69 protein-coding genes and 5 pseudogenes (2 of these 74 running past the window's edge) are annotated in these 56050 nt (G+C 41.9%); 16 read left to right on the top strand and 58 right to left on the bottom strand.

Features of this window, described 5'->3' with window-relative positions:
- Positions 1-902, bottom strand: partial view of a phage tail spike protein gene (locus HT574_RS05190; RefSeq protein ID WP_175243696.1) — the 5' portion only. Its footprint begins 766 nt before the window's first position; only the first 902 of its 1668 coding nucleotides appear in the window; it begins with the start codon at positions 900-902; its stop codon lies off the left edge, out of view.
- A gap of 280 nt (positions 903-1182) precedes the next feature.
- Between HT574_RS05190 and yjcZ the strand changes: the two genes are divergently transcribed.
- The 4 genes from yjcZ (at position 1183) to HT574_RS05170 (ending at position 3669) form a co-directional block, all read left to right on the top strand.
- A complete protein-coding gene (yjcZ, locus tag HT574_RS05185) occupies positions 1183-1317 on the top strand; it encodes a sporulation protein YjcZ (protein WP_175243695.1) in 135 nt (44 codons plus the stop codon).
- A gap of 56 nt (positions 1318-1373) precedes the next feature.
- Positions 1374-1457: a YjcZ family sporulation protein gene (locus HT574_RS05180; RefSeq protein WP_175243809.1), complete on the top strand. Its 84-nt coding sequence runs from the start codon at positions 1374-1376 to the stop codon at positions 1455-1457.
- Between the two features lie 870 nt (positions 1458-2327).
- On the top strand, positions 2328-2849 hold the full coding sequence (locus HT574_RS05175; protein ID WP_175243694.1) for a DUF2243 domain-containing protein: 522 nt from the start codon (positions 2328-2330) through the stop codon (positions 2847-2849).
- Positions 2836-3669: a cytochrome c oxidase assembly protein gene (locus HT574_RS05170; RefSeq protein ID WP_175243693.1), complete on the top strand. Its 834-nt coding sequence runs from the start codon at positions 2836-2838 to the stop codon at positions 3667-3669. Before HT574_RS05175 ends, HT574_RS05170 begins: the two co-directional genes overlap by 14 nt.
- Before the next feature lie 275 nt (positions 3670-3944).
- Here the strand turns inward: HT574_RS05170 and HT574_RS05165 are convergent, their stop codons facing one another.
- From HT574_RS05165 to HT574_RS05150, 4 genes are all read right to left on the bottom strand, one after another.
- Positions 3945-4199: a WGxxGxxG family protein gene (locus HT574_RS05165; protein ID WP_175243692.1), complete on the bottom strand. Its 255-nt coding sequence runs from the start codon at positions 4197-4199 to the stop codon at positions 3945-3947.
- A gap of 333 nt (positions 4200-4532) precedes the next feature.
- Complete coding sequence (locus HT574_RS05160) at positions 4533-5045, bottom strand: DUF3231 family protein (protein ID WP_175243808.1); 513 nt, start codon at positions 5043-5045, stop codon at positions 4533-4535.
- Positions 5046-5259: 214 nt separating this feature from the next.
- Positions 5260-5766: an ArpU family phage packaging/lysis transcriptional regulator gene (locus tag HT574_RS05155; RefSeq protein ID WP_309138272.1), complete on the bottom strand. Its 507-nt coding sequence runs from the start codon at positions 5764-5766 to the stop codon at positions 5260-5262.
- Between the two features lie 191 nt (positions 5767-5957).
- A complete protein-coding gene (locus HT574_RS05150; protein WP_175243691.1) occupies positions 5958-6122 on the bottom strand; it encodes a hypothetical protein in 165 nt (54 codons plus the stop codon).
- Positions 6123-6350: 228 nt separating this feature from the next.
- Between HT574_RS05150 and HT574_RS05145 the strand changes: the two genes are divergently transcribed.
- Positions 6351-6461, top strand: coding sequence for a YjcZ family sporulation protein (locus HT574_RS05145; protein ID WP_081157681.1), 111 nt, complete (start codon positions 6351-6353; stop codon positions 6459-6461).
- Between the two features lie 101 nt (positions 6462-6562).
- On the opposite strand, the gene HT574_RS05140 is transcribed toward HT574_RS05145, so the two are convergent.
- Positions 6563-6811: an ASCH/PUA domain-containing protein gene (locus tag HT574_RS05140; protein WP_254698569.1), complete on the bottom strand. Its 249-nt coding sequence runs from the start codon at positions 6809-6811 to the stop codon at positions 6563-6565.
- An 18-nt stretch (positions 6812-6829) separates the two neighbouring features.
- Positions 6830-6952, bottom strand: a complete 123-nt coding sequence (locus tag HT574_RS20195) for a hypothetical protein (RefSeq protein WP_256410203.1) — start codon at positions 6950-6952, stop codon at positions 6830-6832.
- Between the two features lie 527 nt (positions 6953-7479).
- Between HT574_RS20195 and HT574_RS05135 the strand changes: the two genes are divergently transcribed.
- Positions 7480-7815 (top strand): L,D-transpeptidase, encoded by a 336-nt coding sequence (locus HT574_RS05135; protein WP_175243690.1) that lies wholly within the window; start codon positions 7480-7482, stop codon positions 7813-7815.
- A gap of 17 nt (positions 7816-7832) precedes the next feature.
- Here the strand turns inward: HT574_RS05135 and HT574_RS05130 are convergent, their stop codons facing one another.
- The 17 genes and pseudogenes from HT574_RS05130 to HT574_RS05055 all read right to left on the bottom strand — a co-directional run bounded on the left by HT574_RS05130 (position 7833) and on the right by HT574_RS05055 (position 15750).
- The gene (locus HT574_RS05130) at positions 7833-8180 is read right to left on the bottom strand and encodes a hypothetical protein (protein WP_175243689.1); all 348 of its coding nucleotides are present in this window, start codon (positions 8178-8180) and stop codon (positions 7833-7835) included.
- Complete coding sequence (locus HT574_RS05125) at positions 8181-8627, bottom strand: RusA family crossover junction endodeoxyribonuclease (protein WP_175243688.1); 447 nt, start codon at positions 8625-8627, stop codon at positions 8181-8183.
- 16 nt (positions 8628-8643) lie between these two features.
- Positions 8644-8820 carry a hypothetical protein gene (locus tag HT574_RS05120; RefSeq protein ID WP_175243687.1) on the bottom strand — a complete coding sequence of 59 codons (177 nt, stop codon included), beginning with the start codon at positions 8818-8820 and terminating at the stop codon, positions 8644-8646.
- Between the two features lie 118 nt (positions 8821-8938).
- The gene (locus HT574_RS20640; RefSeq protein WP_483874546.1) at positions 8939-9055 is read right to left on the bottom strand and encodes a UBA domain-containing protein; all 117 of its coding nucleotides are present in this window, start codon (positions 9053-9055) and stop codon (positions 8939-8941) included.
- Positions 9056-9105: 50 nt separating this feature from the next.
- Positions 9106-9291 (bottom strand): hypothetical protein, encoded by a 186-nt coding sequence (locus HT574_RS05115; protein WP_175243686.1) that lies wholly within the window; start codon positions 9289-9291, stop codon positions 9106-9108.
- Positions 9292-9297: 6 nt separating this feature from the next.
- Positions 9298-10137, bottom strand: a complete 840-nt coding sequence (locus tag HT574_RS05110) for an ATP-binding protein (RefSeq protein ID WP_175243805.1) — start codon at positions 10135-10137, stop codon at positions 9298-9300.
- Complete coding sequence (locus tag HT574_RS05105; RefSeq protein ID WP_175243685.1) at positions 10085-10942, bottom strand: helix-turn-helix domain-containing protein; 858 nt, start codon at positions 10940-10942, stop codon at positions 10085-10087. The genes HT574_RS05110 and HT574_RS05105 overlap by 53 nt, the downstream gene beginning before the upstream one ends.
- 175 nt (positions 10943-11117) lie before the next feature.
- Positions 11118-11951 (bottom strand): annotated as a pseudogene (locus tag HT574_RS05100) (recombinase RecT).
- 12 nt (positions 11952-11963) lie between these two features.
- Positions 11964-12910, bottom strand: a pseudogene (locus HT574_RS05095) (YqaJ viral recombinase family nuclease).
- 136 nt (positions 12911-13046) lie between these two features.
- Entirely contained in the window at positions 13047-13238 is a 192-nt protein-coding gene (locus tag HT574_RS05090) for a YqaI family protein (RefSeq protein WP_175243684.1), read from the bottom strand.
- Positions 13228-13614 (bottom strand): helix-turn-helix domain-containing protein, encoded by a 387-nt coding sequence (locus HT574_RS05085; protein WP_217499428.1) that lies wholly within the window; start codon positions 13612-13614, stop codon positions 13228-13230. Before HT574_RS05085 ends, HT574_RS05090 begins: the two co-directional genes overlap by 11 nt.
- A gap of 112 nt (positions 13615-13726) precedes the next feature.
- A complete protein-coding gene (locus tag HT574_RS05080) occupies positions 13727-13936 on the bottom strand; it encodes a hypothetical protein (RefSeq protein ID WP_254698568.1) in 210 nt (69 codons plus the stop codon).
- Positions 13936-14199: a hypothetical protein gene (locus tag HT574_RS05075; protein WP_175243683.1), complete on the bottom strand. Its 264-nt coding sequence runs from the start codon at positions 14197-14199 to the stop codon at positions 13936-13938. Before HT574_RS05075 ends, HT574_RS05080 begins: the two co-directional genes overlap by 1 nt.
- On the bottom strand, positions 14196-14963 hold the full coding sequence (locus HT574_RS05070) for a phage antirepressor KilAC domain-containing protein (protein WP_175243682.1): 768 nt from the start codon (positions 14961-14963) through the stop codon (positions 14196-14198). The genes HT574_RS05075 and HT574_RS05070 overlap by 4 nt, the downstream gene beginning before the upstream one ends.
- Before the next feature lie 49 nt (positions 14964-15012).
- On the bottom strand, positions 15013-15189 hold the full coding sequence (locus tag HT574_RS05065) for a hypothetical protein (protein ID WP_175243681.1): 177 nt from the start codon (positions 15187-15189) through the stop codon (positions 15013-15015).
- On the bottom strand, positions 15186-15506 hold the full coding sequence (locus HT574_RS05060) for a MerR family transcriptional regulator (protein WP_175243680.1): 321 nt from the start codon (positions 15504-15506) through the stop codon (positions 15186-15188). The genes HT574_RS05065 and HT574_RS05060 overlap by 4 nt, the downstream gene beginning before the upstream one ends.
- Positions 15475-15750: a helix-turn-helix domain-containing protein gene (locus HT574_RS05055; RefSeq protein ID WP_175243679.1), complete on the bottom strand. Its 276-nt coding sequence runs from the start codon at positions 15748-15750 to the stop codon at positions 15475-15477. The genes HT574_RS05060 and HT574_RS05055 overlap by 32 nt, the downstream gene beginning before the upstream one ends.
- A 233-nt stretch (positions 15751-15983) precedes the next feature.
- On the opposite strand from HT574_RS05055, the gene HT574_RS05050 reads away from it, so the two are divergent.
- The 3 genes and pseudogenes from HT574_RS05050 to HT574_RS05040 all read left to right on the top strand — a co-directional run bounded on the left by HT574_RS05050 (position 15984) and on the right by HT574_RS05040 (position 18155).
- Positions 15984-16418: a helix-turn-helix domain-containing protein gene (locus HT574_RS05050; protein ID WP_175243678.1), complete on the top strand. Its 435-nt coding sequence runs from the start codon at positions 15984-15986 to the stop codon at positions 16416-16418.
- A gap of 18 nt (positions 16419-16436) precedes the next feature.
- A pseudogene (locus HT574_RS05045) lies at positions 16437-16858 on the top strand (ImmA/IrrE family metallo-endopeptidase).
- Positions 16859-16976: 118 nt separating this feature from the next.
- Positions 16977-18155 (top strand): site-specific integrase, encoded by a 1179-nt coding sequence (locus tag HT574_RS05040; protein ID WP_175243677.1) that lies wholly within the window; start codon positions 16977-16979, stop codon positions 18153-18155.
- Positions 18156-18234: 79 nt separating this feature from the next.
- Here the strand turns inward: HT574_RS05040 and HT574_RS05035 are convergent, their stop codons facing one another.
- The 11 genes and pseudogenes from HT574_RS05035 to HT574_RS04985 all read right to left on the bottom strand — a co-directional run.
- Positions 18235-18414 (bottom strand): GrpB family protein, encoded by a 180-nt coding sequence (locus HT574_RS05035; protein WP_254698600.1) that lies wholly within the window; start codon positions 18412-18414, stop codon positions 18235-18237.
- 34 nt (positions 18415-18448) lie between these two features.
- A complete protein-coding gene (locus HT574_RS05030) occupies positions 18449-18826 on the bottom strand; it encodes a hypothetical protein (protein ID WP_175243676.1) in 378 nt (125 codons plus the stop codon).
- A 31-nt stretch (positions 18827-18857) separates the two neighbouring features.
- Positions 18858-19256 carry a thiol-disulfide oxidoreductase DCC family protein gene (locus HT574_RS05025; RefSeq protein ID WP_175243675.1) on the bottom strand — a complete coding sequence of 133 codons (399 nt, stop codon included), beginning with the start codon at positions 19254-19256 and terminating at the stop codon, positions 18858-18860.
- 13 nt (positions 19257-19269) lie between these two features.
- Positions 19270-19938: an SOS response-associated peptidase gene (locus HT574_RS05020; protein ID WP_175243674.1), complete on the bottom strand. Its 669-nt coding sequence runs from the start codon at positions 19936-19938 to the stop codon at positions 19270-19272.
- 686 nt (positions 19939-20624) lie between these two features.
- Positions 20625-21323 (bottom strand): hypothetical protein, encoded by a 699-nt coding sequence (locus tag HT574_RS05015; RefSeq protein WP_175243673.1) that lies wholly within the window; start codon positions 21321-21323, stop codon positions 20625-20627.
- Positions 21324-21413: 90 nt separating this feature from the next.
- Positions 21414-22817 carry an alkaline phosphatase gene (locus tag HT574_RS05010; protein WP_254698566.1) on the bottom strand — a complete coding sequence of 468 codons (1404 nt, stop codon included), beginning with the start codon at positions 22815-22817 and terminating at the stop codon, positions 21414-21416.
- A gap of 852 nt (positions 22818-23669) precedes the next feature.
- Positions 23670-23918 carry a hypothetical protein gene (locus HT574_RS05005; protein ID WP_175243672.1) on the bottom strand — a complete coding sequence of 83 codons (249 nt, stop codon included), beginning with the start codon at positions 23916-23918 and terminating at the stop codon, positions 23670-23672.
- Positions 23919-23978: 60 nt separating this feature from the next.
- The gene (locus HT574_RS20435; RefSeq protein WP_175243802.1) at positions 23979-24212 is read right to left on the bottom strand and encodes a hypothetical protein; all 234 of its coding nucleotides are present in this window, start codon (positions 24210-24212) and stop codon (positions 23979-23981) included.
- Between the two features lie 551 nt (positions 24213-24763).
- Entirely contained in the window at positions 24764-24970 is a 207-nt protein-coding gene (locus HT574_RS04995; RefSeq protein WP_081162804.1) for a hypothetical protein, read from the bottom strand.
- A gap of 1246 nt (positions 24971-26216) precedes the next feature.
- Positions 26217-26696 (bottom strand): flavin reductase family protein, encoded by a 480-nt coding sequence (locus HT574_RS04990; RefSeq protein ID WP_003247648.1) that lies wholly within the window; start codon positions 26694-26696, stop codon positions 26217-26219.
- A 211-nt stretch (positions 26697-26907) separates the two neighbouring features.
- Positions 26908-27543, bottom strand: a pseudogene (locus tag HT574_RS04985) (tyrosine-type recombinase/integrase); the annotation flags it as partial.
- Between HT574_RS04985 and HT574_RS04980 the strand changes: the two are divergent.
- From HT574_RS04980 to HT574_RS04960, 6 genes and pseudogenes are all read left to right on the top strand, one after another.
- On the top strand, positions 27532-27696 hold the full coding sequence (locus tag HT574_RS04980) for a hypothetical protein (RefSeq protein ID WP_309138281.1): 165 nt from the start codon (positions 27532-27534) through the stop codon (positions 27694-27696). The pseudogene HT574_RS04985 and the gene HT574_RS04980 overlap by 12 nt on opposite strands.
- A gap of 65 nt (positions 27697-27761) precedes the next feature.
- A complete protein-coding gene (locus tag HT574_RS04975) occupies positions 27762-27902 on the top strand; it encodes a hypothetical protein (protein WP_175243671.1) in 141 nt (46 codons plus the stop codon).
- A 139-nt stretch (positions 27903-28041) separates the two neighbouring features.
- Positions 28042-28305, top strand: a pseudogene (locus HT574_RS04970) (hypothetical protein); the annotation flags it as partial.
- A gap of 79 nt (positions 28306-28384) precedes the next feature.
- The gene (locus HT574_RS19790) at positions 28385-28591 is read left to right on the top strand and encodes a hypothetical protein (RefSeq protein WP_254698564.1); all 207 of its coding nucleotides are present in this window, start codon (positions 28385-28387) and stop codon (positions 28589-28591) included.
- A gap of 71 nt (positions 28592-28662) precedes the next feature.
- On the top strand, positions 28663-28776 hold the full coding sequence (locus HT574_RS19785) for a GNAT family N-acetyltransferase (protein ID WP_309138280.1): 114 nt from the start codon (positions 28663-28665) through the stop codon (positions 28774-28776).
- A gap of 231 nt (positions 28777-29007) precedes the next feature.
- Positions 29008-29553, top strand: coding sequence for a hypothetical protein (locus HT574_RS04960; RefSeq protein ID WP_042409674.1), 546 nt, complete (start codon positions 29008-29010; stop codon positions 29551-29553).
- A gap of 1081 nt (positions 29554-30634) precedes the next feature.
- Here the strand turns inward: HT574_RS04960 and HT574_RS04955 are convergent.
- The 13 genes from HT574_RS04955 to HT574_RS04905 all read right to left on the bottom strand — a co-directional run bounded on the left by HT574_RS04955 (position 30635) and on the right by HT574_RS04905 (position 43128).
- Positions 30635-32470 carry a monovalent cation:proton antiporter family protein gene (locus tag HT574_RS04955; protein ID WP_175243670.1) on the bottom strand — a complete coding sequence of 612 codons (1836 nt, stop codon included), beginning with the start codon at positions 32468-32470 and terminating at the stop codon, positions 30635-30637.
- A 113-nt stretch (positions 32471-32583) separates the two neighbouring features.
- Positions 32584-33051, bottom strand: a complete 468-nt coding sequence (locus HT574_RS04950) for a DUF5680 domain-containing protein (protein WP_175243669.1) — start codon at positions 33049-33051, stop codon at positions 32584-32586.
- A gap of 125 nt (positions 33052-33176) precedes the next feature.
- Positions 33177-34850, bottom strand: coding sequence for an acyl-CoA dehydrogenase family protein (locus HT574_RS04945; RefSeq protein ID WP_175243668.1), 1674 nt, complete (start codon positions 34848-34850; stop codon positions 33177-33179).
- Positions 34828-36357: a class I adenylate-forming enzyme family protein gene (locus tag HT574_RS04940; RefSeq protein WP_175243667.1), complete on the bottom strand. Its 1530-nt coding sequence runs from the start codon at positions 36355-36357 to the stop codon at positions 34828-34830. The genes HT574_RS04945 and HT574_RS04940 overlap by 23 nt, the downstream gene beginning before the upstream one ends.
- On the bottom strand, positions 36354-36743 hold the full coding sequence (locus tag HT574_RS04935) for a MerR family transcriptional regulator (protein ID WP_175243666.1): 390 nt from the start codon (positions 36741-36743) through the stop codon (positions 36354-36356). Before HT574_RS04935 ends, HT574_RS04940 begins: the two co-directional genes overlap by 4 nt.
- Before the next feature lie 1018 nt (positions 36744-37761).
- The gene (locus HT574_RS04930; protein WP_175243665.1) at positions 37762-37974 is read right to left on the bottom strand and encodes a hypothetical protein; all 213 of its coding nucleotides are present in this window, start codon (positions 37972-37974) and stop codon (positions 37762-37764) included.
- A gap of 105 nt (positions 37975-38079) precedes the next feature.
- Complete coding sequence (locus HT574_RS19660) at positions 38080-39030, bottom strand: RHS repeat domain-containing protein (protein ID WP_217499375.1); 951 nt, start codon at positions 39028-39030, stop codon at positions 38080-38082.
- A complete protein-coding gene (locus HT574_RS19655) occupies positions 39008-39256 on the bottom strand; it encodes a hypothetical protein (protein ID WP_217499374.1) in 249 nt (82 codons plus the stop codon). Before HT574_RS19655 ends, HT574_RS19660 begins: the two co-directional genes overlap by 23 nt.
- Positions 39257-39645: 389 nt before the next feature.
- Positions 39646-39969, bottom strand: a complete 324-nt coding sequence (locus tag HT574_RS20635; RefSeq protein ID WP_483874547.1) for a hypothetical protein — start codon at positions 39967-39969, stop codon at positions 39646-39648.
- A 57-nt stretch (positions 39970-40026) separates the two neighbouring features.
- Positions 40027-40278 (bottom strand): hypothetical protein, encoded by a 252-nt coding sequence (locus HT574_RS19780; RefSeq protein WP_254698563.1) that lies wholly within the window; start codon positions 40276-40278, stop codon positions 40027-40029.
- Between the two features lie 318 nt (positions 40279-40596).
- Positions 40597-41385 carry an ABC transporter permease gene (locus HT574_RS04915; protein ID WP_175243664.1) on the bottom strand — a complete coding sequence of 263 codons (789 nt, stop codon included), beginning with the start codon at positions 41383-41385 and terminating at the stop codon, positions 40597-40599.
- Between the two features lie 2 nt (positions 41386-41387).
- Complete coding sequence (locus HT574_RS04910; RefSeq protein WP_175243663.1) at positions 41388-42161, bottom strand: ABC transporter permease; 774 nt, start codon at positions 42159-42161, stop codon at positions 41388-41390.
- Positions 42151-43128: an ABC transporter ATP-binding protein gene (locus HT574_RS04905; RefSeq protein WP_081161872.1), complete on the bottom strand. Its 978-nt coding sequence runs from the start codon at positions 43126-43128 to the stop codon at positions 42151-42153. The genes HT574_RS04910 and HT574_RS04905 overlap by 11 nt, the downstream gene beginning before the upstream one ends.
- A 336-nt stretch (positions 43129-43464) precedes the next feature.
- Between HT574_RS04905 and HT574_RS04900 the strand changes: the two genes are divergently transcribed.
- Positions 43465-44073: a transglutaminase-like domain-containing protein gene (locus HT574_RS04900; RefSeq protein ID WP_175243662.1), complete on the top strand. Its 609-nt coding sequence runs from the start codon at positions 43465-43467 to the stop codon at positions 44071-44073.
- Between the two features lie 162 nt (positions 44074-44235).
- Here the strand turns inward: HT574_RS04900 and HT574_RS04895 are convergent, their stop codons facing one another.
- The 10 genes from HT574_RS04895 to HT574_RS04850 all read right to left on the bottom strand — a co-directional run.
- A complete protein-coding gene (locus HT574_RS04895; protein WP_175243661.1) occupies positions 44236-45231 on the bottom strand; it encodes a FecCD family ABC transporter permease in 996 nt (331 codons plus the stop codon).
- Entirely contained in the window at positions 45228-46265 is a 1038-nt protein-coding gene (locus HT574_RS04890; RefSeq protein WP_175243660.1) for a FecCD family ABC transporter permease, read from the bottom strand. Before HT574_RS04890 ends, HT574_RS04895 begins: the two co-directional genes overlap by 4 nt.
- A gap of 27 nt (positions 46266-46292) precedes the next feature.
- Positions 46293-47264 carry an iron-hydroxamate ABC transporter substrate-binding protein gene (locus tag HT574_RS04885; RefSeq protein WP_175243659.1) on the bottom strand — a complete coding sequence of 324 codons (972 nt, stop codon included), beginning with the start codon at positions 47262-47264 and terminating at the stop codon, positions 46293-46295.
- Between the two features lie 124 nt (positions 47265-47388).
- A complete protein-coding gene (locus HT574_RS04880) occupies positions 47389-48849 on the bottom strand; it encodes an aldehyde dehydrogenase family protein (RefSeq protein WP_175243658.1) in 1461 nt (486 codons plus the stop codon).
- An 18-nt stretch (positions 48850-48867) separates the two neighbouring features.
- Positions 48868-49458, bottom strand: coding sequence for a hypothetical protein (locus HT574_RS04875; protein ID WP_175243657.1), 591 nt, complete (start codon positions 49456-49458; stop codon positions 48868-48870).
- Between the two features lie 860 nt (positions 49459-50318).
- Positions 50319-51701 (bottom strand): MFS transporter, encoded by a 1383-nt coding sequence (locus HT574_RS04870; protein WP_175243656.1) that lies wholly within the window; start codon positions 51699-51701, stop codon positions 50319-50321.
- Positions 51702-51824: 123 nt separating this feature from the next.
- Entirely contained in the window at positions 51825-53552 is a 1728-nt protein-coding gene (locus tag HT574_RS04865) for a thiamine pyrophosphate-requiring protein (RefSeq protein ID WP_017437546.1), read from the bottom strand.
- Between the two features lie 113 nt (positions 53553-53665).
- On the bottom strand, positions 53666-54790 hold the full coding sequence (locus tag HT574_RS04860) for a cupin domain-containing protein (RefSeq protein WP_017437547.1): 1125 nt from the start codon (positions 54788-54790) through the stop codon (positions 53666-53668).
- A 14-nt stretch (positions 54791-54804) separates the two neighbouring features.
- Complete coding sequence (locus HT574_RS04855) at positions 54805-55302, bottom strand: DinB family protein (RefSeq protein ID WP_017437548.1); 498 nt, start codon at positions 55300-55302, stop codon at positions 54805-54807.
- Positions 55302-56050, bottom strand: the 3' portion of a protein-coding gene (locus HT574_RS04850; protein ID WP_375154087.1) for a fumarylacetoacetate hydrolase family protein. The gene runs 190 nt beyond the window's last position; only the last 749 of its 939 coding nucleotides appear in the window; the start codon falls outside the window, past its right edge; its stop codon occupies positions 55302-55304. Before HT574_RS04850 ends, HT574_RS04855 begins: the two co-directional genes overlap by 1 nt.

Genomic DNA, 56050 nt, shown 5'->3' with positions numbered 1-56050 from the left:
CGGAATTTTTCATACTTCAAGCCCGGCATTTTTTCAAGGTCGGCGACGTCACCTGTATATTCGATGGACGAATCGATACGTTTTGCAAGCTCCGCTTCTGTTAGTGAGCGCAATTGTTCAAGCGTCATCTCGCTGTCGCTTGAATCCGGTTCGTATATATCTACAATATGTTTTCCGTTGCGTCCCCATCGCGCTAATGCGTCTTTATCTTCGACGAACACCTGTAAACGTGTACCGTCTTCACGTTCTGGGCCAATCCCAACAAGCGCCGTGACGATGCTCGAAAAATCTTCTTTCCTCTCGATACCGATCAAATCCTTGCCGAATTCGACTTCGCGTCCGTTCCAGCCGCCTACGTGTTCGATTAAATCAACATGACGCCGCGTGACTTTGTTGCCGTCCGTTTCGACGCGGAAATAAAGTTCTAAATTGAACTCGCTAGCAATCTGCTTCAAATACGAATATGGATTGGTGTATGATTCGATAGTGAGCGTGCGGGAGCCTGCAAAATCAACCGTTCCGACTTCCCATTCGGTATCTTCTAACGCCATATCAGCATGTTGTTTCGCTGTCCATGCCGGCGTTGTTTGCGGCTCGATTACTTTTGCTTTTGCAAGTTCAGTATATGAAGCACTTGTATAAACTTCGATGAATAAGCCGTCAGCGCCATGAAATTTCCGCGTATTCTCGATGATGAATTCGATATATTCGCCGTCTTCGTCGGGTATGATGACGCGGTTGCGCTCGGCCAAGTATTCGGAAAAGCGCTTATTCGCGAACGTCGTAAAGTCGAACGTTTCCAGTGTATCCTTTAACGACTTTGTATGTTTATCGCCCCAAAACGCATCCTCGTCAATTACGTCCAAAATGCGGTCGGTTTTTCTATCTGTAATATGAATCAATCAAACCGCTCCTTTCTCTATTTGAACCGTTCACGGTATCGACAAGTCACGTTAAATGACTGCTCCGGATAAAATTACCACTGAAAGCATCCTAGATAAGTCACCTCCACGAGGCGTTTGCATGTATTGCAGACGCTTTTTTATTTTTAGAAATTGTTTAAGCAAATCGCTGATTTTGTCATAACACGATGATACTTGTCTAATCCTTCCTTGTCTTAAGGAATATATTACATAGCAGGAGTGCTTTTCCTCCGAATATTCCAATAGGAGGTGAAAAGATATGTGTTGGGGATGTGGATATGGTAGCTACGGCGGTTATGGCTACGGCGGTTACGGCGGTGGCTTCAATTTTGTGTTGATTGTTGTATTGTTCATTTTATTAATTATTGTCGGAACTTCTATTTGGAGCGCCTAATATCCTAACGTTCTTATCAAAAACAGACTGCTTACCATAAATGGGGGGTGTTATATATGACGGGTTTTGCCTTGATTGTTGTCTTATTCATCTTGCTTATCATTGTAGGATGTTCTTGTATGGGTCTTGGCGGTTATTAATTCCCCACAAGGTGACATTTAATCTCTCTTAATCTCCTCATTAATCGGAATAGGTGGTTTCGTTTATTGAAAAGGAAAAGGGCAGGTTGGGTTAATCTGTCTCTGATAATGAAAGGACGATGAATTAAATGCCATTTTTTGGATTCGACCAAAGAGAATTCTTTTTTCGTGACGACTTTAGAAGAAGACGGTTTTTTCCCTTTAGAAGAAGACGGTTTTTCCCGTTTTTCCCTTTTGAAGACGACTTTAGAAGAAGACGCAGATTCTAATTAAACAAATGATTTAAACAGTGTTTCCATGGGCCTACGGGCCTTCTTTTTTTATAGAGAAAGATCATCTGCTGTGAAATAAAAAAATCCACATTTAATTTTTGTCAAATGGTTTATTGCACGAAACGAAAAGGATTGCCGTAGCAGTCCCCATCTTAAACTCTTGCACTCCTTTAGCTTAATAAGGATTTTTCTCTCGGAAGCGGCTCGATTTTAAATGCTTTATACCCATTTAATCCCTTAAATACACCTGTTAGTTGAACAAGAAAATCGACAGCATTCTTTAACAGAGCAAAATAAAAACGCCACCCAAATCGGAGTGACGCCCTGCTTCAATATATCTCACGATATCATCATAGCATGTCCGAAACAAAATAATCTGTCATCTTTCTGTCATTTTTCCTTCATTTTTCTGCCGTTTTCCTGTTACTATGTTTTCTACATAATTTACATTATGTTGAATTTTTGTTCTGTTTATTTATATAGGCAAAATTTCCCTGCTGATCTTGATTATAAATTGTTTATTTTGGAGAAGATGGGGGAAGAAACAATGTGAAGATGCAAGTGTGGAATGGAGCTTATATGCATGAAGGAGGATCGTATGACTGCTGAAAACGTGAATTTAAAAAATCATTCAAATTATGCAACTCGCTCTGCATACTCGGCTCGTAATCTATGGTCGGGCTTCCTGTTCGGTCTTGGTCTAGTCGCCTTTATCGATGAAACTGTTTTTCATCAACTACTGCATTGGCATCATTTTTATGACAAGTCCACGACCGATATTGGACTGGTCTCAGATGGTCTGTTTCACGCTTTTAGTTGGTTTGCAACAATCGGGTCCTTGTTTATGTTCGCCGATCTCCGCCGCCGAAACGCATTGTGGCTCACTAGGTGGTGGGGAGGGGTGTTACTCGGGGCCGGAATATTCCAGTTATACGACGGTACAATCCAGCACAAGCTAATGCGGTTGCACCAAATTCGCTACAATGTGAATATTCTCCCCTATGACTTGACATGGAATTTCATTGCCATTGCCCTGATCGTGGCCGGTACTATCCTCATTGTTCGCACACGACGCAGATTACAACAACAGGGAGAGACTGTTTCATATGAACATCAATAATCACATTCACCACAACGATGGAACTCACATTTATCACGCAGATGGGATAGTATACCAGCTACTCTTGGCACTACCATTTGTGCTGGTATTGGTTATGTATATCCTTGCTGCGTTCGTATCCAGTCGCCGCCACAAACAATGGCCGCTATACCGTACTGCCTTCTGGGCTTTCGGAGTTCTCTGTGCAGCTGCCACAGTTGTCGGCCCCCTAGCGAATCGTGCCCATATGGATTTCACAGCGCACATGATCGGTCATTTGCTCCTTGGAATGCTTGCTCCACTCCTTATGGTGCTAGCTGCGCCTATGACTCTTGTCCTACGAACACTCAATGTGACTCTAGCACGACGTCTTTCACGTGTGCTGAAGAGTTGGCCAGTTCGTATTCTTAGTGATCCAATTGTCGCATCCTTCCTTAATGTTGGAGGCCTATGGATACTCTATACGACCGACTTGTACGCGGCGATGCAACAAACTATTCTTCTTTATGTGTTGGTACACATACATGTATTCTTTGCAGGCTACCTCTTCACAGCGTCTATGATTTATATTGACCCTACACCACATAAGTCTAGCTTCGTCTATCGTGCAATTGTGTTGGTGATTGCTTTAGCTGGTCACGGCATCTTATCCAAGTACATCTATGCTCAACCACCTAATAGCGTGCCCACAGTACAGGCAGAAATTGGAGGAATGCTAATGTACTACGGTGGTGACGCTATTGACGTTGTTCTTATCTTCATATTTTGCTTTCAATGGTTTAGAGCCACCCAACCTCGAGCATCGTTGGCCATGGATAAGTACTCGAAAATATCAAATTAATCGATGTTGATTTTTCTGATTATCTGATACGGGTTAAGGAAAGAAAATCAAAGACCGTAGTGTACCTTTCCTATTACATTCAAAGAATTACTGACTAGGCATAATAGTGGTATATCAACCTTCTACTATAAGGCACAATTGTGGAGTAACGAAAGCCCAATTTTTCATTGCTATGACGGAAAAATTGGGCTTTTTAATTTGATGACAAACTCAACCAGGTGAGTTTGTCTTTTTTCAGTATATTAGCTTTAAAAAGATTGAAAAAGATCAATTTATTAATTATCGGTTCTAATCTCTCTGTCATTTCTTCTTCTTAACCCTAACAGTCCTGCTAAACCAATTAAACCAATCCAATCCCAATCTGTATCGTCATCATCGTTATTAGTAACGTCCGCATTTTGAGCCATGTGAGTTATTTTGTTTGTATTGTTATCGATGTCAATGTTGTTATTTTGAGCGTAAACAGCTATCCCACAAAGCATTAATGTAACTGATAGAGCACAAAGTGAATGGAGAATCTTTTTTAACACGGTTTTCACCTCCTTTTAATAGCTGTTGGCTTTAATATGTCCAATTAAAGGAACAATTATTCTTTAGATATAATGTCATCCATTTATAGGTAAATTATCCAAAAAAGAATTAACGTTTGATTACAGACGTAAGAAAAGGAGAAATCCATCTTTACACAAGGCATAGATCGTTCTACAAAAGAAGGGGAAAGTAGTTATTATCAAAGTTCAATAAGACATACAAAAAGACCGGTTTATGTCGGTCTTTTTTCCGTGGTTTAAAAATCAACATTGAAAAATATAACAAGGCCAATCATAAAAAAGTAAAAGCTTGCGGCATCTCAAGCTTTTAGATTAACAATCCGAACTTTTCACATTGAGCGGTGGTAGAACTAGCCAACCTTTTTCTTTATTCATTCTAAGCAATCTAGCGCCATATTGCGCCTTTTTTATGTAAAATTTACCATACATTAAAGCAATATCTTCCCTGATGCACTGCCCCATCATTGTGCTGCATGCCACTAGACCAGCTGCAATATCTTTACTAAGCATTGCAGCAATTTCCGGGTCAGTAAATCTCGCACCGGCAGGAATATCTTCCAAACATGCTTTTGGCCGTTCTGGCGGTGATGGCGGAAGTGCTATTCCATTTTCTTTTAACAAGTTTTCGGTTTCTTGTATTTCCGGTTTTAGAACATTTTCGATACTATCCTCAATAAAATTTTTTAAATCCTCATCACCTGTATGGTTGAGTAATGTTTGATATCCAGTTACTAATCCTTTAGCCGTCAGTAAATACGACCATACACCAAATACTTCTCCATAGTGCATTGGCTCTTCTTTTGGATTACCGCTTAAAATTTCCATAATAAATCCCATAATAACCCTCCTAACAAAATTCATATATCACCTTTTCTTTAGATAATGTGGATTGATTGAAATAAATTATGCAAAGAAATGCAAAGAAAAGAGAAGCTTTCAAAAAAACTTATTATGTTATTGGAAAAACAGTGTAATTTTGTACGAAAACTGCTGAGGGATGGTACCGTCAAGAAGTTTGTGTAATGCATGATAGGGTAGATCAACCTTTTCTGCACCACGAATCGGCTGCACAAAATTCATGTGAAGTCACCTCACTTTTCACCTCTTTATACACTTCAATACGCAAAGCAAAAGCTAATTTGTAAAACGCTTTTTCACGGATACGATAAAATGTCGATTCGCTAATCCCCATTTCATTGTAGATATCACAATCACGTGGTTCCTCTAAAGACATATATCGTTTAATGATTAGTTCCCTTTCGATTGCATTGAGCTTATTGACCGCACGGCGTATTTTCTCCATGTACTCATCTCTTTCACGTTCAAAGTCTACCTTCTTAATCGCCGCGCTTTCTGTAGATGAATGAAAAGTATTCGTGTTGCTTGGCGGCACGAGAGAGTACGTTTGCGTCACTCGTGTCAGGAATTCGTCCGGAACCGTCAACATATACATGCGATATTTTTCAAGTGCTGCCTCTACTGCTTCTTTTGTTTTTTCTCCGTCCGTGTCACGCAAAAAAGACAGTTGATAAAACCGTTTGCCCACTCGGACCCCTCCCGTGGTATAATATGGTCGAGGAACGACGTTTTACCTTCATTCTTTTTGGCCGGGAGAAGTCCTGACTTTTTTATTTGTATTAAACGTTTTAATAGTGGAAATAAATCTTAGTGGAACAAGGTCTATCTGCCCGCTCGAAGACTCGTATTCCTGTAGAATGACCTTGTTCCTTTTTAAGCCTATAACCTTGGTTCCTCCGCATCCAATCTTCGAATGAGCTTTTTCAAGTCCTCAATTAGCACGTCTTTCGAATAAACATCATCGCTCATGATTTTGCAAAGAATGTTTGTAGCCATTAGTTTTAGTTCAATAAACGTGCATTTATCTTCCCAGCTGTATGCCATTGTTATCACCTCATGGTTAGTATGAGGTGTAATAAACAGAACTATCATTTTGTTTCCTAAATGTGTTCTTCAGCTTCTTCTGCCCCTGATTCACACCATGTCACCGCCCATGTCAGCGAAATGCTAAACTGATTCATCATTTTTTCATTACCTGGGCTGTTTGTCTTATACAGGCTCACTATGTTTTACATAGGATGTAGTATCCTTTTAAATCAGGAGGTTTACAAAATGTCAGATGGCTTTGGCTTTAGATCAAACTTTGCTTTAATTGTTGTGCTGTTTATCCTTTTAATTATTGTTGGATGTAGTTGTTTCTTTGGTGGTTTTGGTGGTTACTAATCTAGAATCCGTTTAAAAGTTTTATAGGGCGGGTCATATAGATCCGTCCTTTTTTCTTTACTTATTGAATAACTAGGGCAACACAATGCTTATTTTGTTTCCTAAACCTTAACTATACTTATCACAACTTGATTTTTTGGCTGACCAAAATCGGTAATATAGGTAACTTCAACAAGTAGCTCCCGCCCTGTATATTCTTGCGTTTTCGGATTATATTCTTGAAGTAAGAGCAAATCATTCACCTGAAAACCACGATCGTTTTTCCGAATTTCAAATGTCTTTTTTCCTGATCGCACCGCTTCGAAATACTCTGGCCATATCTTTAATAGATGCTTCATAGGTATTCGCATAAAACTTTGTTCTCCTCCTCACTCAATAAAATCGAAAATACACATCTGCTCATAGTTTTCAGGCATTTCCTCTTCTGTTTCACATTCAAGCACTTCCGTTTCAAAAACAACCTCATTTGTTTCATTTTCATTTGCATCCACTTCTCGAAACTCCGTGAACCAGTGCAATGGGAAGCAACCAACGCACTTTTTTAATTGTTTATCGCGATAAACATACGCGTGTGTTTTCAATAGCTTCAAATAACACGTCCCTAACTGAATAAAAGCATATCCTCGTTTCCTCCAAACGAGCTTGGCTGCATAGATTTTCCAATGCAGGAATAGAGTCCACTGGCGGCTCGGGCGGCCATTCATCTTCCTGAACGATCTGAAACAGCGATTTATGAAAACAGCCTTGATGGGCACTTGCCTTTGGAAGCTTTGAAACGTAATAATGATCGGGACTATTTGAGAAGAGAAAATACTTTTTCCCTTTTTCAAGGACCATTGTTATGCCTGTGTCAACGCAAATGCCTTGTAGCAAGTTTTTCACCTTCTTTTACAGTTTCTTCGAACTGTTCATTAAGCAGTTTTGCTTTCTTTTCTTTTTAACTGTTCAATCAATTCCTATTAATTAACAAATGCCTGGGTTACTTCATACAATATTCAAAAAAATGGAGTTGTTCTTCATGGTGAAATGGATTGACGTATCTACATCACAACATCAATTAAAACTTTTTGATGGAAACAAGCTTATAAAAGCTTACCCAATTGCAGTTGGAAAAATATTGACACCAACACCTTCCGGGACATACACGATTATCAATAAACAACGTAATCCCGGCGGACCATATGGAGTGCTTTGGATGGGATTGTCAAAACCTCATTACGGTATACACGGAACAAATAACCCAGCTTCAATCGGTAAGAATGTCTCACATGGGTGTATTAGAATGTTTAATCATGATGTTCTAGAATTATCATCTAGAGTTCCAATTGGTACTAGGGTTTTTATTCATAAATGACAAGGCTGTCATCCTGCTCATCTCATGTTTTGCCTTGCAATCTCAAACACTCGCTCCCTATCCTCAAGCGATCGCCATACCCAGTGTTTTCCCTTTTTCTCGTACAGATCGAACCAATACTGCTCAAAATCCGTACGCTCTGTATATCCAGCGCGGGAACGGCCATCGTGATACAACTCTACACGGACCCACTTGTATACGTCGTCACACCGAATGATCGCTGCGTAATCGTCGCTTGTTCCCCATTCCCAGTCTTTCATATATCCAAGCACTTCCCAGCCGGGAAAAACGCTCTGTATCCTTCTCAATGTTTTATCATCGACCTTCTCATCCTCAACAAAATCGAAAATCGTCAGCTGGTTCATTTATTCCCTCCTTTCGGGAGCAGTTTGTTGCTGCTCCTCTAGTGGAACAATGGTGATTTCTACCCTCGGTGTCTCGCTGTACCATTTGGAAATATGTAAGTCTACCACCTGGCTGTCATCCTTCCAAATGACGTTTTTGAGCGCATCCTTTATGGATTTTGCATAGTTATCTACATCCGGTTTACTTGTCGGACGCAGCTGACCAGCTTCGGCTGCTGCCTTTTTCTTTTTGCTGAAACTTTTCAAGGTAGGCTTGTACACCTTAACAACAAGAGATATAGGTCCCTCGAGTAATTTTTCAGGACGATGTTCAGAAGCTACTAATTTCACGTATTCCTTGAAATTTCTCGATTTTTTCGGGTCATACATTCGGATATGACCGTCAATCATGGTTGCTCGAGGTCGGCCCTGTGCGACAGGCTCGCCATAGACAGTGAAGCTAATCATTGTGTCTTCACCTCATTTAGTTATTTAACATGTACCATCCGTAGAACATTGCAAGTACGATAACAATTCCGAATATCCATTTCAATAGAGGAGGCAGTGATTCAAAAATGATGACTGCACCAAAAAATATCAACGCAATGATCGATAATAATGTGAGCGCCACTAAAACGATTAATATTTCTATCACAGTCATCTCACCACCTATCAAACGCCTATATTCGCCTTGTGCAGCATTTTTCTTGTTCCAATAATTATTTTACATTCTCACAAAAAATGCTCGAAATTTGTCGAAATTTGAAGAGAGATAGGCATCATTGTTTTGCTTTCTCGGTTGCCAATACAAATCGCAACGTGTAGTAGTCCCAGTCGTAAATAGATTTACCTTCATGCTCTGTGATTCCCATATCGATGAGTTGCCGAATCATCATTTGACGTTTGAGCTCCTGAGTGTATTGAACCTTTTCATAGAGGATGCCCATCAGCAACACACCTCCATTTTCAATCGTTCTTTTGCTTCACGAAGCCGTCTTCTGAATTCGATCATCTCTTGTTCGAATTCTTGTCTAGCACGTTCCGCATGTTCGCAATCACAAGGAGCGAAGGCGACAGCTCTTGGCATCGCTGTTTGAACAACATATCCTTTTCCGTAACATTTCCCACACATTACCTATCACTCACTTTTCTGTAATCGAAAGTCCTCTCCCTCGACTTCGAGGAGATACAGACCACATTGTCCTATCAATCTACTTGCCGCAGCATATCCGATTTTTTCGCTCAATATTCCGCGATCTTCGTTGCTATTAAAGACAATCGGTTTTTGCTTTCTGTATCGCTCGTTGATAATCTGGTAGTACAACGCTTCTTTTGCTTCCGACCATTTTGCTTTGCCGATGTCATCCCATACCAGCACATCCGCGTTAATTGCGCTATACAGAAGCCGATCAAGCGTTTCTCCCTCATCGCTCATCATCTTGGCTTGGATAAGCTCGTCCATGAATGTGACGTCTGAAACAACGAGTACATTGAACCCGTCCTTAATGAGCCGTTTGGCCAGTGCGATTTGTAAATGGGTTTTGCCGATCCCAAAATTGTTATGCTGCTGTTTAACAACAGACCGCTCGCCGATCGGCAGTTCTTTTAAACGCTGCTCTCCAACAACAGCGATGAATCCGAGGTTTTTGTTAGGCATGATTTTCTTTATAGTGCCGTCCTCTTGTTTAATTACAGCAAACTCGTTTAGATAACTTATTGTCTTTTCATACATGGTCTGCTGATACTCATTTACTCGCTTATAGTTTTCAAAGTTAGCGTGAACAAACTCGTCCGGGATCAACGCTTGCTTGAATCGGCGCTTCCAGGCTTTTCTTTCTCTACACTCACACGGTTTTGCGAATTCATAGCCTTGCTCGTCTCTATAGAAAATGAATTCCGTATCTTTGCATTGAGAACATTCGTATTCATCCGCCCCAGGCTTTTCGGGCTGCTTCAGCTTCTCGGAGGATTTGCTCATAAGACTTGCTTTCTTTTGCAGGTCGGCTAACACCTCGGCGATGCTTGTGAACCGGGCCTCCATTGGTTTTCTCCTCTCCTTTTTGACCAAAATAACGATCGAGAATGACTTTTTCTACATACTTGAAGCTTTTAATGTAATCTAACCGGTGCTTTGGTTCATACTCGTCGAATATTTCATCGATGTATTTCAAAATGATGTCTATAGGGATGTTGTCACCTAATAATCTATGGATAGCCAACTCATCTTCTGGAGATAAATCAAAACCATGTGCTCTTCTTTGAATGAATTTGTTGGCTATTAACTGGAAATCACTTTGGTTCATTCTATCTTCCTCTTCTTTAATATTTTTTATATCTTTTATATCTTTATTGCATCGGACATTTTTGTCCGATCTCCCTACAAAAAATGTCCGATCTGTTGGGGAAGAGTGGTCATTTTTGTCCGATCTCTCTGTATCAGATAGGACACTTTTGTCCGGTCTCTGATGAACAAATTTCTTTGACTTTCTAACTCTAAAAATCTCTCCATAAGGAGCTCTTTTGGATTCGATATAACCGTACTCTTTGAGTTTTGCTAAATTACGCCGAATATTTCGTTCGTTTCCACCTAAATCAGCAACTATTTCAGCTATTTTCACAGGTCTACCACCGAGAACGATGCCCCAAGTTTCACCTTCTTCTTGTACTTCCTTTGTAACTTTAAAAATGAGCCATAAGAATTCCCAAATTGCTGAACCGATTTTTTCTCTATGCTGTGCTGTCAGTAAACCTGAATAAACAGGGAAATAAAAACTCTCGGGCATCGTATCACCTCAGCTTTCCTATTTCTTGATACAGATAACATATGGACCTTCAACCCTCACCGGCTTTAAGCCAGGATGGCTGCGCTTGATATATCCCTTATGTACTCGATGTAGAGTTTCTTGTTGCCAGCAGCCATCCAACGGAAACAATGTGGGATGACAATTAGGTATTCCATCATTCGATGTCAAAGCTCTCCTGTTCGAAGGCACTTGGTTTTTCTTCTGCTGGTTGTTCTTCCGTAACTTCGAAAGCTTCTGCTTCGATGTATTCCGTTTCTTGCACCTCGTTAGTGATATCCTTAACTTCCCTAACTTCTTTCTCATCCTCGTTGAACGCATTTTGCATTTCGATCGAGAGGATACCCCATTTCGCAAGCATGTTTCGCAAAACGGTTTTCATCGCCATATCATCATAATTTTCTTTCCAACTATGGCCGGATTTGCTGTATTTTTGGCGATGCTTTTCGACTTGATCCTTCGTTCAGTACACGGTTTTTTTGAATCCGTTGACTAGTTCAAAGTAGGCCGCGTAACCAATAACTGCGTCAGATACTCTTGCATCAAAGTCAATTTCAAGTTCTTCGGTAAGACGGTTCCATTTTTTCAGTTCACCTTCGTAAACCTCGATAACGTTGATTGACTTGTACTGCCCTGTTCGCAGAGCGAGCTGGACGTATCCTCTGTAACCGAGTTGGAACTGCGCTTTGTTACCATATGGAACAATCCAGGCGTATCCCAGGTTTTTGTCCACTGGCAAGTCAAGTGTGGCCGCCACCATCGCAGCTGAAATAACACTCATTGGTTCGCATTTTTGTAACACTGGATCGGAACTGTATAGGTTCACGATTGAAGTCATAAACTGTGGAGCACGCTTGTCCAAGATTTCTCCGAACCGTTTTTTTAGTGCTGGGCTTGCAAGCAGTCCTTTTAATGTCTGTACAGCTGTCGGTTGTTGCGGAACATTATTTTTGTTTTGCAGCTGTTTTTTTAGTGATTGAGTTGTGGCCATTGTATAAACCTCCTATTCCAAAGTGTTTATGGAGAAATAACGTGCGATACTTGTTTTAAGAACTTGCTTATAAATGTCCGGAAATTTTTCTTTTAGCAACTTGGTACCCACTCGGTTTGACACACGCGGTTTCCATTGCACCTCATAATTACCGACATATCCGATTTCCGCGTCTTTAAGCTCGTTTTTAAGCTGGTTCTCGATCGCCTTTTTTGTTGCTCCAACTGTTCGATGGTTTCCTTGAGTGACTGGTATTCTTCGATCTTTGACTTATAGGAAGCTCCTAATTGTGCAATTTTGCTTGGGTCCGTTTCTTTATAACGTTCCTTCAAAAATTTTTCCGCGGATGATGATCCGTCAAGCGCCGGCGGCTCTCCTTTCAATACGTGGTTATTCCAAAAGTCAATCTCCACGTGGAAAATCATTTCGATTAGTTCATCATCGCGCTCGATTTCTTTCCATATAAACTTTTGGCCGCCGATCAGAACAGCAAAATATCCTTTTTGATACTCTGGTCCTAAGGCACCGAGATAATGCTGCATTTGAACGATATATGCCTCCGGGATTTCTTCGTTTTCCCATTCCTTCGCCAGGAACACTGATGCTGTTTTACATTTCAAGATGGCCTTTTCTCCGACTATGAACCGATCAATGTTGGCCAAGATGAAATCATGCTCTGGATGTTGAAACATGGCGTTTCTTTTCCGCACCTTCTTCCCAGACCGTTTTTCAAACTCTTTCGCCACTAGGTCTTCGAGTAACGTACCAAAATATGCTGCTTCACTTGTTGAAGATTGTAGAGTGACTTGTCCGGTCTTTTCGAGCCACAATTCAAATGGCGTTTTGTATTTGTTCAAGCCGAGAACGATCGAAGCATCACTGCCGCCAATTCCTCTAGTTCTGGTTTGTAGCCACTCCTCATGACTCATATCTTTTGTATTTGCAAGAATAACGGACATTTTTTCATCCCTATTTCCTATTTAATTTTTGAAGTGATTCCTATATGATTATGATGAAAGTACCAGTTTTAAAGCATAACACTCTCCTTATGTCCTATTTTTGAAACGTCTCGCTCTACCCAGCGAGGCGTTTTTTTTATTCTACAATTTTCTGGATTGCACCGAGATTTTCTGTAAGATACTGACGAATATTTTCTTCCAGGACGATCTCACCGTCCGGGAACTCATAGATGGTATCGCCATACAAAATTTCATCACCGCAAGCATCAATTCCCCAGTGAGGACTTTCAAGGCGAACCGGACGAGTCATCGGATTTTCAACTTGCATGTGTCACACCACCTCGTTTGCGTAATTCAGCCAATCTGTTTATCACCGCCTGTCTTGTGCGGCCTAGATGCTTTGCGAGCTCCTTGCGCGGTAAATGTTGATTGTTCCAAAGATATGCGTCCTCTTCTTTTGTCCAATTGCGATATCTGGCCAATTCTTCGCCAGAAATCTTTTTGCCAAGTGCCTGCACCCGCTGACCGATCGGGCAGCTCGGGCAAACGTGAATGCTGGCATTAGTTACTGAACGAAACTGGCAGTCCTGGCACCGTTCCAACAGCGAGATGATCTGCAACCGGATGAGGTTTTTCTCCTCTCTTGTCACGTTTGCCCCTCCTTTCGCATAGATTAGTAATGCGACAGATGTGCTAGTGCACATCGTCAAGCGTAGGAATGCTGATATAGCCGGGGGATGGAGCCACCAGCACTCCTACGCTTGACGACAGGCACTAGGCCTGCCTTGTGAAAGGGAGAGGAAATGTGCTATATTGTCATTGGGCTGGTTTTTCTTTTTGTTGCAACGCCGCTTTTAGGCATTTGCGGCGGATTGCAACTTTTTGTTTTTCACGCTTCAAGTCGATTACTTTTCTCCAATCTCGACGACGACTATGAATCTCAATTTCCTGCACTAAGCGAGATTCCCAGTTTAGAAGGTCTATATATTCACGCCAGGTTGGGTTTGTGTAATTCGGTTGAAACATCACTCATTCCCCTTTCTCATAACGATCGCAATATCGATTCCTTTCTCCTTCATCATCTCAACGACCTGGAGCAGTTTGTCGTGCTCCTGTTTCTTCCGTATCAGCTCGTCCAAGTCGCGTTTGCATCGTAAAAACTCTTCTGCCCAACGCTCCGCTTCGTCTAAACGATTGTTTATCCATTCGACTCTTGCTCGATCTATATAGAGGCAGCCGCATTCCCATAACTTCTCCGCCAACTGTCGATCTTGTGGAAGGACGTTCATGATGCCATCCTCTCCTTTTGCAACAGAAGCCGGAATGTTTCCCTTCCTTTCGGTGTAATCAGCGTTTGAACGTCCGCCCTGCCGTTTCGTGCAAACTCCTTCAATTCAAATAGTTCCGGCACATACGGTGCATAAGGTTTGAGTTTCCCTTTCTGATCCCGATAAACAAATTTGTTTTGGAGAAGCCAATTGATGAAGAACCGTTCTTTGACTTTCAGTTCTTTTGCAGTATCCCGGAAATTCGTCAAAAGGTTTCGATCGACTAGGGCATCGAAGTAACCCGCTTTCGGCTTCATAGCAGCTATTTGTTCGTTTTGCTTGCGGACCGTTTCAAGAACACCGCGGAACATCATTTTTGTTTGTTCATCAGCAAACGGAAGATACGTATTGATAAACATTTCATCATTGGAGACATAGCCGCCGGTTTTTCTGATTGTTGGTAACACCTCTGCGGTTACCCAGCGTTTAAAGCGTTTTGCTTTTTCTTTGATTTCTAGATTGTTACCTTGTTTAGCTGCGCCGAATATCAAACTGTAAAGGCCTGATTCATTAATAAACTTTTTAGATTGTTTTCTGCCGAGGCTATCGATGACCTCACGGACCGTTAGGTCATCTTCTTCGACGTGATTTTTTAAAGCAACATGAGGGTTAGTAAAAGACAATGATTTTGCTGCTTCTGTAGCTCCAAACCACTCAACACCTTCAACAATCATTACTGGCAGCTCACCGAACATCGGATGATTGAAAATTTGTAATTGATTCATCACTTCTCTCCTCTTCATGCTTGTCCAATTTCATTCCCGAAAAGAAGCCCTAGAAGGCAGCCGGATCATATTCGCGATTGATGAGCTCGTGCAGCTCTTTTTTAAATCGCATTAGCTCGTTATGAATGCTGTAGTCGCATGTTTGGCAAATTTTCGCAACTTTGCGTGTGTAGAACGAAACCGCCTCCGGCAACGTTTCGAAGTCATACGTACTTGGTATTGTCATTTCCGTTCACCTTCTTTTCCGAATTTCCTATTTGGAGCCACTTGGTCCAAATATGTTGAATTTTCTTCAATCCAACGAAACACTTGGTCACGAGGATACCGAGCTCGTATATGTTCAAATTTCGGAAAGCCTGGGATGTCAGTCAAATTACTCACCGTAGAAAGCTGCACTTGAAAAATTTCTGCCAGGTCTTTCCGGGTAAGTAAGGGAGGATAGCGGTACTTTTTTCTCCCCTCCTCTACTCCAAGTTCGTATGCTTGCCTAACAAGATCTTTCACATATTTATCAATGTCCGGCACTTGGACAACCATTTGCATCAAAATCCCCTCTTTTTTCAAAATCACAAACTTGTATTTCCGACATTTTTAGTACATTTAAATCGATGTCTAAACAAATAGCTATTTTAGAAAGAGAATTAATACTTGGCATGTATCTGCCATTCTCGATATCCGATATATAGTTTCTAGACAAACTGGTGACGGAAGATAATTGATCTTGTGTCATTCCAATTTCATTTCGTTTTTTCTTGATGATTGCTCCTAACGTCTTTTTGTCTAACATGGTTATCACCTCCTGCTGATACTAATGTATTGTATTTCCGTCATTTTGTAAAAGCGCATTTTCGCCAAAATTTAAGCATTTTAAAGCAAAATTGAAACTTTTACTTGTATTTACGTCTAATTTCTTAATATTACTTGTATTTCCGTCTTTTTACGTATTGTATATCCGTCTTTTTCATACTATAATCAAAACATAAGCGTCGGTAATTCCGACAATAAAAAGAGGTGATTTAAGTGATTGGGGACAATATTAAATTTTTTAGAAAGAAGGCAAAAATGACTCAAGTAGAATTAGCTGAAAAAGCAAATATATCTAGATCTTATTTGGCGGACGTGGAACGTAATAGATATAATCCAAGCTTCGATACCCTAAAAGCAATAGCATCTGCGCTAAATGTACCTATAAGCAGTTTGATTGGTGAAGAAGATGCTAAAAACTCAAATCGTGATACGCAACTCCCAGAACTAACCGAAAAGGATGAACGGGATATCGCGAAAGATCTGCAAAGAATCATGGACAGCTTAGAGAGCCGTGAAGGACTGATGTATGACGGAGAACCACTCGATGAGGAAACCAGAGAACTTATACGCATTTCGCTGGAGAACTCCATGAGGCTTGCAAAGCAAATCGCTAAGAAAAAATTCACCCCAAAAAAATACAGAAAATAAATAAAACGGGGAAGAGGAATGAAGGGGATTAAAGAAATAGTTAGGCAACTTATTAAAAAACACAAGTCCAATGATCCGTTTCAAATTGCAAAAGAAAAAAACATAATTATCTTATTGGAAATACTCTTGGTTTTTATAGTTCATACAAACGGATTCAGTTCATTTATCTTAATAATCGACTGGATGAAATGATGCAACGTTTTGTATGTGCTCACGAACTTGGACATGCCGTTTTACACCCGAAATCCAACACCCCTTTTTTAAGGGCTAATACTCTATTCCCTGTTGAAAAATTAGAAGTGGAGGCAAACACTTTTGCTGTTGAGTTATTACTTCCAGATGACATTATGACTCAATACCAGAACACCAACCTGACCATATATGACGTAGCAGAAATACATAGCATACCAAAGGAATTTGTCTATCTAAAAAAAATTTAACCATTAAACCGAACGTACATTCTTATTTTAAAGGAGGTGATGCCTTTATCGGGTGTCATCTCGAACAACCTAGAACCAAAAAATACCGTTGTAAAAAATTCGGAAAGGAGTGATATGAATGGCTTCATTTCAGAAATACAAAACAAAAGATAGCGAAAAATGGATGTTTAAGATGGATGTCGGAATTGATCCTGCTACTGGGAAACGTAAAACAACGACACGCCGAGGTTTTAAAACAAAAAAAGAAGCACAGCTGGCTGCTGCGAAATTGTATGAAGAAATAAATAGTGGCACCTATATAAAAGACACTGACATCCTCTTTAAAGATTTCGCCGAGGATTGGCTAAAAATGTATAGTGAAACAGCAAAAATAAGCACTGTCCGCATCAGAAAACATGAGCTGAAGCACTTATTAGGTTATTTTGGGCACTTAAAACTGAAAGATATTACGCGAAAGATGTATCAAGATATGCTTTTTGATTTAAAGAAAAAAGGATACGCGGATAGTACACTAGATGGCATTCATACAACTGGAAAAATGATTTTTAAAAAAGCTATGGAATTAGAGCTGATTAAGTCCAATCCTACCGAATACACAAAAGTCCCTAAACAGAAAAAGACTATAGAAGATATAGAGAACGACAAAATAAAATTTCTGGAGAAAGAGGAATTAGCCATCTTTCTAAAAGCAGCTAAAGAACACGGATTGTATATGGATTACGTTATCTTTTCAACTTTAGCGTATAGTGGAATGAGGCTTGGAGAACTACTAGCACTTCAGTGGAAAGACATTAATTTTAAAGATCACACAATCACTATTACCAAAACTCTGTATAATCCCAAAGGCAAAGAAGGCCAATATGAATTGTTGACTCCTAAAACAAGCGGATCCATTCGAACCATTAAGATGGATCCAAACGTTATGACTCTTTTGAAGAAGCACATAGCTGAACAAAACGAAATAAAGATGAGAATGAGGGATAAGTATCATGATCATGATTTTGTGTTCGCTCGACCAAGTGGATACCCTGAAGTTATGAAAAAAGTGGAAGATAGAATGAAACGCCTTTTAAAAATCGCAAAAATTGATAAACATGTAACCCCCCATTCTCTGCGACATACGCATACAAGCTTACTCATTGAAGCAGGAGTTGGTATCAAAGAAATTCAGCAACGTCTTGGCCATACAGATATTGAAACGACTATGAACATTTACGCTCATATGACTAAAAATTTGGAGGAAAAAGCTTCCCAAAAGTTCAGCGAACTAATGAGAAGCTTTATAAAAAATTTATAATTTTTTCGTGGTCAAAATGTGGTCAAAAAAAGAGAAAGAACACTAATGAACCTCTATTTTCCGAGATTTTTTTGGATTATTACATCATGATATCAACGATAGGCTTGGCACTCATTCCTGGGATGGCCGTGCTGCCGATATGATAGATGCGCAAACACTCTTTCCCAAATACCCGTTTCAGCTTTTCCGCTTCCTCGGCAAACATCGTTGCCCATTGTTTACAAAATGGGACGACTTCTACTTTCCGCGCGATGATCATCACGTCCTTTTCATCTTCTATCGCTGTAAAACAATTATTTTTGACTTTCGATAACCTGTAGCCCAAATTGCAAACAGTCTTCGTAAATCGACGCAAACGGCCCTCTTGCAAGCTGCGCTTTCTGTTGTAAACAAAAGGAGCATCGTTCGTTCGTATTTTCTTGAGCCGTTGAGAACGTATCGTCTATTTCCGCCATGTTCTCGTACACATGATGGATAAATTCTTCATCAATATATTCAAACTCCCCTTTGAGTTTCATAGCTGCGAGCTTGCTAGCGACTGCCATTCCTTCATAAAATCGCTGTTTCTCTTTATCTTCGCCATTTTCCACTGCCGCCATCATATCTCCGGAAAACTGTTCCAACGCTTCCGCCGTCAAGCTGTCCAGCCATGTTTTTTGGCCACCGTTCATGAAATCATCTCCTCCTATTCCAGTTACTTTCTTATTGTCGCTCATCAAGAAACCGCGCGCGGATGTCGGGGGTAGGCATCAGGCAATGATCGCGCTTTCCGAACCATTCATACCGATGCTTAGCGACAAAACCATATACATAATCGCGCAGCGGCTTCGGAACAATCCAAAATATATAAAACAGCTTCCATGCGCCGGTAAGCCGCCGGCAAATGCGGAGAGCGGCGCTCGATTTTGTGTAATAACGGTCGTCTTCGAGCAGCACGAGGCTGTCCACCTCCGGAACGCCAAACTTCTGCCGCAGCGCCTCTCCCACTTCACTTTGCAAAGAGGCAAAGCGAAATACGGCATGCGGGTCGCGCGCGATAATAAATTGCACGCTGGCGCTGCAAAGCGAACAAACGCCGTCAAACAAGATAATTGTATTCATCTTTCTCCTCCGTTTACTCGCTATTGACTGGTTCAATGCATTCCATTACATCGTTTTTCGGCGAATTGACAATCGTTGACACTTCGTACATTTTCATCTCTTCGGCAGGATACGGCTGCAATAGCGATTTCACATAATTGCTATCATCGAGCCGCGGATCCATCCATGCCTCCTGCCGCTCTGGCGGCAAAATGACAGGCATCCGCTCATGAATCGTACTTACCAATTCGTTTGCCGTTGTGGTGATAATCGTGCACGTATATAGCGGTTCGCCCTGTTTGTCCCATCTCTCCCACAGCCCGGCAAACGCAAATGGTTCCCCGTTTCGCAGTGTAAAACGGTACGGAATTTTTTTCGCCCCTTCCTTTTTCCATTCATAAAAGCCGTCAGCCAAAATCAAACAGCGCCGCCGCTTGAGAGCATGGCGGAAGCTCGCTTTTTCATCGACCGTTTCCGCCCTAGCGTTGATCATCTTCCAGCCGATTTTCGGATCGTTCGCCCAAGATGGCACGAGCCCCCACTTCATCATCTTCCCAATCCGTATCCCATTCTCCTGCACAACGGTCAACACCTCTTGACTTGGGGCGATATTGAAGCGGGGAGGGAACGTTCCAGTATAGACAAAACGGAACAATGCTTGCAGCTGCACAATATCAACCGTTAACGAAAAGCGTCCGCACATAGGATTTCCTCCTATCTATAATAAACGGATAAAAAAGGAATTTGTTTCATATATGTAGAAGTATAATACAAAAAAGGGCTGTATGCATAAAACCCGTTGTGCTTTGCCATTGATAAGTCATCCGAATATTTGTATCCTTCTCTGGAGAATGGAAGGCTCTTGAAGGAGTAGCAAGTTTATTAAAAACATATGTTCTATTTACGAATATATGTTGTTAAAAAAGTCAAGATGTCATTAGAAAAATAAAGAATTATGATAAAGACCGGATATATCTGGTTTGATGCTTATAAGTTTTTATGTTGGGAATTGCTTGTTGCGTATAGTCCATCATTTAATACAAACACATTGATTAAGGGATATAGTTTTCTTTTGAAGATGTAAATTAAATTTGGAAAGTTTTCGGAGAAACGTTTAAACACCCGGTCAAAGGCATGTCTCACGTCTTCAGGTTCTAAGATTTTCATGCACGCCTCGATGTCGACGCGACTGACGCCGTCAAAATTGCGATCTTCTGGAGCAAGTTATGTTCCTTCAGCTATTTATCAAGGTACATTACTTGTTCGATCGGTGCGTTAAACCTCGTCCGCATCAAGGTTGTCTTCGACACGGAAATCCTGAAAAAGATATCATTATGACTATAAGTAGCACGTCATTATCGTCGTCGTAGCTGATAGAGCGGAATTCATTTAAAATTCCAATCTTATTTCTTTTGCTTTACTAATGATTTTCTTGTTTGGGCCAACGACGTCACTCGTAGTCATTTTCACCCATTGTACATCTTCCCCGTTCAGCTCTTTTAGAATAAACCCTAGATTACCTTGTTTCTTGCCGTTTCCTTCAATTTCCCCATGTAAGTTTTCAAGATAAATATCTTTTTCCCAATCAAATTTCTCACCTGTGCTTGATTCCAATAAAGCTATCGGCGCGAAATTTACTTTCTGTGAAGATGTATTTTTCATCTCTACGAATACTTTGATAAAGTCGAACTGTTCCTCATGTGTTAAGGCGTGAAAATAATCAATCAGGCTGTAATCAGGAACTAAATGGATCACTTTCACATCTTTGACTGTAAGTTCAATTGGCCCAACATGGTATGTCTTGTTTACGATTTTTATTTTCTTTAAAGTAGCTTCTCCCTTTTCATCTACATAATAATCACCTGGCTTTTGTAAATTCTGGTCATCTGTTACTTGCGGGTTTGAAACATATTCGTTTGTCTTTTTTGTCAGCTTATCTTGCTTTGCATCTTTGGCCGACTTATCCATTAGTTCGTTCTTTGTTTGCTGTTGAGTGTCTGAATTAAAAGCCTTGTTTCCGTTATCTATATGTTGGCCGCATCCGACAAGCAAAGTTATCAGACTTGTAAGTAAAAATAGTTTTTTCATCGTTTAAACCTCCATATGCAATATCAAAAAAGTTCCCGTTGCTTGAGCGAGCAACGGGATGTGTGTTCTTTTTCCATACTTTTTTGATCACTACTTATCTTCAATGACAATTTTTTGTTTTCCTTTTCCTAAAATATCAAAGATGATTTTGGCATGATCCGTGTTCTCTATTTGTCCAGCGAAACGTTCACTTCCCGGACCATATGCATAAACAGGAACGTCTTCCCCGGTATGGGCGCTTGTTGTCCAGCCAGTATGTGAACGCTTGTCAAAAATATGTTCGATCGCATCATCCACTCTTTTTACACCTTTATCCTTGTCCGCTTTCCCTTGTTCAGCGGCATCTTTTACAGATTGTATTTCTTCAGCCGTCAATTCCAAATCGATATACTTTTTCAATGTCTCTTCAACATCGGCGCCATTGGCAATCTCTTCTGCCATAAAGTCAGGCGTGCGTTTTGCCGCTTTAATTGGCGCACCAAACCAATTATAAATGCCGTCTGCTCCAATGGAGTAACCACCAGTGGAGTGGTCAGCTGTAGCGACAACAAGCGTATGCTTGTCCTTTTTGGCAAACTCTATAGCCGCTTTGAATGCTTTTTCAAAATCCTCCATTTCACTCATCGCAGAAACAATATCATTGTCGTGTCCCGCCCAGTCAATCTGGCTTCCTTCCACCATCAAGAAGAATCCATCTTTATCTTTGCTTAAACGCTCAATTGCCGATTTTGTCATTTCTTCAAGGGAAGGAATGTCTTCCGTTCGGTCGATCATTTTCGGAAGTCCTCTTGGGGCAAACAAACCAAGAACTTGTTCGTTTTGATCTTTTAATAATTCGTTGCGATTCGTCACATAGCTGTATCCGTCTTTTTTGAATTCTTCCACAAGGTTGCGATCCTTACGGATAAATAGATCGGTTCCTCCCCCCAGCAAAACATCGACTTTATGCTCGCTATTGATTAATTCATCATAGTAGTCATTGGCAATAGCGTTCATATTTTGACGGTTTTCATCATGAGCACCGAATGATGCAGGAGTTGCGTGTGTAATTTCGGAAGTGGCGACAAGACCAGTTGCTTTACCTGCTGCTTTTGCAGCTTCGAGTACAGTTTTTACTTCTGAACCATCATTATCCACAGAAATGGCTGCATTATATGTTTTAATTCCAGCTGCCATCGCTGTCGCAGCGGAAGCAGAATCAGTGATATTTTCTTTAGGGTCTTCAGGATAAGTCATCTGTTGACCGACAAGATATTTGTCAAACTCAGTTTGCTCAACAAATTTTGTGTTTGGGTTGTCTTTTAAGTAACGATATGCGGAAGTATAAGATACACCCATTCCGTCACCAATCATAAAAATGATATTTTTTACTTTTCCATGGTCATGACCTTTCTTTTCTTTTGCATCTGTTTCTGTGATGCTTCCCATTCCTAATAAACTTCCTAAAGCTACGGTAGAAACAACTGTCAAGGGTAAGATTTTTTTTCTGAACAATTTTAACCCTCCCTCAAAAATTTTCCAGAACCATTGTATTGGGAAAATGTTAAACCCAGTTTAATTGAGTTTAATAATTGTGTAAAAAAGAATAATAGGAATAAAAGATTTCTTTTGCTTGAATGAACCCTTTCATAATAAAACATCGTAGACTCCTGTTTCCTTCTCTTATGTTTAAACATTATTCTATTATTTTCTATATTTTTAATAAAATTTTAACAAATTTAACTATTTATGATAAGTATAAAAATGTATTCATCACCATTTTTTATAAAAAAAGAAAACTTTCACGATACCGTCAAGAAGAAGATAGATAGAGTATCTCTGAAATGGATTTAGAATAGAGAAGGGGATTCCTCCGCACAGTCTATTGTTTGGAAAAGGGGGAATTCTCTTTTTTGTTGTTCATGCTTTCGGGGAAACGTTTAAACGGCCGGTCAAAGGTGTGTCTCACCTCTTCCGGTTTTAACACTTTTTCATACACGCCTTGATGTCATCCTGATTGACGCTGTCAAAAAAGCGTATGGCAACACGATGTCGCGACTGCAGTCGCGGTATTTCAGACTGGATCGACGTCAGCTCTCCCTGGGTGTTCGCCGGGGTAAAAATGGCTAATGCCTGCTTAAGGAATGTGGGCACGCCGTCGTAGTCAACGATGAGGCCGTATATTTTCTTGGCATAGGTCCGGTTCGTTCTTGTGACTTCTAGAGCAAGTGATGTTCTTCAGCGGTTTACTGAGGTACATGACTACCTGATCGGCGCGTCACCCCCTGTCCGCAGCATGCCGTACACGATGGTGAACGCCAGCTTTTCCTCATGCAACGGCTTTTTGAAGCATTCGATGTAGTGTCTTTAGGTGGCATTTTTCAAGCAGTCGCTGTTGTTAGAGGAGATGATGGCGACCAGCTCCGGACCGTTGAGTTCATCGGGAATTTCTTTATATAGAACCGCGATCTCACGGTTGATCGCGACATTTGCACTTTGAAGCCGCTTGGTGCGATATATTCCCCATAATGTTCGGTGATGTCGAGGCAGATCCGGCGGATGCGCTGCGGCGCCCCCATAATGTCCTCCTCTGTATCGTGTCTCTTCTTGATTCATTCCCTGTCCTCTTCGAATTCTTGAAAGACGCGGTTAAAAGCCTCGTTCAGCGACTCGCCCTCAAACCGTAATCCGGAAGGGGGCTTTCGGGACTGTCTCGCCATTGCCGACGGCCTGTCGGATAGAGTATGGTCTATTGCTATTGCGTTCCAAACGTTTGGACAGTGTTGCGGTCTTGTTTGTTAATGGTGTCTTGGGGAATGCCATATATACTACGTTTGGCAACGACAGCCGCATGTTCATCACCAAGTCTCCCGTAATCGTTTGGTGCGACTCATCAATGAGGGCAAGGATGCCGTCCGCTTCATTTCAGAACAGTTCATCCCTGTCGTCAACGTAGTCCTGAAACTTTTGGCTGGTTGTCATGATGGTCACGCTTGTCGCCGTCCGCAGCAATTCACGCAAATCCCGGATACCCTGGCACGCCGTGGGGTCGAGAATCCTCATATTTGTTCGTCCAAGTCGGTGTGGTCCGTCATGATGACAATGGAAGGATTGCGCAGTTCCTTAGGGCTTCGCAGTTCCAAGCCCAAGCAGGTGGGGATAGAGAGGTAAAAAAAAGGAAGGAATATTTTTATTTAAATTTTTTGTGCTTTTGTCTTTCATCATTTATTGAATCACATCATACATTAAGGATGTGACGGATAGTTGCTAAAAATTTTTTGTCCACTATAATTAATATTTTATTAAAGAGATTAGTAGTATAAAATCATAGTTTTTGCTAATATTTATTTTAAAGAGAGAATAATAGAATAATAGATAAAAAAAGAGCTACTCTGTTATCGAGTAGCTAAAAGTAAAAAGTTGAATTTCGCAGGTTTCAAAAGTTACAGAGAACAAAGGTATTACAGTTTCACCAATGTGTACATTACAACAATTAGGCTGATAATAATGCACCCTTTCAGTACTCTTGTTTGTGGCAGAGAAAGAGCATTTTTAACGGGTGTATCGGGGTGCTGGACTAAGTGTTTAATCACATCATACAAGGCACTTCCAGCTATCCCCATTATTAGCCCAAAAAGTAATGTAACGAGTGTAGTATCATTCATCATTTCTCCCCCCCTTCATTATTATATTTATATGAATGATTTTCACGAAACATAAAAAAATTGTCTAAAATATTGGTTATTTTTCCCTAAATTAGGTATATATACCTATCTGCACCATGTCATGTTGACTATAAAAAACAATATATAGTGTGGTTATTTGGTAAGAAATTACTGTGTATTGTATTCTTTGATTTAACCAATTAAAAGGGTTAAGTAAATAAAAATGTTATTTTTGTAAGAAAAACATTAAAAAATAAAGAAAGTTTCTACACCTAAAAGGATTATAATCTGATTTTTATTTATTAAATAGAACATAGTTTTAAAATATATATAAACGTCGAAAATCGATGGCATTACATTTTATTTGTTGATCTTTACAGAAATTTCCGTTCATTGGTTTCATCCATCCTATTGAATATAAAAATGGTCTCGTTTAGTTCCGTTCATTTTTTAAAGGAAAATATATGGAAAAACAAGATCCTTTCCCTTGCTCACTTTTAACATCGATTTTACCATTCCCTGAATGCCTCGAACAGAAAACTTTAAGAAGCGCTGGCTGTAAAAGACTTATGGCGATGCGGCCACATGTGGTTTCTTTATTGCCATTTCCGCGCGAGACCAAATAATCTCGCAATCCCATCGGTATTTATGCGTGGGATATTGTGGAATAAATCCAGTAAAAAAGTGGATAACTGACTTGTATAAGGGGTATCACTTGATATTTTTGGGGACATGTTTTATGCCTACCTTTTAGTTTGGAACGACAGTGATTGAGTATACATTGCAGCAAGTGAAAGGGAAAGAGGATATTTCGATTGTGGTAGAGTGAATGGAGGGAGTGACGGTGACATCTCCCGGCCATTTGGGTCAAGAGGAGATCGATCACATTTTACGGAAAAAAGCTCCGTAGATTTTAGATAAATGGAGTTTACTGAATGAAATTAAGCAGCCGCCTGCTCCATTAGAATTTGTCAGCGGAGAAAAATTGCCGTATTTAGGGCGTCATTATCGCATCAAGGTGAAACAATGTCAGAACATCGATCAGGTGAAGATCGTTTTTCATCAAGGAAAGTTTTATATTGAAACGCCTACGTCTTCTAATCAGCCGGAGCACGCGCTGATGATTCGAGAGGCATTAAAAGGATGAAGCAGGCGGAAAAAGCCTGCTTCATATCATACATGCAGTGGTTTCCATATCCGTTCCCTTCGCAACTGCTTATAACAGGCTTGTACGTTGGGAGTCCCCAAATTACCCCCCGTAATAAAATCCGGTTTCCTTCAGTGTCAGCGGATCGCCTTCCCGATGCACACCCGCATTGATTACTTCGCCCACATAAATATAGTGATCGCCTTTTTCTACTTTTTCGACGACTTTGCACTCAAAGAAACTGAGCGCATCTTTAAAAATCGGGCATCCTGTTTCTTCGGTATAGAATTCGTACCCTGCCAGCTTATTTCCTTCCGGTTCTAAAGATTTAAAGAAAGCGGTGACCATATCCTTTTGGCCTGTTTCTAAAATATTGACGCTAAATACGCCACTTTTGGCAATTTGCTCTTGGGAACGAGTGCCTACTTTCACTGCAACCGCTACCAATGGAGGATTAAAAGACGTTTGTGTCAGCCAGTTTCCCGCAAAAGCATTGGCAGCGCCATTTTCATCTTTTGTGCCGACAATGTACAAACCGTATGTAATTCCGCGTAAAGCCGTTTTTTTCGCCTTGGCATCCATGTATGGAACTCCTCCTTCCGTAAAAATCGCGTTTTTCAGTTGTGTAGATGTTCTATTTCCATTTTATCCAAGTTAATAATATATGTCCATCTTTTCATTTTTAGGAGACAAAGAAGATTTCACAACTTAGAATACAGCGGCCAAACTTTTCTATATAGTCTCTAAATGTACTTGGACAGCTCCGATACTAAAACTGTCATCCATCTTGATGTTAAAATTTCGGCAACGCCTCTACCGCATCCGCCAGATCGCTATAGCTGTCTTTTAGGTATCGGGATGTTGCGGCGATATTGCTGTGGCCGGCAAGTCTCCGTACTTTCTCAATATCGTTGTTCGTCGCCTTTAGCTTCCACTTACAAAACGTATGCCGGAACATATGAGGGGTTAGCTTTTTGTTCGGCAGGCTGTAGCTTTCAATCATTCGCTGGATGCCCCGAACAGAAAATTTCGGCGAGCGCTGGCTGTAAAAGACGTATGGTGACTCGGCGACATGCGGCTTCTTTTTCGCCATTTCCGCGCGAAACTTCAGCCAATCCTCGAGTTCGACCAACAAGATATTCGAGATCGGCACCGTTCTTACCTTCATCCCTTTTCCCACGATCCGAATTCACTTCATCTCTAAATCTAAGTCCGTTAATTTCAAATTTGATAACTCTTCTACTCGCAATCCCGCATAGGTAAGCAAGTACACCACCGCGCGGTCGCGGCGATATTTCTCTTCGGGATCCACTCCTCTGCTGCGAACCGGTTTTTTTCGCATCCGATGCAATAAGTCCTCGAATTCTTCTTCTGTGAGCCACATGATTTTTTCGTTGTCTTCATCGGCCGATTTTAAATCCTGGATGTCGCCATTACCCCAGATGGAACTCGTGCTTATGTTGCCAATGTAGGTAATACTGTGTCAGTCATTAACACCTCAACCAACACAGTCATCGGAGTACCTATACCGGTTGGATCCCCCACTCCTTTTGGTATTGCGATTATGCCGAGTGGTATTTAAACACATTTCCAGTACTAAATCTAAAATTATTTTCAAAAGCTTTATAAATAATAGGAGTAAATTAAATGAAAAAAGCAGAAATTCAAACCATTATTGAAAAAGAATTAGAACAAAATCCAGAAATAACAAGCAATGATATTGCCAAAAAACATCGAATCCCCTTAGTCATTGTTGAACTATTGAAAAGAAAAATAAAAAATCAATAAAACAGTTTCTCATATTTTAAGATTCCTAGCTTTAACTTCTAAAAACAATTTCCGCCCTCTAACATACTATTTTGGTGTATAGAACTTTCGATAACGCTGATTATATTGCATTCCAAACTGCTCAATAAATCAGCACTGTTTGATCGAAGCTGGAGCAAAAAATGTTCATTTATCCTTATTTGATGATGTGCATGACACTACAGGCTTGTACAAAAATGCAGATGGTACACCATATCAATACAATGGACATTGGTCATGGATTTATGTATATAACAACGAATGTGTAACAACAATTAATGGCAAAACAACAACAATTATGGAATGGTTGGCTGCCCAGTCATTAAATAAATGGATTCATCACAAACTGGTGATACAGCATAAGCTTATTTTATCTGCTCCATAAATTAAAATTATATGGAGAACTTTATTCTAAATAGTAAGGAAAACGTCAAACTAATGTTGTAGGGATGGAGGAATTACAGATGTATGAAACACGCTGGGCTACTAAAAACAAGCTTCCGTTAATAGCAGAATTTTGGTTTAGAATGGCATGTGAAATGGGTGAAATAGATGGCATAGCTTTGCCTGACTCACAAAAGGTTAATGAAGTTGAACGTTTATTTTTTAAGGAAAGTGAAAATGGAAACCTCATGTTTAGAGTAGCAGAAAGTGAAAAAAAGAGATTGTAGCTTGTGCGGGTAGTCTTTGAAGAAAAGAGTATTTCTTTCCTTTAAGTGAAGAGCAAACTCCTTTTGGTTGGATAATAGCCGTTTATACTCTACCGCAACATAGAGGTAACGGATTAGCTTATCAACTGGTAGATGAAGTTTGTTCATGGTTAAAAGGTAATGGGGCAAAGCGAGCTATGGTCTAGTTCTAGAGCGAGAAAATTATATGAAAGTCTAGGATTTAAATCAATGTTAGATATGGAGAAACCGTTAGGTTAATTAGAAGGACAATATAAATATCAATTTCAAAAAGTCCCAAAAATCCAACGCATTAAACAAGTCATTCAGGAGGATGAGGACAAAGGAAACATGCATAAACTAGGAAAGATTGTTAAACAATAATAACGCTCACCAAAGATATATAATGAGGTGATTGAATGAAAGTATGGTCTAAGTTTTTAATCTGTATATGTTTGCTGTTTACGTTTCATTTACCTGTTCAGGCGCATAATATTACCATTCCAAAACAAGCAGTAAATATCAAGCGTGTCGCAAACTTAAAGGATTTAGTAAGAGGCTCAACATTAATTGCTTATGGTTGGTTCGATACTTCTTTTCAGAAACAGCCGTTAAATAAGTCTGTACAAGGTGGGCAGCTCGTCAATTTTGTACAAAGCTTTCATGTCGACAAATATTTAAAGGGAACCGGCGGAAAAATCATCAACGTGTTATCAACCGGTATTGAACCCCTTCCTGATCCTTTACATCCTCTCAACAAAGTTTATCCAGGACCGATGGCTGAGGGTCGATATGTTTGCTTTCTAAAACCTGTTCCAGGAACAAAATTGTATACCATTGTCGGGGGATGGCAAGGAGTCTACCCTGTTTACGAAGGAAAAACCATTTCCTTGAAAGAAGAAGGTTTTCCAGAGTTAAATCAATTAACGCTTAGACAATTTGAAGCAAAAATCAAGTCCCGCTAAATACTGGACACAGAAAAGATAGGCGGCAGGCCTATCTTTTCACAATAGATGCAGCAAACTTCCTTCATACATAATAAAACAGAAAATAAATAAAAAGATGATTGTAAAACCTATTCATTTTCCATTTACATCATTCATCTGATAACATTTTTTCACCCATCCTTATTTTCTCACATCTCGATGAACTACAACATCTTTTATATATGCTCTAAAGCGACTGTTCTAGCAAATCCTACAAGACAATCTCATTGCCATACTCCAACAGCAATATTTTAATTCAGTATTTTTGCAATATCTTTCTCGCTGTACTCAGGCCACCATCCGGCGTTGTTAAAAAGCTCTTTTACAGCACGAGGAGGAATAGGTTGGTCTTTATGTAACCTTGTCTGTTTACTCCTTAATAGTTATGTGAACACGAAAATGTTAGTGGTTTCATTCTCGGACGACTCCGTTTAGAGGAAATGGTTTTTCCTCTACGTTCTTTTAGTCCTTCTTCCCTATACTATTGATAGTTCCTTACCCAAATGCGTACCTTTTTAGAATTTTTTTATCTCCATTCTCCTGGCCACTTTTCGCTACCCTAATTGTTCATTCAAATACATCGCGACTGCACGTAATTTAATTCAAAACTATAGCTTATGTATTTTGCATCTGATTTATCCAAAAAAATCCCTCCTGTATAGCAGTGTGTCCTTTTTCTACACTGTCCACACAAGAGGGATAATATCAGCTCTCCCCTCTTTTTCTTATTTCGAAAGGAGTGATACGATGGCAACGACAACGGTAAAAAACAACCGATAAAGCCAACGGCTGTGATGACAGTGACAAGCACAGCAAAACCAACCGCAACACCGATCAATCCGAATAAACAACCGACACCTATGCCATACGTTCCGTCTGTTCATGGAACACCAACTATTAAGCCGATACCAATACCAATAATACCGATAGGTCAATCACCAAGAATCACACTAAAAAATAAGGTCCATGAAAAAACAGAGCCGTGATGAAAAACGACTCTGTTTGAAGCGTTCATTTTGGCAATAAACTATGCGCCGTTATATCTTATATCTTGTCTCAGTTACTCCAGCAATTCCCGAAGTTCATTGACATACTCGCCCGAGCCAGTGACAATCAAGCGATCCTCCTTTTGCAGCTTTGTGTCCCCGTGCGGAACGATCGATTCATTTTCGCGGAAAATGCGGACGATAATGCAATCTCCCATAAACGGAAAGCGGCGGAGCGGGATTCCATCATATTCATTGTTATTCATCGTAATTTCATGCAATGTCGCATCCTTGTTTATAAACATCCGCGCCACTCGCGGCGATTCAATCGACGCCTTCAGCATCGATGTCGACGACAGCAAGACGGACATGGTTTCGATGCCTTCCTCCTTTAGCCGTTCGACTTGTGTCGGTGTTTCCGCCAGCGCAAGCACCCGCTCGACTCCCCGCTCTTTGGCCGCCAATGCGACGGCAGCGTTCACCTTTTCATTTCCCGTCCAAGCAACAACGATATCGGCAGCAAACGCTTTATGTTTCTCCAATGTTGGCAGCGAATAGTCCTCGATATCCACAATCGGGAACACGTGATCGGAAAGCGGCAGCTCCATTTTTTCTTGCTGGATATGATACAGCGTCGCTTCATAGCGTTGTTCGTCTAATTCCTTTGCCGCCGATAACGTAAATTGGTTCGTGCCAATAAACGAAATGGCAATCTTTTTGTCTTCCTCTTTCGGCTTCACAAATAATTTTTTAAATAAAATCGGTGAAATGATGCTGGAGATGACCGCCACCAAAATAAGCGCGCCCTTCATATTTTCATCAATGACGCCGATGCGTTCGGCAATCGTAGCCGCTGCAATAACGAGCGACAAAGTCGAAACAAGCAAAAACGCCGCGGCGAGCGTTGTTTTTGTGTCATACCAGATTTTTAATAGGGAGACAGGAATAATTTTCGAAATCGCCAGCGCAGCCACCAACAGCGGAATCATCATTAAAATCTTCGGTTCAGTGACCAGCGCCCGCAAATCTAAATCGACTCCAACCATGACAAAAAAGATCGGGATGAAAAATCCGTAGCCAAAGGAATCTAATTGATGCATCAATTCTTTATTCGGCGACAGCAAAGAAACGAGCACCCCTGCTAAAAACGCCCCTAAAATATTTTCGGCACCAAATGTCTCCGATAGGGCGACCAAGACGATAATCAGCGTAAATACAGCACGCGTGCCGATCTGTACTGTTCCTTTTGCCATTGTTTCCACAAAGGAACGTTTTTTAAAATATTTACCAACAAAATAAAAGACGACACCTGCGGCAAACAAGCCAAGAAGTAGCCAAACGCTTTTATGTCCTGGTTCATAGATCGAAACGAAAACCGCCAGTAAAATCATTGTCGCCAAATCGGCAATAACCGCAACAAGCAAAATCGTCTGCCCGATCGTCGTTTTCATGAGATTGGTGTCTTTTAACGTAGGAACGACGACACCAAGCGAAATAGTAGAAATGATTAATGTCATTAAAAACGCATTATCAATATAACCTGCTAATACAAATAAATAGGAAAGCCCGTAAGACAACACGAAAATGGCCAAAAAGATAATCGAAGCGACGACAAATTGATTCGGTTCCTTTTGTTTCTTGTTTGCTTTCGGTTTATTCGCAAACGCGGAAAAATCAATTTCTAATCCACTTAAAAACATTAAAAACAAAAAGCCTAATGTCGATAACGTTTCAATCCACATGTCCGGTTTGACAAGGTTAAATCCGGTCTTCCCGATCATAATGCCGGCGATAATTTCCGCCACGACAACAGGAATGACCTGCAGACGCAAACGATTCAATAATATGGGCGTCAAAAAAGCAACGACAACGACAATCAACAACGAAGTAATCGATGACTGTTCCGCCATACCATTCTCCTTTCCAAACGTTTTCTAGACTTTAGATATTATCCCATAGAAACAAATTTGGCAACAAAACAGTTTCAAAAATAATGGATCGCTCACTAAATTGAGCTCTCGAATCACGGTATGATTAGACCGCCGCTGTAGCGCAACTCATACACTTTTTCTCCCGCGATGAAAATGCGCTCTTCCCCACAAAAGCGTTCCCATGTACCTTCATAATCATTTTGATATGTATACGAGCCATCTTGCCATTGACGCGGGCCGCGATATGGCGCTTGCACATCAACTAATCGGAGCGCCTTACGTAAAAACGCATAAACAGAAGCTACTTGTGCCCGTGGCAAACTGGGAGTAACGATACCTCTTGAATATACCATCGACCATACTGGCCTCTCTTTTTCTTCCACTACTTCTTGTCCGGCGAAAAAAACGGAGCCGAAATAAATATCGCGGTACAAATAGTCATCCTTCTGATATTCCAGCTGCTTTGCCTCGTTCCATAAAGGACGGACCGACGCATCATTCGTCTCGGAAGCGTATGTCTGTTTTTTTGCTTCCACTAGATTTGCCGTATCTCTTTCCATCGATGTTTCCCTCTCCTTCCTCCAACGAGCTAATATATTGTTGATTATATCGAATTGCACCCAATTCATTCATCAATAAAACAGAGCCGTCATAAAAGCGGCTCTGTATCATTTCATTATGTCCATTATGAAGGAGATAGCTGTTTCTGTTCATGAATAACCGTTTCAAAATGGCGAACAGAAAGCATCTGTTCATCCAGCAAATGACGGTTCCAAATGTGCTGCAAAAAGAGCTGGGCAATCAAGCGATTCCGTTCATTTTCTTGCGCGCGCTTGAGGGCGACAACGCTTAAATAAATGTCGCAAAGGCGGTTGGCAATTTTTTTCGCGTGGAATGTTTGCACCTCTTCCGGTTGGCCGTCAAGCTGTTTCAACGCTTCCGCAAGTTCGTGCAATCCTTGCTTCACCGGGGTGGCGAGCCGCTCTACATCGGCGGAAAGCGTAGAGAGCGCCTTCGTCATTTTGGCAATAAACTGCTCATGAACACGATATTTGCGCATTAACCGTAATACTTCCAGTCCTAAAATGTTGGCCGTCCCTTCCCATACCGTCAGCACTTGCGCGTCGCGAAGCAAGCGCGGTGTCACAAAATCTTCGATATAGCCGTTGCCGCCGTGCATTTCGATCGCTTCATGGGCAAAGGCAATCGCTTCTTCAGCGGTGCGCATCTTGAGCAAGGCGATGAGAAGACGGTTCCACGCTTTTTCGTCCTCCGTCGCTTCATCCGGCGCAGTCATGACGCGGTCGAACACGGAAATCATTTGAAAGCAGGCGCTCGTTTGTACTTCTTGCCTTGCCGTCAAATTGGCGAGCGTTTCCCTTACCATCGGATAGTCGGTCAGCTTGCGGCCAAAAGCGGTGCGGTTAGCTGCATACTGCTTCGCTTCCTCTAACGCCCGCTTCATAATGCCGATCGACCCGACCGCATTGCAGACGCGCGACAAGTTTAACGCTTCCATCATATAATAGAAGCCCTTTTTCGGATCGCCGATGACATACGCTTTCGCTCCGTCAAAGACAACCTCTGCGGATGGAACGGCGCGCACTCCGAGCTTATCTTTCAAGCGGCGGATTTGAATGCCGTTTAGCGTGCCGTTTTCGTTGCGCCATGGGACAAGAAATAAGCTTAGCCCTTTTGTTCCCGGCTCGCTCCCGTCGATGCGCGCCAAAACGGTGGCGACACCGCAGCGGCCGGCGTTGCTGGCAAAATATTTTTCTCCATACAACTTGTAATGATCGCCGCACGGAACGGCGCGCACCGCATTGGCGCCAACGTCAGAGCCGCCCTGGCGCTCCGTTAAAAAAGTTGCACCTTCATATAGCTCGACTTCCCCGGTAGAGATCACATGCGGCAAATATTTCTTCTTCAACTCCTCATCGGCAAAATGATCAAGCAAATAGGCGGTAGCCATTGTCAGCGTCACCGGGCAATAAAAACCTGTCTCCACCTGTGACAACAGGTAGCCTTGCGCGTACGAATAAATGTAATTTCCTTTCCGTCCCAGCTCAGGAATCGGCTTATGGACGTAGCCGACGATTCCCGTTTCATACGTTTGTTTCGCGGTCTGCTGGTAGCCTTCATTGACCCATACTTCGGAAATATCATTGCCAAAGCGATCGTATTTGATCAGGCGCGGCTGTCCTTCACGGTCGGTGTGTACAGCGCGGCGGTCAATATCAGTCATGCAAAGCTGATAGAATTGTTCCAGCTTTTCTTCGGCATAGGCATACAACTCGTCATCTAAATACTTTTTCAAGTTGGCGAGTAAATTCGGATCAACGTCGCGCAGCCGTCTCATCGTGCTTCCCCCTCAACACTTGTTTTAACACCTTTCCTGTCGCGTTGCGCGGCAGTTCCTCGATTTGCTCATATAAGCGCGGAATTTTATAGTCCGCGATCTTTTCTTTTAGAAAACGTTTACAATCTTCTGCAAGATTTTCCAACGGTTTGGCGGCAACGACAAACGCTTTTGCCGTTTCTCCCCATTCCGGATGCGGAACGCCGACGATCGCGACATCGATAATATCTGGATGTGTGCGCAGCACATCTTCCACTTCTTTTGGATAAATGTTGACGCCGCCGGAAATAATGATATCTTTTTTACGATCGACCACCCAAATATAGCCGTCTTCATCGCGGCAGGCCAAATCGCCGGTATAGACCCATCCGTCTTTGATCGTTTCTTTCGTCTTTTCTTCATCTTTATAGTAGCCTTTCATCACGCTTTCCCCGCGCAGGACAATTTCGCCGATTTCCCCCGGTGGTACTTCCTTCCCTTGGTCATCGACGATTTTCACTTCGCAGTGAAGGGCGGCGTATTTGCCGACACTGCCGGCTTTTGCTGTGTGCTCTTCCGGCGATAAATACGTTCCGTTCGGACCCGCTTCTGTGAGACCGTACAAACACATAAGGCGGTCGGTGCGGAATTGGCTGGCAATAAACAACACCTCATCACGTGACAATGGCGCGCCGCCGTACGTCCAATAGCGGATGGAAGAAAGATTATAGTCATGCAGGCGCGGATGCTTTGCGGTCAGTAAATAAGCAACAGGCGCGCCAAAAAAGTGGGTGATTTCGTGCTGTTCGACGAGCTGGAGCAACGCTTCTGGAGAAAACGCTGGTGCTAGTACATGGGTGGCGCCGACATAGGTACCGCCGACAAAAAACAAATGCAGCGGTGCGGAATGGCTGAGAGGCATCATATGCAAAATGCGGCTGTAACGGTCCATTTTCGTCTCGATGACCATCATCGTCGCGACGGCAAAAATGTTGCGGTAAGTAAACAATACTCCCTTCGGCTTCCCTGTTGTTCCCGATGTGTACAAAATCGTTGCTTCATCCTCTTCGTTCAGCGGGCAAACAATCGGATCCGGCGCCCCTGCCGCTATCAAGTCAGCCATGGATGCCCAGCCATCGGCTGCTTCTCCTGTTTTGATCCAAATGACATTCCCTTGTCCTACCAGCGGGGCAAGCTGCCCGCAAATCCATTCATGGGCGATCACCGCTTTGGCTTCACTATGATGAAGAATATATTGTACTTCGGAAGCAGTGAGGCGCACGTTTACTGGAACGACAATGGCGCCAAGGCGAAGCACGGCAAAATACGCAAACGCAAATTCTTTCGTATTCGGCATATACAAAATGACTTTATCGCCTTGGCAAATGCCAAGCCGGGAAAGCGACGAAGCCAAGCGGTTGACCGTCCGGTCGACCTCTACGTACGAAAGCTCTATGTCCCCATCAATGATCGCAGTCTTATCCGGAATTTTTCTCGCATTGCGGGCGAGCAGCTCTGAAATGTTCATCCATCCGATCCCTCCAATTCGCGCAATCGCTTTTCCAAATCCACTAGCATCGCTTCCATCTCCTCTTTCAGCTGCATAAGATCGTCGATCCGCTCATTCACCTCCTTTATTTTCTTCCTTCCATATTCAATCGTTTTTTCCAGCTGTTTCCGTCCGGTGCGGTCTTGATCAAAAAGCGAAATCATTTCATGGATTTCCTCAAGCGAAAAGCCAAAGCGCTTGCCTCGCAAAATCAGCTTTAATTTCGCGCGCTCCTTTTTTGTATACAGACGCTGCCCCGATTCCGTGCGAATCGGCGCAATCAGACCGCGCTCTTCATAATAGCGGATCGTCCGTGTGCTAATATCAAATTCCTGTGCTAACTGGGAAATCGTTAAGTAATGCATGGTGTTCCCTTCTATCTTTTTAATTTTCCGAATTTTATTTTAATTTACGTTTACGTTAAAGTCAACTAAGTTTTTAGCTCTGTTATCGCTTGTTGTTGATTTTCGACCAAAAGAAAAACCACCTTCTTTAAGGTGGCTCCTCTCATTGACTGTAAGTGGGGAATTTTATTCCGGCTATATATCATCGGCTTTAACACTGTGGAGTGAACCTTCGAAAGTAGACATGTATAAAGGTACCCATACAGAAAATAAAAAGGAGCCGATACATGATACGAAAAGAAGAACCTATTAAAGTTACTCACCAGAATGGAAAATTGGAGCAGTCTAAAGAGCCTCGATAGGAGAAAGTGTAAAGATGATTGTACATCACCTTGATATTACTGATCCTGACTATATTTATAAGTAGATTGAGCAATCTGGAACGTATGGGAAGTAGGCTTAAAAAGAAAAATCGGGAATCATCTCCAAGATAATTTATTGATTTATATCAAATTATTCTTATGTTTATTAATCATTGATTTGGTACCGTCAAGAATTTTGTGTGATGATTAAGATATATAGGGTATCTCTGAAATAAATTTGGATAGATGGGAGGATTTGTCCTCTCTTATTTGTTAATTGTAACGTTCTTCAGATATTCGTTGGAGGGCTTCATAAGCTTCAGCAATTCTCCGTAACTTTCGCCCTGTACATTTCTCATTAAAGTCTTGGTCTGTAATTATAATAGGACAGTACATAAGAAGGTCGGAGTCTTACTCCGCTTTCTTTTTTATCCACTTATTTGCATAGCACCTCATATTTAACACCATACTCCCTGCACCAAGCCTCCAGCTTTTCTTTTAGTTCCGGTGAAACAATCAGCCGGATATGAATATGTAATAAATTAAGACGGAGTGGGAACTCCGCCTTTTATCACATTGCTTTTGCGATTTCGACCAATAAATTCATTAGCAATGCCATCATTTGAACGAGAATATAACTAATAGCCGCGTTTTGAATCATCGAATAACCTTTTTCTTTACATTATTACCTTATTTATTTTTTTCGCCATTTTCGTTTTCACAATATATTGACCAATAATCCATGACAAAGCAGAAGCAGAAGAGATAACTAACGCCCGAACTATTCCATCAATATCCATTTCATAAGGTTTAGATATTCCCCCAAAAATCATTATAAGAATAAAAAAACCTAGAAAATAAATAAAAAATCTTCCTATTGTTTGTTTCAAATTATCCCTCCTTCCAGAGGAACCCATTGCCATAAAATCAATCTAGGCTCTTATGGCAATGGGTTGTAAAGAAGTTTCTACTTTATTGATTCTTTGCTACACATTTTACAAGTTAAGGTATCCGTTATTCGGTACATGATCCTTTGAATCTATACGGGCAAAAATTTTGCTACCTGGATCCGTTGCCCACATTAACACGTTAAATAGAACATTAGCAGCATTTGCTACATAACTAGCAATTCGTGCAGATATACCTTTAGCAAGAAGTTTCTTTTTTAGTTCATTTGCAAACATGATTGCAGCTCCGTCAGCAAGATATTTCTTTGATAGGTTTCTTAGATAAAGAGAAAGTCCACCAATTCCCCCACCAACAAGTGCAGTTATTCCCCAATTAATAGCATTACTTATAAACCATTTTGAATTCCACCAGTGATTTCCCCAATAGTACCCATCTGGATCGACATGCATTACAGGATTATTCGCAGCATATGCAAACATATTTTCCAATAATGTGAAATCACCTTTATGCATTGCAGGTTCTGTTATGGCGAGGTCAGTAATACCCTTTACAACCATTGCATTATCTGCATTAATGAACCTACCCATTTCAGGATTGTAATACCTACTCATCAAATAGTATAACCCAGTTTCCTCATCATAATAATAACCCGCATAACGGTATGGGTTGGCTGATGCCATGGCGCCGGTTTTGGAAAGAATATTCCCCCACGCATCGTATTGATATTCCGCAACGACATTTCCGCTTGCATCCGTTAATGCCATGACATCTCCGTGGCCGTTAAGGTGATAATAGTAAGTGACTCCACCTTTGGTCATCGTGACTGGGTGGCCGTCTGCGTCCCACGTATACTCCGCCACGATGTTATTGTTGGCATCTGTTTCATATAGCACTTGGTTCGAGTCGCCATCGTAGTGATAATAAATGGTTTCGTTTGATGTGGTTTTGCTGATCCGTCTTCCAAGCTGATCATACGTGAATGACGCGATGGTGGCGCCAGACGCATTTTTTACTTCAATGAGACCGGTTGTCATCATCGTACACAAATGTCTTATTGCCATTGTTCGTTAAATTGCCATTGGCATCGTACGTGTACGCTTGTCCGTTGACGGCCGTTAATTGGTCGGCGGCGTCATACATGTACGTTGTTGTAGTAGTCGTCGTTCCATCATTTACGATTTTCTTCGTGCGGTTCCTGACAGCATTGTATTCGTATGTGTTCGGATGTTTTCTTCGTTTCGTGTATATCAAAGCTCTCTTCATTTGGTCACTTCGATAATAAAAAAACAACCTCAGCGAGTGTCCAAATTCATTAGGGGGCTAATGAGCAATTTCGTTACCAAAATTCACAAAACAGGAATATTTTGGTGAATCGTTGGTTACATGAAAAATGCAATAAGAAGTAACCCGAGACCTGTAAGAAATCCAGCAATTAAACTAGCGTTCTCCATCAGAAAATCTAATCTACATTTATACGTAGGTTTGTATGAGTAAAATCTTTTTATTGACCATAATCCAAAAATAATAACAAAAAGTAGTCCAAACAAAACTAACATCGAAGTGTCTTTCTTAATTGTTATAATTTCCGTTTTTACCTCCTCTAGTAATTACTCAATATTAACGATTGGGACCAAGTATAATTTTAATTCTTTTTACTTGTTGACATCTAGTTTTAATTCAAAAGAAAATGTGTTGGTACTAGGCTTACTGTTCAGGATGATATCTTCCTTTACCGCATCTCCTTGGATACGATATCGTACATCTGTTTGTTCAAATAACCCTTTATAAGTGATTTCATTATTTTTCACAACACCCTGTACATTTTTTCCTTGTACAGGGGTGAAGGAAAGGCTTTTATCATTTTCTTCGACAGAAACAAGTTCAGCTTGATTAGATTGTTCTGCAAACTTTGCTTTAAATGCATTTGCTGTGTTTTCAAACTGATTTGCCTCGCCCGGCTTTAAGTCATTGTTGATTTTTTTCCACTTCTTATCATTAGGATCTTGATAAAATTGAGGCTGTAAGTAAATCTCTTACGTAAAGCTTCCATCTGGATTTAAGTAGCGTGTCGAATACTTTGTCCGTTTACTTTCTAATTCCAGTTTTGATTTTGGAAGTTTCCTAGGTAGCTCACCAATATCAGCTTCAATGTTTTGTTGTACTGCCCGTTCCGATTTACCAGGAGCAGCTTGTGCAAATGGGGGAGCAAGGAAACTAAAAATTAAACAAAATGAAAGAATAACAGCGATTAGGCGATGGTGATTAGGCAGCGGCTTCTCTATCACTTTATTTTTCTTCCTTTCGTAATTCTCTGATCATCCGGATGGCAGTCAAATTATAGCAATATGGTAGATATGTTAGGAATAATCCAATTATTGTAAAATGACAACCGATAGCTTTCATGCTTACAAAATGGCGGAATTTCCCCATTTTCCGCCGTTCCCGCTTGATTAATGATAAAAGATAAAAAATAACCATTATTGTTCAAAAATGGTAAATTCACCTTTAAAGACGAATTTCAGACTGTAGACAAAAAGGGTTACAGACGAATGTCTGTAACCCTTTTTAGCTTGCTGGCAATCTGAGCAGAGGGCTTTTCCTCCTTAACTGCTCGCGCTCGTATAAAAGCGAAGCGCAAAGCGCCAAAAGCGGCGCGCCAGCCATAAAAAGACCAAAGCCAGCAAAACAGCGATGAGCGCGGTCGCCATATTCCACTTTCCTAACAGGGACAACGCCGGCATGTTCGTGATCACCGCGGCGGGCAGTACATATGTCAGCACGACGCGCACCCAGCCGCGGTACATGCCGACCGGAAACCGCGCTGTTTCAAAAAACGAATCAAAAATAAAGGACAAGTCGTCAATGCGGATGACCCAAAACGATGTCGTCATCAACATCATCCATAACGAATAAATTAACACGAATGACGCCGTGATGGTGATGAGAAAAATCAGCACATCGAATAACGACGGAATATAACGCTTGACCATCAAGCCGTAGCCAATGACGCCAAGGCCAAGCAAAACGTCAATCAGGCGCCAAAACACCAAATGGCGGAAGCTAACGTAAAACATGCTGTCGACCGGTTTCGTCAAAATATAATCGAGCGTGCCGCGGCGGACATGTTCGAGCAGGCGCGGCATATTTGGGCGTAGCGTAAAATCAATCATCCCTCTAAGCGTATTAAAGACGCCAAGCAATACAAGCACATCGGCATACGCCCATCCTCCCAATTGATCGGTCTGATAGAAAAAGATGTTGACCGTCAAAATCGCAATTCCAATGCCAAAAAAGCTGGAAACGAGATTGCCGAGAAACTCGCTGCGATATTCCAATTCTTCCACAAAACAGGCGCGGAAAAACTCGCGGAAAATCCGCACATATCTTCGCACGCTTAACCACCTACCGCCTGATTTTTCTTTAATCCCGCTATCCATATCCACCGCAGGGCGATAATGAACACCGCGACCCAAATCGACGCGATGGCAAAACCTTGCAGCATATCGTTGCCGTTGGCCGCTCCGGTAACGATGTCAATCGGAAACCCGATCATATAGCGAAACGGCAAGAAGACGCTCCATTGCTGCAGCATCGGCGGAAGCATGGACAGCGGCGCAATCCGCCCCGATAAAAATAAGGAAATTGCTTCTAGCACGCCATAGACCGCCGTGACTTTGGTAATCCAAAAGCCGAGCAGCCCGCAAATGTAACTGAGCAAAAAGCGAAGCGCAGCGCCAAGCAGCACCGCCGCCAAAAACAGAAGTGCCTGTCCGCCTGTCACATCAAAGCGAAGCGCGGGCACAAACAGCGCCGCTATCGCCCATATCGGCGCCAAGATAGCTACAAACAATACTTTATACACCACATTTTCCGCAATCGCCCAGTGAATCGGATGGAGTGGGCGAATAATATAGTTGGAAAACGTCCCTTCGCGAATTTCGCGATCGAGCTCCCAAACGTCCCAAGCGCTCGTCATCCGCTCGACAAAAATGACCGCCATAAAGTAAAAAAGGAAAGCATCGCTTTGGGACGGATCAATATTCATCCATACGACCATCGTAATGAGCGGCTGAACAATCGCTCCCGTCATCCAGACGAGCGTTGCAAGGCGATAGGCTAACATTTCAATATATTTCATGCGCAGAAGGGCGATGTATTTACGAATCATGCAACCCCTCCTGAAACGCGCGTGTAATCACTTCTTCCATCGGCGGGTCTTGAATGTTAATGTCATGGACGTGGAAATGCTGCAAAAAATGCGCCGACACTTCTGCCACTTTCTCCCGCGCCACCCGCAATGCCACATTGCCGTCTTCGATTTCCACAACCTCTCCGTAATCTTCCCAGCGCACATCAGGCACCTTGGCAAAGCGAACTTCAAGCCGCTTGTACGGGGCGAGTTTCTCCGTCAGCACCGTCAACTCCCCATCATAAATCAGCTTTCCATAATTAATAATCATGACGCGGTCGCACAGCGCCGTCACATCGCCCATATAATGCGACGTCAGCAAAATCGTCGTTTCATGCTCTCGATTGTAATCAACGATAAAACGGCGCACTTTTTCCTGAGTATGGACATCAAGCCCGATCGTCGGTTCGTCTAAAAACAATACTTGCGGGCGATGCAATAGCGCCGCCGCCAGTTCGCAGCGCATCCGCTGCCCAAGCGACAAACTGCGCGTCGGTTTGTCTAGCAGCGGCGCTAACTCGAGCAATTCGACCAATTCGTCCAACGTTTCGCGAAACGTCCGGTCATCGATCTCATAGATTGCTTTGTTGACTAAAAATGTTTCCATCGGCGGGATATCCCAAATGAGCTGGCTTTTTTGCCCCATCACCAAACTCATCATTTTTTTAAATTCGGCCTTTTGTTCAAACGGAACAAAGCCGCCGACTGTAATTTCTCCTGACGTCGGGTGCAGAAGCCCGGCGAGCATCTTCATCGTCGTCGTTTTGCCGGCGCCGTTCGGGCCTAAAAACCCGACAATTTCCCCTTTTTCAATCGTAAACGAAATATCTTTGACTGCTTCCACCACCCGATATTCGCGCCTCCACAAGCTGCGCACGGCCTCCAGCCAGCCCGCCTGGCGGGCGTGCACGCGAAATGATTTATGCAAATGCTTCACGTGAATCATCGTTTTCTTCCTCCAGCTAATGCCAAGAAAGTTTTGTCCGTACATTATTTTTATATGATTGGCGAGCAGCATGCAAACAAAAAGCAGACTTCCGAAATTAACTGTACTTTAAAGAGGAGGACATAGCCCACAGCGGGAAGCGCAGCGAATCCTTTAAATTCCAGAAAGGCTTTCCCCTATCAAAAGATCGATGAAGCCATTAAAAACTTATACAAGCCAATATGAACTTTCAATTAACAGTCAGTATAGCTGAAGTAATCTAAGTCAATTATGATTGCATATTTATTTTAATATTTTTATAATTATGTAAAATATATTCGATATGGGGGAACTAAAATGGAACTGATTCCTGAGTCCGCTAATTTCATGGACTATCTGGAAGAATTAGATGTGATCGATTTTTCCCATCCTTTCATCCAGAAAAAAATAAATGAATTGTTTCATGAAGGGCAGTCAGAAATCGAAAAGGCTAAAATAGCGTTTGAATTTGTAAGAGATGAGATTTCGCACTCGTGGGATATACAAAGCACAAGAGTTACATGTAAAGCTTCTGAAGTTCTTTTCTATAAAGAAGGAATTTGTTATGCCAAAGCGAACCTATTAGCAGCTTTATTAAGGTCTCAAGGAATCCCGACAGGTTTTTGTTATCAACGGCTCATGCTATTCGATACACCTGACAAGGGTTATTCCCTTCATGCGCTGAATGGCGTTTTTCTTAAATCATTAAATCGTTGGATTCGTTTAGATGCTCGTGGAAACAAACCAGGAGTACAGGCGGAATTTTCTATAGATCAAGAGATATTAACATTTCCAGTCCAAGAAAAGTTTGACGAAAAAGATTTTCCAATCATTTATACTAAACCGAACCCAAAAACGATTTCCGTTTTAAAGGAACATACAGATACGTTAGAAATGTATAAATATTATTTGCCTGACAATTTATAAAGATTCACCTCTTTCATATATATACTTTTTTTAATTAATAGTCGCATTAGTTCGTGAGAAATAAAAAAAGGTAAGCAAACATATTATACATGACTAATGGTGCTTACCTTTATTTTTTAAGGATTTTTAGATTTTAGATCTCGATATAATAAAAACCTGCCTTCAGCGGGCGGAACGCGCCAGTACGTATAAAAAGTACGGAGCGCCGACAATAGCGACGACAATACCGGCGTGAATTTCCGATGGCTGCAGCACCGCGCGACCAACCGTATCTGCCCCTAATAACAGACACGCCCCAAGTAATGCCGACGCCGGCACGACATACGCATGATGCGCGCCAACAAGCCGCCGCGCCAGATGAGGGGCGATGAGTCCGACAAACCCGATCCCGCCGCTTACCGATACAGAAGAAGCAGCTAGGGCAACGGCGGCCGCCAGCAACTGCAACTGCTCTTTTGCCACCGCCACCCCAAGTCCGGTGGCGATCGTTTCGCCAAACGATAGCGCGTCCAGCACACGGGCTTTGTAAGATACGAAAAGAAACAGCCCCATCACCCACGGCAACAGCGCCCACACATAGTCCCACGTCGCTCCCCAAATGCTTCCCGTCAGCCAAACCGCCGCAAATTGATACAGCTCTCTGCTCAACCGCAGCGACAGCACCGTCATGAGCGCGCTTAACCCCGCGGCGACCGCCACACCTGTCAAAACGATGCGCCCGGGAAGCAGTCCTTGCTGCCGCTCGTACGACAACGCAAACACGAGAGCGGCCGCCAGCGCGCCGCCGATAAACGCAAGAAACGGGAGAAAGAGCGCAGGCGCGTCCGCACCGGTCGGGAACAAGGAAAGATACAGCACCACCATCACTCCCGCGCCGGTGGAAATTCCTAACAGGCCTGGGTCGGCAAGCGGGTTGCGCGATATCGTTTGAATGATGCATCCGGACAGCGCCAGCCCGGCGCCTGCGAATATCGCAATCAACATGCGCGGCAGACGAAACTCAAATAAAATAAGCTCCTGCTTTGCCGTTCCCATGCCAACGAGCGTTTTTACCACTTCCATCGGATTCATGCGGCTTACCCCTGTATGAAGGCTGATGGCAACGATCGCAAGCAGACAAAGGAAAAGAAGCAGAATCACCATACGACGGCGGCTCATGCAAATTCCCCCTTCCGTTTGCGGGAGACATACAGGAAAAACGGCACGCCGATTAACGCAAACAGCACACCGATCGGCGTTTCATACGGCGGGTTAATCATCCGCGCGCCAATGTCCGCCCAAATCATCAATAACCCGCCAAGCACCGCGGAACACGGAATGACATAGCGATAATCGACACCAACAACAAAACGTGCCAAATGCGGAACAATAAGGCCGACAAAGCCGATCGGGCCGACCGCCGACACCGCTCCGCCGGCAAGCACCAGCACCACAATCGCTCCCGTTAACTTTACCATTTTCGTTTTTTGCCCTAATCCGACCGCTACTTCCTCTCCAAAACTGAGAAGCGTTATCGACCGCCCCAATAATAAGGCGAAAACTAAAGCGGAAACAAGCCATGGCGCTAGCAGTTTCAGTTGACTCCATTTCACTCCTGCCACACCGCCGGCAAACCAAAACGCCAATTCCTGGCTTAGCTGAAAATGGATCGCGATTCCTTCGCTAAGCGAGGTAAACAAGGCGCTGACCGCGGCTCCCGCCAGCACGAGGCGAGTCGGCGTCACGCCGCCTTTAGAAAGCGCGCTGACCCCATACACGAACGCCGCGGCAACCGCGGCGCCGCAAAACGACCAAAGGATAAGCGCTTGATACGAAAGACCGGAAAAAAACGCAAAACAGACCGCCACCGCTAATGTCGAACCCGCATTGAGCCCAAGCAGCCCGGCATCGGCAAGCGGATTTCGCGTCATTCCTTGCATGATCGCGCCCGCAACGGCAAAACCCGCACCGACAAGCACATCGGCAAGGGAACGGGGCAGGCGCAAATCGCGGATCACGGCATGGGCGGTTTGCCGCGCATCGTAATGAAAAAGCGCATCCCACACGGTCGCCAAACCGATATCCGCCGCGCCGACCGATATCGCTGCGGCGATGCTAAAAAGAATGGCGCCCAGTCCAACGACTAGCACCAGCACCGCCGCCCACGGGCGCGACGACGATTTTCGATTTTTTTCCCGTATTCCTGTTTCCATTTTCTCTCTCCTTGCTAGCAGCACATCCTATTTTTGTTTAGCGGAAAGAAGCGTATCGACGACAAGATCGAGCTGATGTTCAAGCGAAATGGCATCCGAAAACCAAATGTCTTCGATCTTCATTTCATAAACATGATGGTTTTTAACCGCATTTAAGTTTTTCCAAATCGCGCTGTTTTTCAGCTCTTTTTCCGCCTGTTCAGTTCCGTCCATTTTATATACCGTCCAAAACATATGATCAGCGGCATAGTCAGGCAACGCTTCTAGCGAAATCAATTTCCATTGCGGGCCTTGAATCACTTCTCGTTTAATTTTCTCCGGCGGTGTCAGTTGCAAAGCGTTATAAATAATTTGACCGGCGTGGCCAAAATTGTCGCCGATGGCATAAAAATCTTTTCCTTGCAGTTTATAAATGCCAACAGTTTCATTTTCGCCGATGACGCCTTTAATTTTTTCACGGGCGGCTGCCGCTTTCTTTTCAAATTGTTGAATCCATTGCTCCGCTTCCTTTTGCTTGCCGAAAAGCTCGCCAAATACCCGCATTTCTTCTTGAATGCCTTTATAATGGCCAAAAGGAATTAAAACAGTCGGAGCGATTTTCGATAGCTGTTTGTATTGGTCTTCCAAATATACAATAATTAAATCCGGATTTAATTCAACGACTTTTTCTAGGGAAATCGGGTTTCCGACGTTTTCAATACCTTTCGCTCGTTCTTTTATGTACGGGTTTTCCATGACCGCTTGCGTGACGCCGACTGGTTTGACGCCAAGCGCCAGCGCGTTTCCTAAAAATTCATACGGCATCACCACCCGCTTTGGATGAGCGGGAATTTCGACTTTTTTGCCGTTCGCCATCGTAAATGTCTTCATTGCTTTCTCTTCTGTTTTTGCCTGCTTTTCCGAGTCCGTATTATTTTTCTCATTTCCGCAGGCGGCTGTGAATACAAGAATAAGAACCACCATTATCATCCATGCTATATTTCTTTTTTTCGTCCACATCTTCTTGATCCCCCTCTAAACGATAATGAAAACCACAACCAATAGAAATGATAATCATTTTCATTAAATTTGTCAATAAAAAATGGGGAAGCTAACCCTTATAGGAACTAGCTTCCCCATCTAATTAAAATGGATATGTTCTCTTCTGTGTTTGCACAGATACCCATTTTGTAACAGTAAATTCTTCTACCACCCATGGATTTCCAAATCTTCCTAACCCACTTGCTTTATTGCCTCCAAACGGAATGTTCGGAGCATCGTTCACTGTTTGGTCATTGATGTGGGTCATACCGCTGTCAATCTGTAATGCTAATTCTCTTCCTTTAGTTAAATCACTCGTAAAAATTGCCGAACTTAACCCATATTCTGTGTTATTGGCGATAGCGATAGCTTCTTCATCCGTTTTTGCTTTAATGATTGTAGCAATCGGAGCAAACAATTCAGTTTGTGCCAGCTTGCTTGACGGATCGACATCAATAAAAACATACGGAGTTAAAATGTTTCCGATTCGCTTTCCTTCTAAAGCCATCGTTATTCCTTCACGTTTTGCCTCTTCAATCATTCGTAATGCTTTTTCCATCTGCTTTTCATTAATCAATGGACCAATAACCGTACGCGGATCTCTCGGATCGCCATATGGAAGTGATTTTGTTCTTTCTACGAATTTTTCCACAAACTCATTATACTTGCTTTCATGTACGATGATACGATTAATAATCATACAAATCTGACCTTGATGGATAAATTTCCCGAAAATTGCAGCATCCACTGCATGATCCACATCAGCATCCGCTAATACGACGAATGGGCTATTTCCCCCTAGTTCCAAAGCTACTCGCTTAAGCTGTCTTCCAGCAATTTCTCCAATATGTTTGCCCACAGCGGTAGAGCCAGTAAAGCTAATTAAACGGGCGTGTGGATTGGTTAACATTTCATCGCCGATTTCTTCAATATCTGTTAAGATAACGTTCAATACCCCTTTTGGAAGACCGGCATGCTCAAACGCTCTTGCAATAATGACTCCACCGGTTAATCCAACTTGAATATCCGGTTTATGCACAACGCTATTCCCTAAAGCAATGGCTGGTGCAATCGTTCTCATCGATAAGTTCAACGGAAAATTAAACGGAGAAATAGAGGCGATGACCCCTAATGGCAGGCGATAAATATAGTTGACTTTTCCTTCGATGTTAGAAGGTACTTCTCTCACTGTTTGAATTTCATCGGCATAACGCAAAGCTTCCTGTAAAATTTCGATCGCAAGCTGGAATTCCACATTTGCTTTGAGAAGCGTTCCTCCGGTTTCACGGACAATAACATCGATAATGGCTTTACGATTGGCTTGTAAATACTCTGCTGCTTTACGCAATACTTCTTTTCTTTCCTCCACGGACGAATGCGCCCACGTCTTTTGTGCCTCATTTGCCACCTCAAACGCTTCATGAAGCTGTTGTACCGTTGCCAAACGAACAGAGGTAATGACCGAATTATCATACGGGTTTAAAATATCGTATGTTCGACCACTTTCTCCTTCCGCCCACTCACCGTTGATAAAACTTTTATTCCATTGCTCATAACGTTCCATCCCCCACTATCCTCCTTTTTATATAACAAAAAATTGATTCCCCGTTACCCCTAGCGGCCAATGTCCCTGTTCTAGCACAGCAATCAAGGAAAGAAACGGATTCGTTTCACACCCTTGGATATCAGATACTAGTTCCCACGCGCATGCCATTCCGCCGATATACATCATATAGCAAACCGCTGTTGTCACCACAGAAGATCCATATCGTCCTAACAAGGCAAATAATTTGTCAAAACAATGATGAAAAATCAGTGCTGGCACCTCATCCGCGAGAGTGAGCAACGCATCCAACCTGCCCGCTTGTTCCGCTTGGTGCTTTATTTTCTCTGGCACCTGCTGTAGCTTCAGCCATACATCGTTGTCTTCCAGCTTCATTTCTTCTAAAAACGAAGGAAGCTCGTCTTCCGCTATCCACTTTATTTCGCAATGTTCTAGACCGAAGTAATGAGCAAATTCTTTCATTGCTTGTTCTACTTGCTCATCACTCTTTTCTGCAAACGATGAAAGCCAATTTACCTTTGATAAACGTTGAAGAAGCCGATTCACCCGTTCATCGTTCGGATTAAGCACATCTTTCGTTATCGTATTTGTATTCAGGAATGCAGCCATTTCCTTTCTCCTCCCAATCTATATTGGTAGATAGCGCTTTCAAATAAGGTTTATATTTTATTTTCTAAAATTTTTAAAACCCATTACATCAATTCCTAGAGACGGTTGCCTTTCTAGCGTTTATTACCAGCAAAAAGTTATAAAAGGGACTTGAAATATCAGTATAAACACAGTTGTCTCTACTTATTAGAAAACCAAATGTATATAATTAATATAATTACTAGAGAACAGCACAATTTGCAGAACAAGATAAGAAGAGTCATAGTCAATCCACAGGGAAAAATCAATTTAACTATCTTAATGATTAACCATATAACCGGTACTACCGAATCTTTAGAAGCAATTTTCCTGATCTGCACAATTCACTATAGCGTGTTGAAAAATCAAGCTGGATTTATCAAATCATTGCTGATTTTTCTTAAATATTCTTTTCGCAGTTATTGTACAACCGAAATTTTTTGATGATTTTTCTTTGGATATCACCGCAATCCCCTAATAATTTTTTCACCTCACTCTAATAAATAATATAAACGGCATTCTAAATATGATGTTATGTCATGGATTTGATGGATAAAAGTCTATGGTTCTTCTATACAGAACAACCCAAAATTTTACTAATTCTTAATTTTTAAGAGTAACCATAGATAGAGCCTATTAGAATATCAAGTGAACATTCCTATTTTGGCCTGCGAATCGTAAAAACCGCACTGAATGTATTGTGTTATCTCTGTTTCGTTTTACTTCATATCTCCTGTTACAGCCACCAACTAAGAATAACGAAAATGACAAACTAGATCAGTTATAGAAACCAAATTTGGGGACTAAAAACATCCTTGTCTAGCTACTCCCATTGTGTTTATTTACATTCGAAAGTGTGAGGATGTAGTCACTTCTAAATGATCAGGTTGATTTACCTTATCAAAACTTCCAAATTTCTCCTGTACACATAGCAGAGCTAGAGCCCCTATTATACTTGGGACAGCAAAAACAATAAAAGTCTTTTGTGGGGCAAGTCCCGTTGCCAAGATTACCCCAATTAATGTAGGAGCTAAAATCGCTCCAATTCTACCAACTCCTAATGCCCAGCCAATCCCAGTCGCTCTTGCTTCCTTCGGATAATACTCAGAAATATAAGGATTTGCTAGATTCTGTGTACCAACCGTACAGGCTCCTCCTATTGCTACAAGTGTATATAACATAAATATATTTGAAGTTATACCTAATATAATGAAACATAACGCTCCTAATATATACATAAAAACTAATACTTTTTTATGACCAAACCTCTCTGCTAGAAATCCTCCAACCAATGAACCACCAACTTGTCCTGTACATAAAACAATGTTAAATAACAAACTAGAAGCGAGTCCGTACCCAGATTGTTGCATAATTTTAGGAAGCCATGTGTTCAATCCATACACCATTAACAGACAGCTAAACACAGCTATCCAAAAAGCAAAAGTGCTAACTGCTCGTTGCTGTGCAAATAATTTCTTTACCGGAAATCCTTTCGCCTCATTTTGCACTTCTTCAAATTGATAATCATCATCTTCTGCGTAATTTCTAAAAGGATCTATACGATTTAAGATTTCACATAATTTTTTTATTCGACTTTTCAAAATATAGAAGGAAAGGGATTCAGGAAATTGCTTCATAAAGAAAGGGAGTACCAATATCGGAATACCGCCAATCCAATATAAAACCCTCCATCCCAACTCAGGAGCAACGTACATTCCTAGTAACGAAACCAAAATTCCTCCTATAGAGTATCCACAATACATTGTGGCAACGATGATAGCTCTATTCCTTTTCGGGGAATATTCTGTCATTAGAGAAATAACGTTAGGAGGAAGTCCTCCAATTCCTAAAGCCGCAAGAAAACGCATGACAGTAAAGGCTATAGAGTTATCAACTACCCCACCTAGAAATGTAAATACGCTAAACACAACCATGCAAATAGCAAATACTCTTTTTCTTCCAATCTTATCTGCTAAAGGGGCAAACACTAATGCTCCTACTACCATCCCTACCAATGAATAACTTCCTATTGCTCCGGCCTGAACTAAAGTTAAATCCCACTCTTTCATGAGCCAAGGCAAGCTGACCCCATACATAGCAATATCATAACCATCAAAAGCGATTCCAAAAAAGCACCATAAATAAACCATTAAGTGGAACCGATTAAATCTACTAGCCGCAACTACTTCCGATGCATTAATCTGACGCACTTCATCGCCCTCCATAATTTGTTAATGTCTTTAGCTCTCCTTCTGAAAAAGAATTATTTTGGATGATAGTTATTGGCACAAAATAAATAGACTCTGTTCCAAACTAAATTATCCTTTTTTCGTAATCCCCTTTATTCATTACTCTTCTTTAACAGAAGGAAGGTATACATCCAATACAGCTGAGCGACCTTCTTCTAGAGCTTGCAATCCATTTTGTAACGCTTTCTTTAGCTCACTGGGTTTTGTTACTGTTTGGGCATACGCCCCTCCGGCTGCTTCAGCAATTTTTGCTAAATCAGCAGATGGTTCAAAGCTTACCCAAAATTCGTTAATCTTGCTAGCTATTCCTTTTGGATGCACTCCTAAAGTTGATAATTTAGGAGATTTCCAACCTCTATTATTGTATATCACTGTTAAAAATGGCGTTTGATATCTTCTTGCCATCCAATGAACAGTAGAAGGAATGCTAAATAAATAACTTCCATCTCCTGTGAGATTAATAACTTTTTTATCAGGCATAGCTAACTTTACACCAATACTAGCTCCTCCATTCCACCCTAATGAACCAGCTCCACTTCCAATGATCGATCCAGGTCTAAAAGCCTGAATATGTCGATATATTACTTCATAGTTTGAAATTCCTTCATTAACGATAATTGTATTGTCATCCACAATTTCTCTCACGCAAGCAGTTAAATATTCAGGCGTAATAACATCCTCTCTGTATTGTTCTTGGTCTTTCCAATTTTTTCTTTGTTCGTAGTGGACCTTTTCAATAATTTTATATCTTTTACGTGCTGCTTCTTGATTGATGGAAGTTTGTTCTAATAACCGATTTAATTGTTGCAATGCTGTGTAGGAATCTGCTCTGAAAAAACGCTGGGAAGGAATATACCATAATGGCATTTGCTCTTTAAGAGGGTCTACATCAATGTAATAGATTTTGCAATGTTCAGATGGCTTGTTTTTTAGAGGAATCCATGGAACATCACTGTCTAAAATAAGTATTACATCCGCCCTACTAAGTAAATCGTTTTGTTCTTGTGAGTTCCATAAATAACCGCAATGCATAGGATGATTACTCGGAAAGTTCATGTAATTAGGAACCGATTCAATTACTGGAATAGACAAACGCTCACTTAACCTAATAAGCTCATTCACGGCTTCGGGATTGCGTCCCAAATAAGATGTTATAATTAGAGGATTCTTTGCATTTACTAAATTGGCTACAATTTCTTGCACCCCTTCTTCTGGAAGAGCAGATGGTCGGATAGGCTCCCATAATGCTGGATTGATTATTATTCTTTCAGTATCTTCCTCCATTACCTCACGAGGACCTACAAGGTAAACAGGACCTTTTGGATCACTTTGAGCTATTTGTACTGCCCGATGAACGAGCTGCTTTACATTTTTTCCGGAACGAATCTCATTGTTGTATTTTACATACCCTCTAACAATCCCTCGTTGATCAAAAACATCTTGTATCCAATGAATAAACTCATTTCTGCTTCCAATCATTTCCCCTTCCTGAGTAAAAGGGGAAGCGCCAGCAAAAATAAGCACGGGTACCCTTCCCTTTGCTGCATTATGAATGGCACCTCCAAGATTTTGCGTTCCACATTCGACATGTACAATTACCGCCTGAGGTTTTCCAGTAACTTGTGCAAATCCATGCGCCGCACTTAATGCTACCATTTCATGTGGACAGGTAATCACTTTAGGAAGCTTTATTCCTTTTTGACTTGCTTCCGCTAAACTCTCAATAATTGCAGGATGATCACTACCTAAGTTACAAAAAATATAGGAAACACCTGCCTCTTGCAATGCTTCTAGGAAGGCTGTACTAGTTGTATATTTATCGAACAACCTCGGTACCTCCTCATTTTTATATTGCATTTAATCATCTAATCCACTCTGTTCTCTAAAAAAAGTCCTTCCTCTGTCATCCTTTTAGCAGGATAACAGAGGAAATGTTATTTTTACACAACACCTACCTCCGGTTTAAACTCACTAACCACCTGTTGATATCCATTGTTGTTTGGATATTCCTCTTCCCGCTGCAAACCAAGCTTCTCCATAATCGGCAAATCGTTCGCACAGAATAATAGAGCTTCCTCTTTAGACGTGTTCACATGCTCATGCCAAGCCCAATTTGGAATAACAAAATAATCTCCTTTTGTCCAATCAAAACGGACACCGTTAATAACAGTATATCCTTCTCCTTTAAATACGTGGTAAATAGCCGAATACGTATGGCGATGCGCTTTGGAGTGATAGCCTGCCGGTAGCTTCTGCATCCAGGCAGCGATATTTGGATTTGCGGTATGTCCGGTTGATGGGTTGATATATTCGACGGCAATGCCGTCATAAGGATCCGGTTCAAAATCGCTTAGCCCCGCCAGCGCCGCTTCCGTTTGTTTCCATTTGTATAACCCTAATGGCGCTACTTTTGCTTTACGATCACTAATCGGTCGAACCATTCCGCCCCGATATTTTCGCGCCGAGTAATCATCCGGCAATGACGGAGGTTCAATGCCATCTGGATAAGGCTCAAAGAAAGTACCGCCTGTCGCATAAATAAACGGAATATCTAGACAATCCATCCAAAACATTGGCCCGTCTCCTGGATGGCTGTGACCATGCCATAACCCTCCTGGCGTAATTAAGAAGTCTCCTTCTTCCATAAATAACCGTTCTCCTTGTACGATCGAATAAGCCCCTTTACCGTTGGTAATAAAGCGCATGGCGCTTTGGGTATGCCGATGCGAAGGTGCCGTTTCCCCCGGCAAAATAAGCTGTACAGCTGCGTACAACGTATTGGTTGTCGACGCCCATCCCCATGGCTGGCGATGTTTTAATCCTGGATTTTGCAGGTAAATGGCTCTTCTTTCTCCTCCGCGCTCTGGAGTAAAAATTTCTGTCGCTTCAAGCAATAGCTTTTGGATGATTTCGCCCTTCCAAAGGTATGGAACCGCTTCTGGGGTCGGCTCCTTATGCATTAAATCAGGAATCGCTTCCCATAGCGGCCCTAAATGATACTGTTCGATTTTTTTCGTAAACTCTTTTACTTCCTTACTTTGGAAAAACGGATTGGCTTCTGCCATTTTTTCGCCCCTCCTCATGCTTTTTGCTGCGACTCATATTTTTTTAAGTTTCTTTCGATCTGTTTATTGTGATTTGCTAAATGTTCCGTGATAAAATGCTCGACTAAAAAAGTCATCGGTTTTATCCCAAATTTTGGATTGCGGTGCGGCGCTTCTAATGCTAAATCCGCGTCACTTAATGAAGCAAATTGTTCATTGGCAAACTGTCTTGCTTGTTCGATTCCTTTGATGACATCGGAAACAGCGCGTTGATCCGCCTGACGGACCGCTGCTAATCTTGCTTCATCTTGCAAACCTCTTCCCCATTCTGTACCACCCGCTCGAATAACACGAACAAGCTCTCTTGTCCAATAGCCAATGATTTCTTCTACGTGACAAAGTATCTCCATAATAGACCATTCCTCGGCGGATGGTTTCCAGCGAATCACTTCTTCTGACAATGTTTTTGCTTTCTCAATAATTTCATCAATCGATTGATTCATTTCTTCCTGGTACTGTTGAATTTTTGACATTACCGTCCCACCTCCACGGCGTTCGATACTGCTTTGATACGATTTTCAAGAACCCCTATCTTCTCTACTTCAATCCGCACCACATCCCCATCTTGCAAAAATACTTGTGGGTTTCGAGCCACCCCAACTCCACCAGGAGTTCCCGTACATACTACATCGCCAGGCTCAAGCGTCATAATATGAGATAAAAATTCTACTAAGTAATGAACATTAAATACAAGATTTTTCGTATTGGAACGCTGCCGTTCTTCCCCATTCACCGTCAACACAATCTCTAACGAATGAGGATCAGGAATTTCATCTTTCGTCACCAGCCACGGTCCCATCGGCGCGCTGCCATCCAGCGTCTTGCCTTGCAGCCATTGCAGCGTTCGGCGCTGCAAATCCCTTGCCGTTATGTCATTAACAATCGTATACCCCGCCACATAATCCAACGCATCGGTCTGCGATACATTGCGCGCCCGTTTCCCAATCACAAATGCAAATTCTGCTTCATAGTCAAGCTGTTCGGTAATCGGCGGAAGCGGAATGTCATCTTCCGGACCGATAATGGTATTGTTAAATTTAGCGAAAATTACTGGATACTCCGGCAATTCCCGTTTCATTTCCAAAATATGTTCCCGATAGTTATGGCCGACGCAAATGATTTTATTTGGCTTCAATACCGGTGCTTCGATTTTCACTTTGGTGCGATCCATCGTCAGCCCATTTTCTAAAGCGAATTCGACCGCTTTTTGCGCCTCTTCCA

This window comes from Parageobacillus sp. VR-IP (assembly GCF_013357975.1).
Taxonomy (GTDB): domain Bacteria; phylum Bacillota; class Bacilli; order Bacillales; family Anoxybacillaceae; genus Saccharococcus; species Saccharococcus caldoxylosilyticus.
The sequence above is the reverse complement of the archived record's forward strand: the minus strand, read 5'-3'. Positions and strand labels throughout refer to the sequence as shown.

Excerpts from the sequence above, each read along its gene's own strand:
- yjcZ (WP_175243695.1), top strand. The coding sequence starts at position 1,183 with ATGTGTTGGGGATGTGGATATGGTAGCTACGGCGGTTATGGCTACGGC.
- HT574_RS05180 (WP_175243809.1), top strand. The coding sequence starts at position 1,374 with ATGACGGGTTTTGCCTTGATTGTTGTCTTATTCATCTTGCTTATCATT.
- HT574_RS05175 (WP_175243694.1), top strand. The coding sequence starts at position 2,328 with ATGACTGCTGAAAACGTGAATTTAAAAAATCATTCAAATTATGCAACT.
- HT574_RS05170 (WP_175243693.1), top strand. The coding sequence starts at position 2,836 with ATGAACATCAATAATCACATTCACCACAACGATGGAACTCACATTTAT.
- HT574_RS05160 (WP_175243808.1), bottom strand. The coding sequence starts at position 5,045 with ATGGAAATTTTAAGCGGTAATCCAAAAGAAGAGCCAATGCACTATGGA.
- HT574_RS05150 (WP_175243691.1), bottom strand. The coding sequence starts at position 6,122 with ATGGCATACAGCTGGGAAGATAAATGCACGTTTATTGAACTAAAACTA.
- HT574_RS05145 (WP_081157681.1), top strand. The coding sequence starts at position 6,351 with ATGTCAGATGGCTTTGGCTTTAGATCAAACTTTGCTTTAATTGTTGTG.
- HT574_RS05140 (WP_254698569.1), bottom strand. The coding sequence starts at position 6,811 with ATGCGAATACCTATGAAGCATCTATTAAAGATATGGCCAGAGTATTTC.
- HT574_RS05135 (WP_175243690.1), top strand. The coding sequence starts at position 7,480 with ATGGTGAAATGGATTGACGTATCTACATCACAACATCAATTAAAACTT.
- HT574_RS05130 (WP_175243689.1), bottom strand. The coding sequence starts at position 8,180 with ATGAACCAGCTGACGATTTTCGATTTTGTTGAGGATGAGAAGGTCGAT.
- HT574_RS05125 (WP_175243688.1), bottom strand. The coding sequence starts at position 8,627 with ATGATTAGCTTCACTGTCTATGGCGAGCCTGTCGCACAGGGCCGACCT.
- HT574_RS05120 (WP_175243687.1), bottom strand. The coding sequence starts at position 8,820 with ATGACTGTGATAGAAATATTAATCGTTTTAGTGGCGCTCACATTATTA.
- HT574_RS20640 (WP_483874546.1), bottom strand. The coding sequence starts at position 9,055 with ATGATGATTCGGCAACTCATCGATATGGGAATCACAGAGCATGAAGGT.
- HT574_RS05115 (WP_175243686.1), bottom strand. The coding sequence starts at position 9,291 with ATGTGTGGGAAATGTTACGGAAAAGGATATGTTGTTCAAACAGCGATG.
- HT574_RS05110 (WP_175243805.1), bottom strand. The coding sequence starts at position 10,137 with ATGAGCAAATCCTCCGAGAAGCTGAAGCAGCCCGAAAAGCCTGGGGCG.
- HT574_RS05105 (WP_175243685.1), bottom strand. The coding sequence starts at position 10,942 with ATGCCCGAGAGTTTTTATTTCCCTGTTTATTCAGGTTTACTGACAGCA.
- HT574_RS05090 (WP_175243684.1), bottom strand. The coding sequence starts at position 13,238 with ATGCAAGTTGAAAATCCGATGACTCGTCCGGTTCGCCTTGAAAGTCCT.
- HT574_RS05085 (WP_217499428.1), bottom strand. The coding sequence starts at position 13,614 with ATGTGCACTAGCACATCTGTCGCATTACTAATCTATGCGAAAGGAGGG.
- HT574_RS05080 (WP_254698568.1), bottom strand. The coding sequence starts at position 13,936 with ATGTTTCAACCGAATTACACAAACCCAACCTGGCGTGAATATATAGAC.
- HT574_RS05075 (WP_175243683.1), bottom strand. The coding sequence starts at position 14,199 with ATGAACGTCCTTCCACAAGATCGACAGTTGGCGGAGAAGTTATGGGAA.
- HT574_RS05070 (WP_175243682.1), bottom strand. The coding sequence starts at position 14,963 with ATGAATCAATTACAAATTTTCAATCATCCGATGTTCGGTGAGCTGCCA.
- HT574_RS05065 (WP_175243681.1), bottom strand. The coding sequence starts at position 15,189 with ATGACAATACCAAGTACGTATGACTTCGAAACGTTGCCGGAGGCGGTT.
- HT574_RS05060 (WP_175243680.1), bottom strand. The coding sequence starts at position 15,506 with ATGCAAATGGTTGTCCAAGTGCCGGACATTGATAAATATGTGAAAGAT.
- HT574_RS05055 (WP_175243679.1), bottom strand. The coding sequence starts at position 15,750 with ATGTTAGACAAAAAGACGTTAGGAGCAATCATCAAGAAAAAACGAAAT.
- HT574_RS05040 (WP_175243677.1), top strand. The coding sequence starts at position 16,977 with ATGGCTTCATTTCAGAAATACAAAACAAAAGATAGCGAAAAATGGATG.
- HT574_RS05035 (WP_254698600.1), bottom strand. The coding sequence starts at position 18,414 with ATGATCATCGCGCGGAAAGTAGAAGTCGTCCCATTTTGTAAACAATGG.
- HT574_RS05030 (WP_175243676.1), bottom strand. The coding sequence starts at position 18,826 with ATGAACGGTGGCCAAAAAACATGGCTGGACAGCTTGACGGCGGAAGCG.
- HT574_RS05025 (WP_175243675.1), bottom strand. The coding sequence starts at position 19,256 with ATGAATACAATTATCTTGTTTGACGGCGTTTGTTCGCTTTGCAGCGCC.
- HT574_RS05020 (WP_175243674.1), bottom strand. The coding sequence starts at position 19,938 with ATGTGCGGACGCTTTTCGTTAACGGTTGATATTGTGCAGCTGCAAGCA.
- HT574_RS05015 (WP_175243673.1), bottom strand. The coding sequence starts at position 21,323 with ATGAAAAAACTATTTTTACTTACAAGTCTGATAACTTTGCTTGTCGGA.
- HT574_RS05005 (WP_175243672.1), bottom strand. The coding sequence starts at position 23,918 with ATGAATCAAGAAGAGACACGATACAGAGGAGGACATTATGGGGGCGCC.
- HT574_RS04995 (WP_081162804.1), bottom strand. The coding sequence starts at position 24,970 with ATGATGAATGATACTACACTCGTTACATTACTTTTTGGGCTAATAATG.
- HT574_RS04990 (WP_003247648.1), bottom strand. The coding sequence starts at position 26,696 with ATGGATGCCAAGGCGAAAAAAACGGCTTTACGCGGAATTACATACGGT.
- HT574_RS04975 (WP_175243671.1), top strand. The coding sequence starts at position 27,762 with ATGAAAAAAGCAGAAATTCAAACCATTATTGAAAAAGAATTAGAACAA.
- HT574_RS19790 (WP_254698564.1), top strand. The coding sequence starts at position 28,385 with ATGTATGAAACACGCTGGGCTACTAAAAACAAGCTTCCGTTAATAGCA.
- HT574_RS04960 (WP_042409674.1), top strand. The coding sequence starts at position 29,008 with ATGAAAGTATGGTCTAAGTTTTTAATCTGTATATGTTTGCTGTTTACG.
- HT574_RS04955 (WP_175243670.1), bottom strand. The coding sequence starts at position 32,470 with ATGGCGGAACAGTCATCGATTACTTCGTTGTTGATTGTCGTTGTCGTT.
- HT574_RS04950 (WP_175243669.1), bottom strand. The coding sequence starts at position 33,051 with ATGGAAAGAGATACGGCAAATCTAGTGGAAGCAAAAAAACAGACATAC.
- HT574_RS04945 (WP_175243668.1), bottom strand. The coding sequence starts at position 34,850 with ATGAGACGGCTGCGCGACGTTGATCCGAATTTACTCGCCAACTTGAAA.
- HT574_RS04940 (WP_175243667.1), bottom strand. The coding sequence starts at position 36,357 with ATGAACATTTCAGAGCTGCTCGCCCGCAATGCGAGAAAAATTCCGGAT.
- HT574_RS04935 (WP_175243666.1), bottom strand. The coding sequence starts at position 36,743 with ATGCATTACTTAACGATTTCCCAGTTAGCACAGGAATTTGATATTAGC.
- HT574_RS19660 (WP_217499375.1), bottom strand. The coding sequence starts at position 39,030 with ATGATGACAACCGGTCTCATTGAAGTAAAAAATGCGTCTGGCGCCACC.
- HT574_RS19655 (WP_217499374.1), bottom strand. The coding sequence starts at position 39,256 with ATGAAGAGAGCTTTGATATACACGAAACGAAGAAAACATCCGAACACA.
- HT574_RS04910 (WP_175243663.1), bottom strand. The coding sequence starts at position 42,161 with ATGATTCGTAAATACATCGCCCTTCTGCGCATGAAATATATTGAAATG.
- HT574_RS04905 (WP_081161872.1), bottom strand. The coding sequence starts at position 43,128 with ATGATTCACGTGAAGCATTTGCATAAATCATTTCGCGTGCACGCCCGC.
- HT574_RS04900 (WP_175243662.1), top strand. The coding sequence starts at position 43,465 with ATGGAACTGATTCCTGAGTCCGCTAATTTCATGGACTATCTGGAAGAA.
- HT574_RS04895 (WP_175243661.1), bottom strand. The coding sequence starts at position 45,231 with ATGAGCCGCCGTCGTATGGTGATTCTGCTTCTTTTCCTTTGTCTGCTT.
- HT574_RS04890 (WP_175243660.1), bottom strand. The coding sequence starts at position 46,265 with ATGGAAACAGGAATACGGGAAAAAAATCGAAAATCGTCGTCGCGCCCG.
- HT574_RS04885 (WP_175243659.1), bottom strand. The coding sequence starts at position 47,264 with ATGTGGACGAAAAAAAGAAATATAGCATGGATGATAATGGTGGTTCTT.
- HT574_RS04880 (WP_175243658.1), bottom strand. The coding sequence starts at position 48,849 with ATGGAACGTTATGAGCAATGGAATAAAAGTTTTATCAACGGTGAGTGG.
- HT574_RS04875 (WP_175243657.1), bottom strand. The coding sequence starts at position 49,458 with ATGGCTGCATTCCTGAATACAAATACGATAACGAAAGATGTGCTTAAT.
- HT574_RS04870 (WP_175243656.1), bottom strand. The coding sequence starts at position 51,701 with ATGGAGGGCGATGAAGTGCGTCAGATTAATGCATCGGAAGTAGTTGCG.
- HT574_RS04860 (WP_017437547.1), bottom strand. The coding sequence starts at position 54,790 with ATGGCAGAAGCCAATCCGTTTTTCCAAAGTAAGGAAGTAAAAGAGTTT.
- HT574_RS04855 (WP_017437548.1), bottom strand. The coding sequence starts at position 55,302 with ATGTCAAAAATTCAACAGTACCAGGAAGAAATGAATCAATCGATTGAT.